Below are 53,139 nucleotides of genomic sequence, written 5' to 3'. Positions count from 1 at the left end.
CAGGTCTACGTTTTGCGATCCGTGAAGGTGGTCGTACTGTAGGTGCTGGTGTTGTTGCGAAAGTAACTGCATAATCAAATAAAGTTGCATTTCACAAGCCGGGGGTCTAGACTCTCGGCTTGTGTGTCATAGGTCAGTAGTTCAATTGGTAGAGCGTCGGTCTCCAAAACCGAATGTTGGGGGTTCGAGTCCCTCCTGGCCTGCCATTTTTTTTCTAAATAAAAGCTTGATGCTGGCTTAATTGTCATATAATAAGTCGCGAATTCTACGACGAGTACAAAAATGTCGAACGATAAATCGCGTGACGCATTAAGCGACGCGCCAATTCCTCAACGAAACAATTCTGCTGAAGTTGTCACTTCTGCATCTGCATTAGACGTAGTGTTATGGGTTATTGCACTGGCGTTATTGATTGGTGCAGCCATGGTAAATCAATATTTGCCTGCATATTGGCCGCCTGCAACCAGTGTTTGGGTGCGTGTCGCTGTAATTTTGACTTGTATCGTCGTCGCTTTAGGTTTATTATACGCCACCCATCAAGGTAAAGGCTTTGTTCGTTTACTTAAAGATGCGCGAATTGAGTTGCGTCGAGTAACTTGGCCGACCAAGCAAGAAACAGTGACTACATCTTGGCAGGTGCTGTTGGTCGTAGTGATTACATCCATTGTGTTGTGGTGTTTTGACTATGGTTTAGGTTGGTTAATTAAGTTGATTATCGGGTAAAAGAGCTATGAAACGTTGGTATATTATTCATGCCTACTCTGGTTATGAAAAGCAGGTGATGCGTTCGCTTAATGAGCGAATCCAGCGTAGCGCTGTTGCCGATAGCTTTGGTGAAGTCCTTGTTCCAACCGAAGAAGTGGTTGAGATGAAGGATGGCAAGAAACGCAAATCTGAGCGTAAATTCTTTCCGGGCTATGTGTTAGTCGAAATGGAAATGAATGATGAAACTTGGCACATTGTAAAAGAATGTCCAAAAGTGCTTGGATTTATTGGTGGTACTGCTGAAAAGCCTGCCCCAATTACGCAAAAAGAAGCGGATGCTATTCTTGCACGTGTACGCAATACTGGTGAAGCACCACGTCCGAAGACGATGTTTGAACCAGGCGAAGAATTGTTGGTGATCGACGGTCCGTTCACAGACTTTAAAGGAGTCGTGGAAGAGGTACTGTACGAAAAGTCACGTCTCACGTTGACGATTAATGTATTTAACCGTCCAACTCAGGTTGAACTTGAATTTCGCCAAGTCGAAAAAACGGTTTAATTTGAATTGGTTGGAAAGCGCCCGATTTAATCGGGCATTGTTATTACAGTGCTTTGGTGCTGTGAAATGAAAATTGGGGAGCCTTACGGCGTTTGTACCCAGAGGTAATAGATAATGGCTAAGAAGATTGACGGCTATATCAAGCTGCAAGTTCCAGCTGGTAAAGCGAATCCATCTCCACCAATTGGTCCTGCTTTGGGTCAACGTGGTGTAAACATCATGGCATTCTGTAAAGAATTCAATGCTGCTACACAAAAACTTGAAGTTGGTTTGCCAATTCCAGTCGTGATCACTGTGTACAACGACAAGTCGTTCACATTCATCATGAAAACTCCTCCTGCTTCTATTCTTCTTAAGAAAGCTGCGGGTATCCAAAAGGGTTCATCTGTACCGAACAAAACTAAAGTTGGTAAGTTGACTCGTGCTCAATTGGAAGAAATCGCGACTACTAAAGAACCAGATCTTACTGGTGCTGATTTAGACGCACGTGTTCGTACCATCGCTGGTTCTGCACGTTCTATGGGCTTGGAAGTGGAGCTATAAGACATGGCAAAGTTAACTAAACGTCAAAAAGCCATTGCTGCTGCTCTTGAAGCAAACAAAGTTTACACTTTGGAAGAAGCGGTACAAGTTCTTAACAGCCTACCAGCTGCTAAGTTCAAAGAGTCAATGGATGTTGCGGTAAACCTTGGTGTTGACCCACGTAAATCTGACCAAGTTGTTCGTGGTGCTACGACACTTCCAGCCGGTACTGGTAAAACTGTACGTGTTGCTGTATTTGCTCAAGGTGCTGCTGCTGAAGCTGCTAAAGCTGAAGGTGCTGACATCGTTGGTTTTGATGACCTTGCTGAAAGCATTCAACAAGGTAACCTTGACTTTGACGTTGTGATTGCAGCTCCAGATGCAATGCGCGTTGTAGGTAAGTTGGGTACGATTCTTGGTCCACGTGGCTTAATGCCAAACCCGAAAGTGGGTACGGTTACTCCAGACGTAGCTTCTGCAGTTAAAAATGCGAAGTCAGGTCAGGCGCGTTACCGCGTAGACAAAGCGGGTATTATCCACGCTGCGATTGGTCAGGTTGGTTTTACTGCTGAAGCAATCCGTCAAAACGTTGAAACTTTAGTTGCAGACTTGAAAAAGTTAAAGCCTGCTACCTCTAAAGGTGTTTACATCAAAAAGATCACTTTAAGCTCAACTATGGGCCCAGGTCTTGTTGTTGACGTAAACAACGTTTCAAACTAAGTCTTAACTTAGTCAAGAATTTTAAAGTCCTGATTTTGGATATGGCCTTTGGTCATATCCAGCCGATCAGGCGGACTTTGAATTGATAAATGTAAATTTATCAGCGTCAAAGACCTCAGGCGAAGTGAGCTTGTTTGCAAGCGATCTTCTTAATAGACCAGTCTGAGTAGACGCGGTGGTGTGATTTATTCCTCCTCCGCGTGTAAATCGAAAGATTTACGAATTGGGAGTGCACCTGTTTGGGTGCATAAATCACCGTTAGGAGGTTTTACAATGGCTCTTCTTATCGAAGACAAAAAACAGATCGTTGCAGAAGTAAGCGAAGTTGCTTCTAAAGCGTTTTCTGTTGTTGTGGCTAACTATCAAGGTTCTAGCGTAGAGAAATTAACTCAACTTCGTGTTGAGGCTCGTAAGCTTGGTGTAACGACACGTATCGTACGTAACACTTTGGCAAAACGCTCACTCGAAGGTACTCAGTTTGATATCTTGAGTGAAGAACTTGTTGGCCCAACCATTCTCGGTTTCTCAACTTCTGAAGACGACATGGGTGCAGCTGCACGCTTGTTCGAAGAATTTGCAAAAACGAACAAAACATTTGAACTTAAAGCTGCTGCATTTGACGGCAAACTTTATCAAGGTGCAGATGTTAGCGTGATCGCAAACCTTCCGAACCAAGAGAAAGCGCTTACTATGCTTGCCTCTGTTCTTCAAGCTCCTATTTCGAAATTGGGTCGCCTTATTACAGCGCTCAAAGAGAAAAACGAGTCAGAAGCGGCTTAATCCTACTCTCACACCATTCAATATCCATTTGGAGTTTATCTCATGGCTTTAACTAACGAAGAAATCTTAAACGCAGTTGCTGAAAAAACAGTTCTTGAACTTGTTGAATTAATCTCTGCTTTCGAAGAAAAATTTAACGTATCTGCTGCTGCTGTAGCTGTAGCTGCTGCTCCTGGCGCTGCTGCTGCTGCTGAAGAGCAAACTGAATTCAACGTTGAATTGACTTCTTTCGGCGCGAACAAAGTAGCTGTTATTAAAGCAGTTCGTGAAGCAACTGGCCTTGGTCTTAAAGAAGCTAAAGATCTTGTTGAAGGTGCTCCACAAGTTCTTAAAGAAGGCGTTTCTAAAGAAGAAGGCGAAGAGCTTAAGAAGAAACTTGAAGAAGCTGGTGCTACAGTTACTCTTAAGTAATTTCTTAAGGAGTCGATTATTTGATAATCGGCTCCATAAAATGGCTGATGGCTCTTGGGTCATCAGCCTTTTTGCGTTACAATAATCGGCTCGATTTTTGTTTGTTCGAATGTACAAATTCTAATTTTAAGAATAAACAAAAGAATTTCAAACGCTTACCAATATTTTTCGATCTTAAAAATATTGTTAAGCGTTTTGATACCACTTAAAAATTGCAGCATTTGTAAAAGTGGTGGCCATATCGGCCTGCGTAATTCCATCCAAGCTCGTTCTGCAGGCGAGCCTGGTTTACTTTCCGAGGACTCCAGATGGCATACTCATATACCGAAAAGAAACGGATCCGTAAGAATTTTGGTAAATTGCCTAGCGTCATGGACGCTCCATACTTGCTTTCGATTCAAGTCGACTCGTATAGAACGTTCTTGCAAGATGGCAAAACACCAAAAAGTCGCGAAGATATCGGTCTCCAAGCGGCATTTCGTTCAGTTTTCCCAATTGAAAGTTATTCTGGCAATGCTGCTTTAGAATTTGTTGAGTATAGTCTTGGTAAACCAGAGTTTGACGTGCGTGAATGTATTCTTCGCGGGTCAACTTATGCGGCACCAATGCGCGTTAAAATTCGTTTGATCATTAAAGATCGTGAAACGAAATCAATTAAAGATGTACGTGAACAAGAAGTGTACATGGGTGAAATTCCACTCATGACCGAAAACGGTACGTTTGTGATCAACGGTACCGAGCGTGTCATCGTATCTCAGTTACACCGTTCACCAGGCGTGTTCTTCGATCACGACAAAGGCAAGACCCACTCAAGTGGTAAAGTCTTGTACTCTGCACGTATCATTCCTTACCGTGGTTCATGGTTAGACTTCGAGTTTGATGCAAAAGATTTAGTATACGTACGTATTGACCGTCGTCGTAAGCTATTGGCATCTGTGATCTTGCGTGCTCTAGGGTATAACAACGCTCAAATCCTTGAATTATTCTACGAAAAAGTACCGGTATATCTAGACTTCGGTAGTTACCAGATTGATTTGGTGCCTGAGCGTTTACGTGGCGAAATGGCGCAGTTTGACATTGCAGACAATGACGGCAAAATCATTGTAGAGCAAGGTAAACGTATCAACGCACGTCACGTTCGTCAAATGGAAGCTTCTGGTCTGACTAAACTGTCTGTTCCAGATGAGTACTTGTATGAGCGTATCACTGCTGAAGACATCACGTTACGTGATGGCGAAGTGATTGCAGCCAATACTTTGCTTAGCCATGAAGTGATGGTGAAACTGGCAGAAGGTGGCGTTAAACAGTTTAATATTCTGTTTACCAACGACATCGATCGCGGTTCATTTGTTGCCGATACATTACGTGCCGACACCACTGTAGGCCGTGAAGATGCCTTGGTTGAAATCTATAAAGTGATGCGTCCGGGCGAGCCACCAACCAAAGAAGCTGCAGAGAACCTATTTAATAACTTGTTCTTCTCTTCTGAGCGTTATGACTTGTCTCCAGTGGGACGTATGAAGTTCAACCGTCGTTTGGGTCGTCCATACGAAGTCGGCACAGATCAGAAATCACGTGAAGTCGAGGGAATCCTCTCGAATGACGATATCATTGATGTACTTCGTACATTAGTTGAAATTCGTAACGGTAAAGGTGAAGTCGACGATATCGACCACTTGGGTAACCGTCGCGTACGTTCGGTTGGTGAAATGACCGAAAACCAGTTCCGTGTAGGTCTGGTACGTGTTGAACGTGCAGTAAAAGAACGTTTGTCACAAGCAGAAACAGATAACTTGTCGCCACAAGACTTGATCAATGCCAAACCTGTTGCAGCGGCGATCAAAGAATTCTTTGGTTCAAGCCAGTTGTCACAGTTTATGGATCAAAACAACCCACTGTCAGAGATTACGCATAAGCGTCGTGTTTCTGCACTTGGTCCGGGTGGTTTGACTCGTGAGCGTGCAGGCTTTGAAGTGCGTGACGTACATCAAACCCACTATGGTCGTGTATGTCCGATTGAGACGCCGGAAGGTCCAAACATTGGTTTGATCAACTCGCTTTCTGTGTATGCAAAAGCCAACGATTTTGGTTTCTTGGAAACACCGTACCGTCGCGTTGTAGAAGGTCGTGTTACAGACGATGTGGAATACTTGTCTGCAATCGAAGAAGTAGGCACCGTGATTGCACAGGCCGACTCTGCCGTTGACACTGATGGTAACTTGATGGAAGAGATGGTTTCTGTTCGTCATCAAGGTGAATTCGTTCGCATGCCACCAGAAAAAGTAACGCATATGGACGTTTCTGCCCAACAGGTTGTTTCTGTTGCAGCATCGTTGATTCCGTTCCTTGAACACGATGACGCCAACCGTGCATTGATGGGTTCCAACATGCAACGTCAGGCGGTTCCAACTTTGCTTGCCGATAAACCACTTGTGGGTACCGGTATGGAAGCAAACGTTGCGCGTGATTCGGGCGTATGTGTGATCGCAAAACGTGGCGGGATGATCGAGTTTGTTGATGCTTCACGTGTCGTGATTCGTGTCAATGAAGACGAAATGATCGCAGGCGAGGCAGGTGTAGATATCTACAACCTGATCAAGTACACCCGTTCAAACCAGAACACCTGTATCAACCAGAAAGTACTGGTGAATTTGGGTGATAAAGTTGGTCGTGGTGATGTCTTGGCCGATGGTCCATCAACGGATGGCGGTGAGTTGGCGCTGGGTCAAAACATGCGCGTTGCGTTCATGACCTGGAACGGCTACAACTACGAAGACTCGATCTTGCTTTCTGAACGTGTGCTTCAAGAAGACCGTTTGACTTCGATTCACATTCAAGAATTGTCATGTGTTGCACGTGATACCAAGTTAGGCGCAGAAGAAATTACTGCCGATATTCCTAACGTGGGTGAAGCAGCACTGTCTAAGCTTGACGAATCAGGTATCGTGTACATCGGTGCTGAAGTGACTGCGGGCGACATCTTGGTTGGTAAAGTGACACCAAAAGGTGAAACACAATTAACCCCTGAAGAAAAACTGCTTCGTGCCATCTTCGGTGAAAAAGCCGCAGACGTGAAAGATTCATCTTTACGCGTTCCATCGGGCACCAAAGGTACCGTAATTGACGTTCAAGTCTTTACCCGTGATGGTTTAGAAAAAGATGAACGTGCACTTGCGATTGAAAAAGCACAGCTTGATGCTTACCGCAAAGACTTGAAAGAAGAATATAAAATCTTTGAAGAAGCGGCGCGTGAGCGTGTTGTACGCTTGTTGACCAATCAAGAATCGAATGGCGGTGGCACCACCAAACGTGGTGACAAACTGTCTGAAGATATGTTGTCAGGTTTAGAGTTGGTTGATCTATTAGACATCCAACCAACTGATGAAGGTATCGCAGAGCGTCTGAGCCAGATTCAAGTGTTCTTGAAAGAGAAGAGCGCAGAGATCGACGAGAAATTTGCAGAGAAAAAACGCAAACTTGCAACCGGTGACGAACTCACAACGGGTGTATTGAAAGTTGTGAAAGTGTATCTTGCAGTTAAACGTCGTATCCAGCCTGGTGATAAGATGGCGGGTCGTCACGGGAACAAGGGTGTTGTTTCTAACATTCTGCCTGTAGAAGACATGCCACACGATGCCAACGGTGTACCTGTTGACGTGGTATTGAACCCGCTGGGTGTACCATCACGTATGAACGTGGGTCAGATTCTTGAGACACACTTGGGCCTTGCAGCAAAAGGCTTGGGTGAGCAAATCGATAAGATGTTGCAACAGCAGCGTACGATTGCCGAGCTACGTATTTTCTTAGACAAAATCTACAACAAGGTAGGTGGCGAGCAAGAAGATCTTGATAGCTTGACTGACGAAGAAATCTTGGTGCTTGCAGGTAACTTGCGTAAGGGTGTTCCTTTAGCCACGCCAGTGTTTGACGGTGCTGAAGAAAACCAAATCAAAGAGTTGCTTGAGCTGGCTGAGTTGCCACGTACGGGCCAACAGATTTTGTTTGACGGACGTACAGGTGAACAGTTTGATCGTCCTGTTACTGTAGGTTACATGTACATGCTCAAGTTGAACCACTTGGTTGACGACAAGATGCATGCGCGTTCAACTGGTTCTTACTCGCTTGTCACTCAGCAGCCGCTTGGTGGTAAAGCACAATTCGGTGGTCAGCGTTTCGGTGAGATGGAAGTCTGGGCACTAGAAGCATACGGCGCAGCTTATACGCTTCAAGAGATGCTTACAGTGAAGTCGGATGATGTAGAAGGTCGTACCCGTATCTATAAGAACATTGTAGATGGTAACCACTACATGGATCCGGGTATGCCTGAATCCTTCAACGTATTGACCAAAGAGATCCGTTCTTTAGGTATCAACATTGAACTGAAAAATGGTGACTAAGCGTTAAGCTCGCTCAGATTTTTCAGGAAAAACAGTATTTGTGACCCAGCCGAGTGAGTGAAAACTCCTCGGCATACGGAGAAATAAATTGAAAGACTTGCTCGATATCATGCGTAAGAAAACGGACTCAGACGGTCATACACCGATTGAGTTTGACCGTATTCGTATTGGTCTTGCGTCACCAGAAATGATTAAGTCATGGTCTCACGGCGAAGTAAAAAAGCCTGAAACCATTAACTACCGTACTTTTAAACCAGAACGCGATGGTTTGTTCTGTGCCAAAATCTTTGGTCCAGTAAAAGATTACGAATGCTTGTGTGGCAAATACAAGCGTATGAAATACAAAGGCGTCATTTGTGAAAAATGTGGCGTCGAAGTCACGACTGCAAAAGTTCGTCGTGAACGTATGGGTCACATCGAACTGGCGTCTCCAGTTGCACACATCTGGTTCTTAAAGTCGTTGCCAAGCCGTATCGGTTTGCTACTCGACATGACACTTCGTGATATCGAACGCGTTTTGTATTTCGAATCTTACGTAGTGACTGACCCAGGCATGACACCGCTTGAAAAGTATCAACTTCTCACTGATGAAGAATACTTCAATGCACTTGAAGAACACGGAGATGAATTCTCTGCGAAAATGGGTGCTGAAGCGGTTCAAGACTTGTTAAAAGACATCGATCTTGATGCTGAAATTTCACGTCTTCGTGAAGAGATTCCACAAACAACTTCTGAAACGAAGTTGAAAAAAGCGTCAAAACGCTTGAAATTGATGGAAGCTTTCAAAGAGTCGAACAACAAGCCAGAATGGATGGTGATGAATGTACTGCCAGTACTTCCACCAGACCTACGTCCGCTTGTACCACTTGAAGGTGGTCGTTTTGCGACATCTGACTTGAACGATTTGTATCGTCGTGTCATTAACCGTAACAACCGTTTGAAGCGTCTTCTTGACCTTGCAGCGCCAGATATCATCGTACGTAACGAAAAACGTATGTTGCAAGAATCTGTCGATGCATTGCTTGATAACGGCCGTCGCGGTCGTGCAATTACTGGTTCGAACAAACGTCCATTGAAATCTTTGGCAGATATGATCAAAGGTAAACAAGGTCGTTTCCGTCAGAACTTGTTGGGTAAACGTGTTGACTATTCTGGTCGTTCGGTAATTACCGTAGGTCCTACTTTACGTCTACATCAATGTGGTCTTCCAAAGAAAATGGCACTTGAGCTATTCAAGCCGTTTATTTTTGCAAAACTACAAGCGTCTGGTCAGGCCACAACCATTAAAGCTGCGAAGAAAATGGTTGAGCGCGAAACTCCAGAAGTATGGGACGTTCTTGCCAACGTGATTCGTCAGCATCCAGTGATGTTGAACCGTGCGCCAACGCTTCACCGTTTGGGTCTTCAAGCATTTGAACCGATCCTGATCGAAGGTAAAGCGATCCGTTTACACCCGCTCGTCTGTGCTGCGTTTAACGCCGACTTCGACGGTGACCAAATGGCGGTACACGTTCCATTGACACTTGAAGCACAGCTTGAAGCACGTGCCTTGATGATGTCGACCAACAACATCTTGTCACCAGCCAACGGTGAGCCGATTATCGTTCCATCTCAGGACGTGGTCTTGGGTCTTTACTACATCACGCGTGATGCGGTAAATGCCAAAGGTGAAGGCATGATGTTTGCCGACACACACGAAGTGAACCGTGCGCTTGCAACCGGTCAGGTCGCTATTCACGCACGCGTAAAAGTTCGTGTTCACCAAACCGTGATCAATGAAGACGGTCAACGTGAAAAGCAAACCATTGTTGTGGATACCACACCTGGTCGCTGCTTGCTTTGGGAAGTTGTTCCTGAAGGTTTAAGCTTTGAAATGATTAACCTTGAGATGACCAAAAAGAACATCTCGAAGCTGATCAACTCGTGCTACCGTAAGCTTGGTCTTAAAGACACTGTTATTTTTGCCGATCAGTTGATGTATCTTGGCTTCCGTCAAGCAACACGTTCGGGCGTTTCTGTCGGTATGGAAGACATGGTCATTCCACCGCAGAAGCAAGCGATTATCGACAAAGCAGAAACTGAAGTTCGTGAAATCGAAGAACAGTTCGAGCAAGGTTTCGTAACCGCAGGTGAGCGTTACAACAAAGTGGTCGATATCTGGGCACGTACCAACGACCAAGTTGCAAAAGCGATGATGGACAACTTGTCTTTCACCAACGTGAAAAACAAGCAAGGTCAAGACGAGAAACAAAAATCGTTTAACAGCATTTACATGATGTCTGACTCGGGTGCCCGTGGTAGTGCGGCGCAGATTCGTCAGTTGGCGGGTATGCGTGGTTTGATGGCGAAGCCAGATGGCTCGATCATTGAAACCCCGATTAAAGCAAACTTCCGTGAAGGTTTGACGGTACTTCAGTACTTTATTTCAACGCACGGTGCGCGTAAAGGTTTGGCCGATACTGCATTGAAAACTGCAAACTCGGGTTACTTGACACGTCGTTTGGTTGACGTTGCGCAGGACTTGGTAATTACCGAGCCGGATTGTGGCACCATGGGTGGTTTGGTGATGACACCATTCATTCAAGGTGGTGACGTGATCGAGCCATTACGTGACCGCGTATTGGGTCGTGTAACGGCGGAAGACGTACGTCGTGCATCTGATGACGAAGTGGTGTTGCCACGCGGTACATTGATCGACGAGAAAATCGCAGCTCAGCTTGAAGAAGCGGGTGTCGATGAAGTGAAAGTGCGTTCAGTGATTGCATGTGAATCATCATTTGGTGTGTGTGCAAAATGTTATGGTCGTGACCTTGCACGTGGTCATCAGGTTAATCCTGGTGAGTCTGTGGGTGTTATGGCAGCGCAATCGATTGGTGAGCCGGGTACACAGTTAACCATGCGTACGTTCCACGTAGGTGGTGCGGCAAGCCGAACTTCTGCAGCAAACAGTGTTCAGGTACGTAACAAAGGTACAGTTCGTTTCCACAATGTGAAAACGGTACAGCACGCGAAAGGTCACTTGGTGTCTGTTTCACGTTCAGGTGAAATCGGTATTGCCGATGAGCTAGGTCGTGAGCGCGAGCGCTATAAACTGCCATACGGTGCAAGCATCTTGCTTAAAGATGGTGAAGCGGTAGAAGCAGGCGGTATTGTGGCGACTTGGGATCCGCATACGCATCCACTTGTGACTGAAGTTGCGGGTAAAGCACGTTTCAGCCAAATTGCGGATGGTGTGACTGCAACATCGAAAACTGATGATGCAACCGGTATGACAACAGTTGAAATCTTGCCAGTGACTGCACGTCCTGCGTCAGGTAAAGACTTGCGTCCTGCGATTGTACTCGACACAACCGATGGTGGCGAACAGTTCTACTTCTTGCCACAAAATACCATTGTGACCGTTCGTGACGGTGAAACAATTGGTGTAGGTGACGTTATTGGTCGTGTACCACAAGAATCTTCACGTACACGTGATATTACCGGTGGTCTTCCACGCGTTGCGGACTTGTTCGAAGCACGTAAGCCGAAAGAGCACGCAATCTTGGCCGAAGTGTCTGGTATCGTGAGCTTTGGTAAAGAAACCAAAGGTAAGAACCGTTTGGTGATTACACCTGATGATGGTTCTGAGATCTACGAAGAATTGATTCCAAAATGGCGTCAAATCAACGTGTTCGAAGGTGAGCATGTCAACCGTGGTGAAACCATTTCTGATGGTCCACAAAACCCGCATGACATCTTACGTTTGAAAGGCGAAGTGGCGTTGACCAACTACATCGTGAACGAAGTTCAAGACGTTTACCGTCTCCAAGGTGTAAAAATCAACGATAAGCACATTGAAGTCATCGTACGTCAAATGTTGCGTAAAGTAGACATCACCGATGGTGGCGATACCAGCTTCATCAAAGGCGAACAAGTGGATTATATCCGTGTTGTTCAAGAGAACCAAGCTGTCTTGGCGCAAAACAAATTCCCTGCGAAATTTGAGCGTCAATTAATGGGTATTACCAAAGCATCGCTTTCGACTGACTCATTTATCTCGGCAGCATCGTTCCAAGAAACGACGCGCGTGTTAACCGAAGCAGCTGTAACAGGTAAAGAAGATGATCTACGCGGTCTCAAAGAGAACGTTGTGGTGGGTCGTTTGATTCCAGCCGGTACAGGTTTGGCGTATCACCTTGAACGTCGTCGTCAGGAAGCGGAAGCGGCAGAATTTGAACTGCACAACGACTTTAGTGACGTTGACCAAGCGTTCAGTCAAGCATTGAACCAAGAACAGTTCTAATCTAAGTAGATTGCAAAAAAGGCACCTTCGGGTGCCTTTTTTTATATCGATGAATTGAATGTGTAAGCAGTTACAAAACTCCTGCATTTTTTTGTAGGAATTAACATTTTGACAAGTATCAATTCACAAAAAATGCTTATGCTGAGTGAAAAGAAAGGAGGATCTTTTCATGAAAAAGACAATAAGTTTAATGGCTACAGCAATCGTTTCAACCGTACTTCTTGCAGGCTGCCAAAATATGAGCCCATCTGATCAACGTATTGGTGCAGCCGCACTGGGCGGTGCCGTTGGTGGTGGTGTGGGTAACCATGTTGGCGGTGGTTTAGGTGCAGGTGTCGGTGCAGCTGCTGGTGCCGGTGTAGGATCAAATGCCAAAGGTGGTAGCCGAAATACCACCACCAGCAGTGCAGTCGGTGCCGGTATTGGTTCGGTGGTCGGTAAAGCTATTTTTGGTGGTGACGGTGGTGCTGCTATTGGTGGCGCAATCGGTGGTGGTGCTGGCGCTGCGATTCAAGAGCGACGCTAAATCTGCCTTATCAAAAGAGACGACTCGGGTCGTCTTTTTTATTGCCGTGATGATTTAGGCTTTTTGCGGCGGATGTATAGCGTTTTATGTACTTCTGCAATACGAATACCAGACTCATCAAATATATTCACCACATAATTACGAATGACGGGCGCATAATTCTCGGCCAATGCTTTAACATGATCAATTTCGTTGGCATCCAGCCGGATATCAGCATACACCGTACTGCGGCCCGGGGCCAGAAAGTGAATCGTGGCAGATTTATCCCAGACAATATATTTAGACCCCAGATGATGCATCAGAATCAGCATGTAAAAAGGGTCAACCATTGAATATAAACTTCCTCCAAAATGTGTACCGACAATATTTTGGTTTTTACGCGTCAGGGGCATTTTGACGCGAATAAAGTAGTTATTCAGGTCGATTTGATCAATCTCAATGCCGGCACCCCGGTAGGGAGAGTAGCGATTGATCATAAACTTGGACACCATGGGTATGGTCTGAAGATGTCTTAAAATATTCATAAGGGTCAATTGTTTTTATATGATGATTATTCATACTAAATAACTATCACTAATCTGGCATTGATGGCAATGCCCAATCCGACTAAAAACATGGTCAATTAAAACAACAAGGACATCGCAATGCATCCTCAGATTTCGACTGTACGCACCACGGATCAACAGACCTTATGCTGTAAAGCATGGGGGCATCCACAATTACCAGCGTTGGTACTGGTACACGGCTATCCTGATAATCAAGAAGTGTGGGAGCCGATTATACAAGAACTGATTCAGCACTTTTATATTGTGACCTATGACGTGCGAGGCGCCGGACAGTCGAGTGTTCCCAAAAAAATCCGGGATTATCGAATGGCGCAATTGTCTCTGGATCTGGAGGCGGTAGTAGATCAGGTTTTAGAAGGGCGACCTTTTCATTTGGCTGCCCATGATTGGGGGTCATTGCAATCGTGGGAATCGGTGACAGATCCAAAATTTAAAGATCGGATTTTATCGTACACCACCATTTCGGGGCCGTGTCTGGATCATGCAGCACACTTGCTGGCCAGTGAACTGAAAAGCCAGCCGTTAAGTGTATTAAAAAAGCTATCAAAATCATGGTATATCGCGGCGTTTCATCTGCCATTTCTGGCACCGTCGGTGTGGCATTTCTTTACCCCACAGAAATGGGGAAAAGTGCTGAGTAGGTTAGAACGCAAGCAAGATTTACCACTCAATCCGAATATTGCACGTGATGGCAAATATGGCATTAATTTATACCGTGCCAATTTTATTCCTGCAATGCGTCATCCGCGCAAGCGTTTTGCGCAGTGTCCAGTACAGGCCTTGGTACTTAAGCATGATGCATTTGTCAGCCCTGAATATATTTTAAACGAAATGCCAAATTGGGTTGATCAGTTTGAATATCAGGAAATTAACGGCAATCATTGGGCCGTGTTGAGCCAGCCGAAATTAGTCGCCGGCCATATTGCACGCTTTGCCCAGCAGCATCATGATGAAAACACCCTGTAAAAGCCCATGAGTATTCCGACAAGATAAACGACAGTCACAGCCCATGCATGGCATGAATCTGCTAAAATATCGCCTTTTATTTTACCTGACCTTGATTCATGAATGCTGTTGTTATTGCGATTGCCGTGATGTTTATCTTGTCACTGGCACGAGTCTCTGTTGTTTTAACGTTGGTGATTTCTGCTGTTGTGGGGGGATTGGTCGCAGGCTTAAGCTTATCCGATACTGTTCAGGCTTTTAATGCTGGACTAGGCGATGGTGCCGAAGTGGCGCTTGCCTATGCGGTTTTGGGTGCATTTGCCTTGGCATTGTCCAAATCTGGATTACCAGATTTGCTGGCGCATAAACTGATCGGTTTACTGGGGATGGAAGCCAGCAAAAAGCGCGAGAAAAAAGTGAAGTATTTATTGCTGAGTATTTTACTGATTGCCGCGATTTTTTCACAAAACCTGATTCCGGTCCATATTGCCTTTATTCCGGTGCTGGTGCCGCCTTTATTGCAGGTCATGAACCATCTGAAGCTGGATCGTCGTGCTGCGGCATGCGTACTCACACTGGGCTTGGTCGGAACCTATATTTTCTTGCCTGTGGGTTTTGGTGCCATCTTTCTTGAACAGATCCTGATGGGGAACATTAATAAAATTGGCGCACAGTACGGCTTGCATGTCGAACGCTGGATGATGCCGATGGGAATGGCCATTCCGGTTATGGGCATGGTTCTGGGAACACTGGTGGCAGTATTTATCAGCTACCGTAAGCCACGCCATTATCAAGATCGTGCCGTCGCCCGCGTGACCACAATTGACCTAGATAAACCGCTTCGTGCCGAAGCGCATGTCACGCATTCTCTTGCCGAAGATGCAGAAGAACTCAAGCAAGAAGCACAGCACGTGCCGTATATTTCCAAGAAAACCCTATTCATGGCGATTTTAGCCATCGCGCTGACCTTGGTTGCGCAGCTGTATTCGGGATCGATGATTTTAGGCGGATTGGTCGGTTTTGCCGTGTTGTCTACCGCGGGCATATTCAAATGGCAAGATGCCGATGATGTGTTTGTACAAGGGATGCGGATGATGGCATTGGTTGGCTTTATCATGATCTCGGCTGCCGGCTTTGCTTCGGTGATGACCCATACCGGTGATATCAACCAGTTGGTCAATGGCGTAGTGCATCTGATTGGTGATAATCATGCTTTGGCTGCATTTCTCATGCTGTTTATCGGTCTGTTTGTCACGATTGGGATTGGTTCATCGTTCTCAAGTGTACCTGTACTGGCTGTGATTTATGTACCCCTCTGTGTACAGTTTGGTTTTTCACCACTTGCGACCATTGCACTGATTGGAACTGCTGCGGCATTGGGTGATGCGGGATCACCTGCATCTGACTCAACCTTGGGCCCAACGGCAGGACTGGGGGTCGACGGTCAGCATGACCATATTTGGGACACTGTGATTCCAACATTTATTCACTTTAATATTCCTTTACTGATCTTTGGCTGGATTGCAGCCATGGTACTTTAATTTATTTATTAACGCGTGAATATAAATCAGTATCTCCTGATTTATGTTCATGCGAAGTTTAATTTAACAACAAATAAAACCTGATTGAAAAGGTTGGGATAAATAAAAAATCAGATTAAATTAATCGGAATTAAATCCTGATAAAAATAATAATAATTAAAAATAAAACCAAGTAATTTTGTATGAATTAAAATAATTTTATTATTAATCATTGGTTTAAAAATAATATTAAAATATATTAATTCTCTATATTGCATTTAAATAAAATCAATGTTTATTATTATAAAAGAGATAGGGGATAATCATGTTTCTTAGAGTTTTTGTTTTATCTTTGCTAGGTGTTTCAGCGCCAGTATTTGCTGGCGAATGGCAAGTTAAAGTGGGTGCAAGTGTTTTGGCACCTTCAAGTGATCATAATACGATGGCCGATGGTGCTGTCACTGAAGCGAAAGCCGATCATGCATTCAGTTTTACACCATCAATCGAATATTTTTTTGCCAATCGCAATATTTCATCTGAGCTTTTATTGGCGACGCCCTTTAAACATAATGTATTGGCACGTGTCGCGGGTGGAGCGCCTGAAACGATTGCGAGCTTTAAACAGTTGCCACCTACACTCACGGTGAAATATCACTTTAAAAATTCTACTGGATTTACGCCATATGTCGGCGTAGGTGCAACCGCACTATTGGCATGGGATGAACAGACCAAAGGTTCACTGGCAGGAACTTCATTAAAGGCAGAACACGCCTATGGGTTTACTGGTCAAGTCGGGTTTAATTTCCAGCCGGCCGATGCAAAACATTGGGGTGTTTTTGCCGATGTGCGTTACGCTGATATTGGTTCTGATTTGAAATGGAATGGTGAAAAAATTGGAACACTTGAAGTTAATCCGTGGGTATATAGCATAGGTTACAGCTATAAGTTTTAATTTAAGTATCAACCATAGCGCAAAATAATAAAAACCATCATAAAAATAACAAGAGAGATAACGGCAATTAAAGGTCTTATTGGAGAGCATAAGACCTTTTTATTTTTTTATAGTGAGATACACAGTGTCACATTTTGTGTTGAAACTTTACCCAATACCACATTTGAATTTTTTAAGCTAAGTATATAAAGCCTTAAAATGAGAATTAAAATATGCGTCGTTCAGCTTTTATCATGTTCACGTGGTGTGGTTTGATGTTTGCGGGTGCGGCTTCTGCTGCAAGTTTTCCCTGTGAAAAAGCCCAGCTTCGCTCGGAGAAAACCATTTGCCAGACTCGCTCACTCAATGATGCCGATGTAAAAATGGCCACCACCTACGCAATTGTATTGCATGCATTGCCTATGGGAGGGCGTGATGCCGAAAAAGGCATGCAGTATCAATGGCTCAAACAGCGCAATACTTGCGGTTCAAACACGGGCTGTTTAAGTCGAAGCTATGCATCGCGTCAGCAACACCTCGATGACATCATTCAAAATCGTGTTTTGAGTCATGGGCCATTCTAATTGATCAAAAAATCTTTAGGACTACCATTGAAAATTAATCTAGGCACTCCAATACATAGCACATTACATAACAACATGTTGTGATCTATTAAGGAGTGTCCTATGAGTGAGCAAACGAGCACATCACAAAATTATAGCTTTCAAGCCGAAGTTGCACAGTTACTGCATCTGGTGACCCACTCACTGTATTCGAATCCTGAAATTTTCTTACGTGAGTTGATTTCCAATGCGTCCGATGCTTGCGACAAACTGCGTTTTGAAGGCATCAATCATCCGGAATATTATGAAAACGATTCGGCACTGCGTGTGCGCGTGCGTCTGGACAAAGACAACCGCACCTTAACTATCAGTGACAACGGCATTGGCTTGAGCCAGCAAGAAGCGATTGACAACTTGGGTACGATTGCTAAATCGGGAACCAAAGACTTTATGTCTAAGCTAACCGGCGATCAAAAATCTGATGCACAATTGATTGGTCAGTTTGGTGTTGGCTTTTACTCAGGCTTTATTGTGGCCGACAAAATTACGGTAGAGTCGCGTCGTGCCGGGTCTGATGCACAAGACGGTGTTCGCTGGATTAGCGGCGGAACGGGTGAATTTGAAGTACAGCAAATCACCAAGGATTCACGTGGAACCGACATCATTTTGCATTTGCGTGACGATGCACTGGACTATTTAGAATCTTGGAAAGTTAAGCAGATTATTAATAAATACTCTGACCACATCAGCTTGCCAATCGAGATGCAAAAAGAAGTATGGCAACAAGAAGAAGCTGCTGAGGGAGAGGAAGCGAAACCGGGTCAGTATGTGAAGACTGACGAATGGGAAGCCATTAACTCGGCGAGCGCATTATGGACCCGCAGTAAAAGCGAGATCACTGACGAGCAGTACATCGAGTTTTATAAAAATGCAACGCATGATTTTGAAGCACCGCTTGCATGGACACATAACCGCGTAGAAGGCAATACCGAGTACACTCAGTTGCTGTATATTCCGGCCAAAGCCTCACAAGATATTTTTACCCGTGAAGCCAAAGCAGGCATTAAGCTGTATGTGAAGCGCGTCTTTATTATGGACGATGCGGATAACCTAATTCCAAACTACTTACGTTTCGTTAAAGGTGTGATCGACAGTGCCGATTTACCACTGAACGTGAGCCGTGAGCTGTTACAAGAAAGCCGTGATGTCAAAACCATCCGTGAAGGCAACACGCGCCGTATTTTGAATGTATTGGATGGTTTGGCAAAGTCTGAAGATGAAAAAGATCAGGAAAAATTCAAGACCTTTTATGCCGAATTCGGTTCTGTACTCAAAGAAGGCTTGGGTGAAGACTTTAGTAACCGTGAACGTATTTTAAAGCTTTTACGTTATGCAACTTCGACTAACGATGAGATCAGCACCTCGTTTGCCGACTATAAAGCGCGTATGAAAGAGGGCCAAAAAGCCATCTACTATGTTACGGCAGAGAGTTTAAATGCAGCCAAACATTCTCCACAGCTTGAGTTGTTTAAGAAAAAAGGCATTGAAGTCTTGTTGATGTCGGAGCGTGTGGATGAATGGGCAATGAACTTTGTGCATGAGTTTGACGGTGTGGCACTGCAAAACGTGTCGAAAGGTGCGGTTGATCTGGGCGATCTGCAAGATGCCGAAGAGAAAAAAGCACTTGAAGAAGCTGCCGAACAATTCAAGCCAGTGGTCGATAAATTATCGGATTCACTCAAGGCAAAAACCAAAGAAGTGCGCGTGACTACACGTCTGGTGGATTCGCCTGCTTGCTTGGTGACCAGTGACGGTGAACTTTCACCTCAGTTGGTTCGTATGCTGAAACAAGCAGGGCAGCCTGTACCTGAAAGCAAGCCAATTTTAGAAATCAATCCAGCGCATCCATTGGTACAAAAGCTCGAACATGCAGCGCAGTTCGATGATCTGGCCAATGTCATCTTTGATCAAGCCGTGATTGCTGAAGGTGGTTTACCGGAAGATCCAGCCGCTTATGTAAAACGTATCAACAGTTTGCTGCTAAGCTAACAGTAAAGCCCCGATTTCGTATCGGGGCTTTTTTTAATTGTGGATAACGTCAAACTTATCCACAATTCTCATCTATACTAAAAATTGGCCTCAAAACTCATTTGATAACTAAAGTGATAGCCATTTTGATCGGTCAGATCATCGGTATAATTCAGATCATTTTGCATAAATAACCAGTTACGCCATAACGGGCGTCGCCAAGACAAATAAGGGCCCCATTGGCTCAGAAGTACATCTTTCTTCTGTTTTTCATAAATTCCTGAGGTTAATACACCATAGGTCACTTTATCTTTACCGCTTAAACTGAGCTGATGAAAGGTGGTATTACGCCATGTAAAATCTTCATCCTGTGTTTTGGTCACATTAAACTGGCTGGCAAATAGCGTGCTGTCGCTTAATTTTTGTTTGAGATTCAGATTGGTTTCACTGTAATTTTTACTGCTCGAACCGTAGCGGAATACTTGCTCGGTATCTAAATCTAAATGATGCATCAATATCCATTTCTTTTTAGCCAGAAACTGGACATAGACATCTGAACTTGAATTTGCACCCAAATCGAGATCATTGGAAAAAGGCAATAAGCTTGAAAGTGTCGACCAACTGGCTGAAAAAGGGTTGGGTGCGGTCGACTCGGCCCGATGTGTTTTTGAGTTCTTTTTGGTTTTGCCAAAGCGTTTGACGGGCTGCGCATAATGCTGCTGCGTGCGTTGCCACAATGAATCTTGTCCAAAGACTTCAAGTAAACGTTGATTTAAAACTTGAGGATCTTCAAAAGACGATGCAACCTCAGACACTGATGCGTTGCTTTCGGTTTCGCAGTGCTGATCAGAAGACCTGACCAAAAGATACTTTAAAGACGAACCATTACTCAGCAATTGCATGCCGTAGTAAATGCTGAGCATGCCCATTGTGATAAAACTTAAAGAGATCACATGCCGTTGAGTCATCGTTTAAAAAAACATAAATCATGAACGGCACACTATAGGCAATCAAGCTTAATAAATGCTTTAAGCTCAGACCATTACTCAGCTATATCACTGCCAAATTAAACTGTATTTGGCAGCCAGTACATCGACTTAAAAAATAGCTTCCAATCGTACAAAGGTACTCAGATAATGACTACGATCTTCACGATGATCATTGAGGTAATTGAGATCACCTTGCACATAAAACCACTCCCGCCATACCGGTTGACGCCATGACATAAACGGTCCCCAGCTATTGAGGCGTAAATCGTTGTCGTTGTAATAGCCGCCCATATAAATGCCATAGTTAAATCGCTGATTGGCAAAAAACTGATGCTGACGAAACAGGCGGTTGTCCCACCACCAGTCATCTTCTTGTTCATCGGCATGTGTTAGGCTAAATTGATTCGACAAAAAAGCTTCGTTTGGGCGAGCATGGGTGAGTTCTAAGTTGGTTCGGAAATAGTTTTTGCTGTCGATACCGTAGCGATAGATTTGTTCGGCATAAAATGAAAAATCATTACGTAATACCCACGCGCGTTTGGCTTTAAGTCTGACATAAATGTCATCGCCTGAGCGAATCCCTAAATCGGCATCGGTTTCAAAGGGAAGCTTTTTCGCAAAATCTGACCAGCGCAGAGCAATGGAACTGTTGTTGTCTCTGGTCTGGCGGGTATCGAGGCGCTTGTTATCGGCATTGGGTTCGATGTTAGTATTGGCAATGTTATTTTCAAACTCGTTATCGAGCGACTCATCCCCAAACACCACACTAAAGCGACGTTCTAAAGTGGGAAGCTTAATTTTACCTCGAATACGTGGTTTGACTTCGAAGCCGTTATATTTATCCCAGTAATTATCCAGCATCACACGTAGCGTGGCATTGGCGGGTTTATTGGGGTCGATATCACCAAACCAGTCATCAATTTTAACTGAAGTATGATCAGCCCAATCGCGAATTTGTTTTTGCTTACGATCCACCCAGGTTTTGTTTTCGGTTTCGTTCACTGACGGCACCATGACCTGATCGGATTCCTTCGGCAACATGGTCGGCATGGCATCTACCCATGCCGGAATATAATCCAGAAGATTCTTTTCATTACTTTGATTTAATTGCCGAAGTTCGACTGGATAGGCCACTGAGGTGGGAGGAATGTCTGGATTACTCGGTAAAACCAAGTCAGCGCTGGCTGTGCTGGTTACGGTACTTTCGGCCCAAGCAGATGGAAGGCCGGCACCAATCAAACACGTTGAAACCGCCCCGAAAATCCATGCTTTTTGTTGTGTTTTCATCATGTATCAAATCGTTATTATCAAACTTATACTGGTCACTGTTGTTGATTTGGCATGTAAAATCAAGACAATCAACAAAATAAAATAAATTTAATAACATAAGCCTCTTTAACTCAAGCATGATTCAGGCTTTAATCAAAAGGTTGCTTGATACGCATAGAAAAATGCCCCTCATTTGAAGGGCATATTGATCATGAAATAAATATGATGATTAAACACAATCATTGATTATGATTAAGCTGTTTTAGCACAGCGTCGAGAATAGAGTTTACCTGCAACTCCCCCAATCAGGGCACCGCTAAATGTACCAAATACTGGCAGGACACTGCCTGCAACAGCACCAATCACAGCACCTTTAACCGTTGGAGAAAAGCGAGATGTTTTCTTCGCTACAGGTTGCTCCGGTTGATCAGATGGTTCAACAGAATTAAGTGGGCGTGCTGTGTCTTGATTCTCTAATGTCGTCATTGTTTATCCCTCTTGTTTAAAATACAGATTTGATTCGATATCGCGCCAAAGCGAACGAATCATATTGCTTAAACATTCATCTAAACACAAAAGCAGGGTGTGCGTGTGGTGAACATGTTAAGTTCGCAAGGGCTTCAGTTAAAAATGACAATGTTTGATTACAACAGCAGATCTCTTGGTAATTCACGTTAAGCTATGTAATAAAAATGCAATAAAAAAGCCTTCTAATCCCTAGAAGGCTTTTTTAAGAAAAAGTTCTCAATGATCGAGAGCAAAATAAGAAACTACAGCGCATGAATACAATAAATTCAAGAGTTGTATCTTAAAAAGAAAGTTCTGCCATGTATAGTCATATTTTTGCAACGCTGCATTGCAGTTTTGCTTAATAATTGTTCAATAATCGTGAAATGTGCTACACCACAAATTTGATTAGTGATTTGTATCACATTTTTCATCTGAGCAGGTATTGGCATCTGTTGGCGATTGCTGTTCAGTTTGTGCCAAGCTCTGATTGAGAACTTGCAGAAAAACTTCACGCGGCTGTGCACCTGAAAGTGCAAATTTTTGATCGAACACAAAAAAAGGAACACCTGAAATATTCAGTTGCTCATGCGCGATTTTCTCATCGTGACGAACAAAGTCAGCCAACTCGTCACTTTGCAGTACGTATTCGACCTCGGCATGATCTAAGCCGATCCGTGATGCAATCTCTTCAACCACTTCGCGTTCGCCAATCGATAAACCTTCGGTCATGTAAGCGTGAAAAAAGGCTTCCTTGGCCTGATTGCCCAAGCCTTTGCTTTGCGCCAGGTGAATGATGCGATGCGCATCGAAGCTATTGCCAGAGTTGGCTTTTTGCCATTGAAAATCAATCCCTTCCTCGGCTGCCATTTGCGCAATGTTTTGCTGCATCTGTTGCATCTCCTCGACACTTCGACCGTATTTTTTGGCCAAGCGTTCGGTATTTGAGGTGTCGTGATGTGCGGGTGCATCTGGATCAAGCTCAAAACTATGCCAGTGAATGTCCAGTTCCACTCCAGCTTCGGCAGCCACATGCTCAAGGCGTTTTTTACCAATATAACAAAATGGGCAGACCACATCGGACCAAATATCTACGCGCATAGTAACATCTCAAAAAATCACAGATTCTCCATCATAAGCATGAAATAATCAGAGATAAAGGCATAAAGATGTAATTGCCTGTTGCGTCGTATGCAATACACCCATTTTATGAAATGATCACGTATCAATAACAACAGCGAGCAATCAACAACAACAAGATGAAGGAGTGGAGTATGCGCCGTTTTCAGATCATCATCGCAATCCTGATTGTGATCCTGTCCCTTGGTTTTTTTTCTTATCACTATATTCAACAGCAACAGCTCAAAGACACCAGTCAGATGTTTGATCAGGTCATGTCTGAAAAAATGGCGCTGCTTTATGATCAGGCACAAGACTGGTCTAAGCCTGTACAACTAGATATTCATGATCGCCGATTGGCGGGAAATTATAAAAAGATTTCCGAGTTTTTACTGAATTACTGGGTACAAAACATCAATGCACGTAATGCTTATTTACGTGCCCTCAAGGCAGCCCAGTGGGATACCTTTTTAGATGTGACACGGCTTGAGCAAGATCAGAAACAGCAGTATGCGCAAACACAAAAGATGCTCAATGATGTTCGGCAGGCATCCGTGCTGTATCAAAATCAATATGAACAGATTCATCAAGCTTTTCTGGCCGAGGCCAAAACCTTGTCGGTAGAACCAGATATGCGGATTTTGCTAGAAAAGAAACTTGGCAGTAACCAGAAAGTCGATCAGGATCATGCCATTTTCTTGCTGGAAATGCAGATTCTAGATAAAGCCGATGCCATGTTTGCCATTTTAAAAACCCATGCATGGGAACGAAACGGCAAAAAAATTCTGTTTCGAGACACCGCGCAGGTGAAGGCGTTTAATCAGTTATATCAGGATGTATTACGCCTCAATGCCAAAATTGAGAGTATTAGAAAGCGCAATATGGCTGCGCTTGATCAGCAGTTAAAAGATGCAAATTGATTGAGTTAAGGAGCAGCTCATGCAACATGTATATGTACTTCATGGTTACTCTGCCTCACCAGAGGATCATTGGTTTCAAGATATTAAAAATCAGTTAAATGGTGATCACACACAAGTTACCTTAATTCACTTTCCAGATTCAGCTTATCCAGATGTAAAGGCATGGCAAGGCACGCTTGACCATCACATCCCTAAAATTGATGACACTACATTCTTTGTCGCGCATAGTTTGGGAGTTATCAGTCTGTTGCATTTTTTTCATCGGCACCAAATACAGTATTTGGGAGGAATGTTGCTGGTTTCTGGCTTTCGAGAAGCTTTACCCGCATTACCAGAACTAGATGATTATGTTGCGCAGAGTCAACAGATTCCGCAAACTCTTCAACTCAGGGCTGGCGCCTATATGTATTTGTCGGATCATGATGCTTATGTCCCTCCAGAGTGGAGTATTCGCTTGGCGCTGGAGCTGAATATACCATATGAACAAATTGCACACGCGGGACATTTTCTGGCAGAAGATGGTTACACTACGTTTCCAGCATTGGTCAAACGCTTACATCATATGCTACGGGCATAAAAAACCCCGCAATTTGCGGGGTTTTTCTTTTATTTGAAAGTCATATTAAACACGTTCGATAATGGTCGCGATGCCTTGGCCCAAACCGATACACATGGTGGCAAGACCAATTTGCGTGTCTTGTTGTTCCATCACATTCAGTAGGGTAGTGGTAATACGCGCACCCGAGCAGCCTAAAGGATGGCCCAGTGCAATCGCACCACCGTTTAAGTTGATGATGTCTTGCTTTTCATACACACCCAAACCTTTCATGACCGAAAGACCCTGAGCAGCAAAAGCTTCATTCAATTCGATGGTCTGAATATCTGCCATGCTCAAGCCCGCACGTTTGAGTGCTTTTTGAGTGGCTGGCACAGGGCCATAACCCATGATTGCTGCGTCACAGCCAGCAACCGCCATTGAGCGAATCACGGCACGCGGTTTTAAGCCGAGGGCTTGCGCACGTTCTGCCGACATCAAGAGCATCGCAGAGGCACCATCAGACAATGCAGATGATGTGGCTGCTGTTACGGTGCCGCCTTTCGGATCGAATACAGGACGCAACGCCTTAAATGCTTCTAAGTTGGCATCTGGACGAATCACTTCATCGATGTCGCAAAGGATTTTAAAGCCATTGGCATCGTGGCCTTCAACACCCACAATTTCATGTTTAAAACGACCTTCTTGCGTCGCAGCCCAAGCACGGCGGTGTGACTCTACACCAAACGCATCTTGCTCTTCACGGGTAATACCGTTCATGCGTCCGAGCATTTCTGCAGTTAAGCCCATCATGTTGGATGCTTTGGCATAGTGCTTCGAGGCTTCTGGGTTAAGATCGATACCATGCATCATACCGACGTGGCCCATATGCTCGACACCCCCAATGATAAAGATATCACCTTGGTTGGTGGCAATTTGCGCCGCCGCAGTATGAATTGCCTGCATCGATGAACCGCACAAACGGTTGACGGTTTGCCCTGCAACCGTTTTAGGCAAATCGGCCAATAGACCAATATTACGGGCAATGTTCATCCCTTGTTCGAGTGTCTGATTCACACAGCCCCAGATCAAGTCTTCTACTTCATTGACATCAAATTGGTTACGTGCAACCAGCGCACGTACCAATTCTGCAGATAGGCTGTCGGCACGTACATTTCGGAACATCCCGTTTTTAGATTTGCCCATGGCAGAACGAACACCATCAACAATCACAACGTCACGTGGATTTAAAGTAGTCATTCACGTTGCTCCCTTAACCGTAAAATTTCTTGTTGTTTTCAGCCATATCGCGCAGCATTTGCGGTGCTTCGTACGCTTTGCCGAGATGTGCATATTTGTTGCAAAGCGCAACGTATTCTGGCACGCCAGTCTGATCGATATAGCGGCATGGGCCACCACGGAACGGCGGGAAGCCAATGCCCATAATCATGGCCATATCCGCTTCAGCAGGAGTGGCGACGATGTTGTCTTCGAGGCAACGAACCGTTTCGTTACACAGTGCCAGCATCATGCGGTCAATGATTTCTTGCGGATCAAACTCGTGTTTTTCACTTGTCACAACCGATGCAATCACTTCATAGGCGCTTGGGTCAACCGTTTTGGCTTTCTTGCCTTTTTTGTCGAGTTCATACTTATAAAAGCCGACATCATTTTTCTGGCCCAGACGTTTGGCTTCGTACATGGTCTGGATTGAACCTTTAAAGTCTGGTTTCATACGGTCAGGGAAGCCTTCTGCCATTACTTCGGCGCCGTGCACACCCGTATCGATCCCCACCACATCCATCAGGTAAGCAGGGCCCATTGGCCAGCCAAATTTTTCCATAACTTTGTCGATTTGCTGGAAATCTGCACCGTCTTTAAGTAACAAATCAAATGCACCAAAGTACGGGAACAACACACGGTTGACCAAGAAACCCGGACAGTCATTCACCACAATTGGGGTTTTGCCCATTTTTTGTGCCAGAACAACGGTCGTTGCAACCGCTTCATCGGAGGTTTGTTCACCCCGGATGACTTCGACCAGTGGCATCATGTGCACCGGATTGAAAAAGTGCATACCGACAAAATTTTCCGGACGCTTTAACGCTTTGGCCAAACGTGTAATCGAAATGGTCGAGGTATTTGAGGCAAGAATGGTGTTATCACGGACTTTGGCTTCGGTGTCGGCCAGTACCGCTTCCTTGATTTTTGGATTTTCGGTCACCGCTTCAATCACGATATCGACGTCTTTAAACTCGTCGTAGCTCAAGCTTGGACGAATTCGCGCCAGTGTTTCACCCATTTGAGCCGGCTTCATTTTTTTGCGTTCAACTTGTTTGGTTAACAGGTTGTTGGCTTCTGACATTCCAAGCGCGAGCTGAGGGTTCCCAATATCTTTCATGATAATTGGCGTGCCTTTGCTGGCAGCTTGATAGGCAATCCCGCCGCCCATAATCCCGGCGCCCAATACAGCAGCTTGATTAACAGGGTGCGCGCCTTTTTCGTGTTTTTTCGATACTTTCTTGATGATTTGGTCGTTGAGGAACAAACCAATCAGTGCTTCAGCTTGCGCAGTGACCGCAGCTTTGGCAAAGCCTTCTGCTTCAACCTTCAGCGCATCATCACGGCTGAGGCTTGCACCGGCCTGCAATGAATCAATCATGAGTTTAGGTGCAGGGTATTGCGCTGGATTGGCTTTGGCCAAAACGGCACCTTTCGCAGTATTAAACGCCATCATTTGTTCAAGCGGTGCCAGTTTAACTGGATCGATTTTTTCCTGACGCTTGGCTTTCCAGTTCAGACGTCCAGCGAGAGCTTGTTTCACCAGATCAATTGCAGCATCTTGTAATTTGTCGGCAGCGACCACGGCATCGACAGCACCATCTTTTAAAGCAGCGGCCGGTTTTTTCGGTGCGGCCATTGCAATCCATTCGACTGCATTGTCAATCCCGATCAAACGGCTCAAACGCACGGTACCACCAAAGCCCGGGAAAATTCCCAGTTTGATTTCTGGTAAACCAACCTGTGCGCTTTCAGACATCACACGGTAATCGCACACCAAGCACATTTCAAAGCCACCACCTAATGCCATGCCATTAATGGCAGCGACTTTAGGGATGTCTAGATCTTCAAAGCTGTTAAAAATCTCATGAACAGGTAAAGCCCACTCCACAATCGCGCTTTCGCCCTGTGCAAAGTTATCGCCAAATTCGGTAATGTCGGCACCTACAATAAAGGTCGATTTGCCGCTGGTGACGATCAAACCTTTTACTTCAGAATGGTTTTTAACTGCTTCGATGGCAGCTTTAAAATCGTCTAGGGTTGCACGGTTAAACTTGTTGACTGACTCACCTTGTAAGTCAAAGCGGAATTCTGCAATTCCGTCCTGAAGCATTTGGACGGTAATGGCATTGCCAGCGTGGATCATGCCTGATCTCCTTTATTCTGGAGGATTTATACGTTGATGTTGTGACGTGTATATTGCGTTATACAGTGAAAATACCTCGTCAATCTTACGATAACTATATCGAAAAAGAATCTAACAAGTTGTATCTAGTCGTGACGCAAGGGTCACCTATTTTTCACGGGTCATTTGGGTGAATATACTTAAAAACCCATACATATTCGTGTTGAGTAATTTTATCACTATGATTTATCTATTTTTTTATAAGTGATTTTGTACATTAAACCTAGTCTTCACTCAAATTTAAAAGTTGTGTTTTTGTAATAAGACTGTCAATAAAGTCAATTCGCCATTTTGAATGGATTTTTTTATGCTGGATTTTACCTTTATAAAGTCATTCATTCAGAGCAGGATACATTGGGTAGATGATCAAAACATAAGTTGTTAAAATACGCGCAATCTTTTTTGAGTGGGTCTTCATGATTAAGTGGATCATATTGGCGATTTTTGTGATATCAGCGTTGTATATCCAGCATCGCGGTAAAGTACGACATTCGTTTTATCGTCAGTTTTTCGACCATTCGACTTTGCTTGCCCCGATTAATTTCTTGATGTACTTATTTTCAAAAGTGCCCAACCAGCCGTATATCGATACCCAACATTTTAAAGATTTAAAAGTGCTGGATGAAAACTGGGAAATGATTCGCGATGAAGCACAGGCCTTATATCAGCAAGGTGGCATCAAAGCATCGAGTACCTACAATGATTTAGGCTTTAATTCATTTTTTAAAACAGGCTGGAAGCGTTTTTATTTAAAATGGTACGACTCTGCGCATCCATCGGCGGCAGAACTGTGCCCAAAAACCACGGCGCTACTCAAAACCTTACCGACGATTAAAGCGGCCATGTTTACTGAACTGGCGCCAAACAGCCGTCTGGTACGCCATCGTGATCCCTATGCTGGCTCATTACGCTACCATTTAGGTTTGATCACTCCCAATGATGATCGTTGCTTTATCGATGTCGATGGACAGCGTTATTCATGGCGTGATGGTGAAAGCGTGGTGTTTGATGAAACCTATATTCATTATGCTGAAAATACCACAGACCAAAACCGGATTATTTTCTTTGCCGATGTAGAGCGCCCACTCAAAACCCGTCTCATGGAAAAATTTAACCACTGGTTTGGTAAAAACGTGATGACCGCAGCCAGCTCACCGAACGAAACGGGTGATAAAACGGGTGGCCTCAATAAAGCCTTTGGTTATGTTTATCAGATCCGAATCAAGGCCAAGGCACTCAAAGCCAAAAACCGCAAATTGTACTATGTGCTGAAATGGGCGCTGATGCTGGGTATTTTCTTCCTGATTTTCGTACGCCCTTATGTGTTTTAAGGGATAAAATCAAACGTCCTGCGGGGCGTTTTTTTATTGAAGTACACACTTCAAGGCTGTTGTGTGAACCGCGTCGCGGGCTCAAGAAATTGTTACAACTATTAAAGTTCAATTCATAAAGTTTGGTTCTACAATGGCACCGTTTTGAAAAAGTGGTTCTTCGAAGTAGGTTTTTACAATGGCTCATGTTCATCACGCAGTCCATGTTCACCATGTGCAGGTGGCTGAAAAAAAAAGTGCGAATGTACATCATCACGCTCGCCCGCAGACGACGCATAAAAAATCTGCGTCGCATCATGCAGCACATAAAACGCAAAGTAGCCATTCAAGTACCACACATCGTAAAAGCCATAGTACGCATAGCGCAGGGCATCATAAAAAGCATGTCAGCCGCGATATCGATTTACATAAATTTTCCCATAAGCTTGAAAGTATTTCCGCGCGCCATAGCAAGAAAAAATGTGCACGCAATATCCGCATTGCCTTGCAAACGGCAGGTGCCGATGTATCCAAACATCCTGTCGCTGCATCGGACTGGGGACATACTTTAGAAAAAAACGGCTATAAAAAGATTAAACCGGCTTTTGGTCATCCGCAACCGGGCGATATTTATATCATTCAGCGTACAGGCGATCATGTTTATGGTCACATTGCCGGTTATACGGGCAATGGCTGGATTTCAGATTTCCGTCAAAAAAACTATGCGGTATATAAAGAAAAAGATTTGAAATACACATATTACCGTCTTGAGTCTTAGATCAGTTTAAGCACGCGTTATGATCTGATTTACAGTGATGGCTTGAAAACAACGTATGGAACCGTCACATTAACAGTCTGACCTTTAGCTAAGACCATGATTGTGAATTCAAACGCGCGTCCACATATTGAAAAACTGCTCGCCAACATGACCCAATTGCCTGGGGTGTATCGCATGTTGGGTAAAGACGGCGAACTGCTTTACGTGGGTAAAGCTAAAAATCTGAAAAACCGTGTCTCCAGCTATTTTGTCAAAACCATTGAGCACCCCAAAACGCAGGCATTGGTGGCGCGTATCTATGATATCGAGACTTTGGTCACGCGTTCGGAAACCGAAGCGCTTCTGCTTGAACAAAACCTGATTAAACAGCATCGTCCGCCTTACAATATCATGCTGCGCGACGATAAATCCTATGTGTACATTTTTGTTTCGAGCGACAAACCGTATCCGCGGATTGCCAGTGGTCGTGGCAAAGGCAAACATCAAATCGGCAAGTTTTTTGGGCCTTACCCGAGTGCCTATAGTGCCCGCGATACATTACTGGTGTTACAAAAACTATTTAATGTACGCCAGTGCGAAAATAGCTATTTTGCACAGCGTAAACGGCCGTGTTTGCAGTATCAGATCAAGCGATGTTCGGCACCGTGTGTGGGGCTGATTTCACCTGAAGACTATAAACAAGATGTCGAAAACTCGATTCGGTTTTTACAAGGCGATACCAAAGAGCTGAATCAAGAGCTGATTGCCAAAATGGAAGAGGCAGCCGAGCAACTGGCATTTGAAAAGGCAGTATTTTATCGCGATCGACTGGGGTTGCTGCGTGAAGTGCAGGCACAGCAGGCGGTGTTTAAAATTAAAGGTGAGGCCGATATTTTGGCGATTGCCTTTCAGGCTGGCGTGACCTGTGTGCAAATCATGCACGTCCGCAATGGACGCATGCTTGGTGGAAAAAGTTATTTTCCGGATATGCTCAGTGATGATCTGGGACAAATGCTCAGTGATTTTATGGCCAACTTTTACTTTCAGGTGGCCGATGAAATTCCGGTAGAATTAATTGTGAATATGGAGTTGCCGGATAAAAAAGAGCTGGAGCAGGCATTTCAGACCGAATTTGGTAAGAAAATCCAGATCAAGCACAAGGTGCGTGAAACCCGAGCTGAATGGCAAGAACTGGCTGTGATGAATGTGCAGCATGCCATTAAAGGCCAGCTCAGTAATCATCTAGAGCTGAATGAGCGCTTTTATCAGCTTGAACAGGTGGTTGGGCGTCCGATCGATCGAATTGAATGTTTTGATATTAGCCATACCATGGGCGAAGCGACGATTGCCTCATGTGTGGTCTTCGATCAAGGCGGTGCACGTAAACGCGATTATCGTCAGTTTTCCATTGAAGATATTACCGCTGGTGATGACTATGCGGCCATGCGTCAGGCGCTCACGCGGCGCTATAAAAAGAATTTGTTGCCCGATTTATTGCTGATTGATGGGGGGAAGGGACAGTTACATATGGCCATGGAAGTGATGCAGCAGTTGGGGCTAGATGCTTTTATGATTGGCGTTTCAAAAGGCGAGGGGCGTAAACCTGGTCTGGAAACCCTGCATTTTACCGATGGCAGCAAAATTCAACTTCCAGAAGACCATAAAGCACTGCATTTGATTCAGCAGGTGCGTGATGAAGCGCACCGCTTTGCGATTACGCGCCATCGCGCCAAACGTGATAAGCGACGCGCATCGTCGGTACTTGAAGCTATTCCGGGCTTAGGGCCGAAGCGCCGTCGTGATTTGCTCACGCATTTTGGCGGCATTCAGGGTGTACTCAAGGCCTCTGAAAAAGAACTCACCTTGGTTCCGGGGCTGGGTCCATCTATGGCCCGTACCATTTATAAGATTTTGCACGAGTAAATTGACCAAAAGCATCAGTGACTCTTGGGTCATCTCCCATTTTAGTTTGTTTAAAATCGGTCACAATAGCAGCGAAGAAAAAACAAGAGTGAACTTATGTTGCTAAACGATGCATCACCACAAGTGAATCACCGCAAGGATATTCAGATTTCATCGGGCTGGTCGCAGGGACGTACCGTCTACGGTGGACTGGTTGCCGGTCTATTAATGCAAAATGCACTGGATGTGGTTGCCAATCCACATCAACAAGTTTTAAGTTGCAGTGTAACCTTCGTCGGGCCAGTGAAGGAGGGTGCGGCACAGTTAACTGCCGAGATCTTGCGTAAGGGAAAGTCGGTCACGACCATTGAAGTACGACTGTGGCAGGCAGGTGCGGTTCAAAGTATTTTGCTGGCAAGTTTTGGCGAGCCGCGTTCGTCTGAAATTGTGGTGCATCAGTTACCAGAAGCTCCCGATTATTTGTTGCCAGCGCAACTCTCACGAATGCCTTACGTGCCCTTAATGCCCGAATGCTATCAGCAGTTTGATTTACGCTGGGCCGAAGGGCATTATCCGATTAGCAATAAACTGCCCGATTTTGGTGGATGGTGCCGATTTGACCCTGAGCTACATGCTGAACGTGCATTTAATGTGGCCGACCTATTGATTTTAATGGATATCTGGCCACCAGGGGTATTGCCGATGTTTCAGCAAATTGCACCGGCCAGCTCGCTGACTTGGCACTTAAGTTTTGTTCGCCCGATTGAATATGCTTTACATGACTGGTTTAAATATAAAGTGGTGACGCAGCACGCCGCGTTTGGTTATGCCACCGAATATGCGCACTTGTGGGATGCACAAAACCGGTTAATTGCGATATCTAGACAGACCGTTACTGTCTTTGCGTAGTCGACACTGTGACACATTTCGTATAAAGTTGGCGGTAGTTAAACATGCATGAAACCTTAATTTGCCATATTGGCATGATCTAATGAGGGGCCTCACAGGCGGTGTCTATGACAACAGGTCGAATCCTGAATATCCCAAATATTTTAACACTTGCTCGAATCGCCCTAATCCCGGTATTTTTGATGTTGGCCTATTGGCCACCAGCCATTGGGGTGAATTTTCATGAGGGGAGTTTTTTACGGCATATCGTGCTGACCGCGATTTTTATTTTGGCGGCAGTGACCGACTGGTTCGACGGCTATTTGGCGCGCGCGCTGAATCAGACTTCGGCGTTTGGTCGTTTTCTGGATCCGGTGGCAGACAAGCTCATGGTGGCATCGGCGCTGATTGTTCTGGTGCAATGGCAACCTACCATTTCTATGGCCTTTGCAGCAATTGTCATCATTTCCAGAGAGATTACCGTATCGGCGCTACGTGAATGGATGGCCGAGCTAGGCGCCAGAACCAATGTTGCAGTGTCGACGGTAGGGAAATATAAAACAGCGTTTCAAATGATTGCGATCAGTGTATTTCTGCTCAACTGGAAGCCACTAGATTTACTGGCGTATGCCTTGCTTTATACCGCGGTTATCCTGACTTTATGGTCGATGTTTATTTATCTGCGTGCCGCATGGCCGTATCTGAAACAGCCTTAAATTAAAGACCTTTCTTCGTGAAAGGTTTTTTTATGGCCAAGTGCAAGAATCGGGTCGATTGCTTGCACCAAGCTGAGATAAAGTACTTCAAGAGCAGGAGAAGAGTGCGATGAAAACTTTATCGACAGCGCAGTTTACGGTGATTGCCGAGGTGATTGCGTATTTATATAGCCATGCATCACAACAGCCCAGCCTTGAAGAAGCTGCCGCTCAGGTTGGCTGGAGTAGCAGTTATTTGCAGCGCCAGTTTCAGGCATGGGTTGGCATTAGCCCCAAAAAATTTATTCAGTACATCAGTGTACAACATGCCAAAGCCTTGCTCTTGCAACAGCATTCGGTGCTCGAAACTGCCCTAGAGACTGGATTATCCGGTACTGGTCGCCTGCATGATTTATTTGTGCATCTTGAAGGTGTATCTCCAGGAGAGTTTAAGCAACTAGGTCATAACATCGAGATTGATTACTCTTATGAGGCGACGCCCTTTGGCGATATTTTTATTGCCAGTAGTGCGCGTGGTGTTTGTTCTGTCCAGTTTGTACTTAATGAACAATCAGCGTGTCCACTCACAACGTTGGCACAGCAATATCCATACGCGCGTTTTCAAGCCCATTCGCGCCACTGGCACACACAAATCGCACAGTGGATTTGTGGTGATTTAAGCGTCAGCCTGTCTCAGAAAATTCCGCTGCGTTTACGTGGTACGCCTTTTCAGCTGAAAGTATGGGAAGCGCTCCTGAAGATTCCAGCAGGGCAACTTTACAGCTATCAGCAAGTGGCTGAACATATGGGACAACCTTCGGCCGTTCGGGCCGTGGCCAGTGCAATTGCTAAAAATCCAATTGCTTATCTGATTCCCTGCCATCGGGTGATTCGCGCGTCGGGCGTTGTCGGGGAGTACCACTGGCACACATCACGTAAATTAGCATTGCTATCTACAGAGCTTGCAATGGTGAGATGACACATGACCTTGGATTTATTCGCTCCTGAGCCGCGGCAGAATATATTGCCTTACGATGGTGATGTACAAGACTACGGGTGTATTTTTAGCCCTGATGAAGCCGACGCTTATTTTCAGTATTTGTTACAGCACTTACACTGGCGTCATGATGAAGCCAAGCTGTATGGTAAGCACTTTGTGACCGCAAGACAGGTGGCGTGGTATGGCGATCGACACTATCGCTACAGCTACTCGGGCGTGATTCGAGATGCATTGACTTGGGACCCTGAACTCCTAAAACTCAAGCATCGCCTTGAGCAGTTGCTGTCAGAGTGCTTTAATTCGTGCTTGGCCAATCGTTATGAAGAAGGCACACAGGGAATGGCATGGCACAGTGATGGCGATATGTCGCTGGCCAAAGAAACCACCATTGCATCACTGAGTTTTGGTGCAACACGGAAATTTTGTTTCCGGCATATGCAGAGCAAGGAAAAAGTCGAGTTGCATTTGCAATCGGGGCAATTGATCGTGATGCGGGGGCAAACCCAGCAGCACTGGCAACATGCGCTCATGAAATCACAAAAAGTTATACAGCCACGAATCAACCTGACCTTTCGCCAATTTCTGCTTTAAAGGATTAGATCACTGTAGATGATGACAGTCGCTTAGGGGTGTTCAATTTGAGACAAAGCCAAAAATTTCTGCTCAATTTGAACGGCGTTGGTTTGCAAAATCTCAATCAGTTTTTCGATATTGATAAATTCAAAGCGATTTTTGGAGGCCACCAAGGTCAGTGCCATGGGCGATTCTTTGCTGTTGGCAAATTTGATCGGAACTGAAAGCCCGGTTACCAACGGATTGAGCTCGCCGTGAGAAATATAATAGCCATCTTTTTTGATTTTTTTCATGCGCTGTAAGAAGCCTTCTTCGTCATGGGCAAAATCGACATCGGCCAACTGGCCAGAAAAGCGCTGATAGTAATCTTGAATCTGGCGTTTGCTGAGCTGCGCCATAATGACTTTAGGTGAAGACCCCATATAGACCGGGCGTGGACAGCCACGACCATAAGACAGTAAGTCGGCGTTTCGAAACACTTCGTGATGGACATCGATACAATAATCACGGTTCAAGTGGGTCAGTAAGCAGCACAGTTCGGTTCGTTCGGCAATTTCGCGCATAAATGGGCTGCTGATTTGTACAATTGGGTCGGTGGTACGAGAAATGTAATCCATGACCGCAATTTTAGGGCCCAGCGTATAGTCACCTGAAGTGCCACTGATGCGCTGTAAAATTTCGCTCGACACCAACTCCTTTAAATAGCGATAACCCGTCGGTTTTGACAAGCCCAGCTCATCACAAATCGTATCGACATTAATGACGGGACGATGAACCGAAAATAAGTCGAGAACTGTCAATATCTTACCAAAACTTGAAAGCGCCATGATGAACTACTTCACTAAATCATACTGAGGAAACGAACCGAAGATTCTTTATAACAAATTGCCTATCATCTTGCAGCGATATTTCACTGAGAGGATTAAATTATCCAAAATTGAACTAAAAAAGTGCAATAAAAATATATTAATTATCATAATAAGATATTTTGTTGACGTATTATGTTTTTTTTGAAACAATATTTGAACCAAAATATCGAATCAAGAAATTTCTGATTGTCGGTTTTTGCGTTTTTCTTCTCTTTCTTCTTCCCTGAAAGAATCTAAAGGTCTGGATCTTCCTGCTCCAGATTAGGCGGTCAACCGCCTTTAAAAAATGTTGAATATTATTTTGATTCGTCAGAACAATAGTAAAACATTTGTAGTCATCGTTATCGTTTTCGATCTAGGCCATGTGGTGGGGTTGTTGAGCACCGCTGTGTCTGATGTAGAGATATATTCATGCTTTGGAAACAGATCTTGGCGTTTCGGCCCAGTCGAATGGATTTGATTTTTGCCGTCAAAACCTTTATCGCCATGATGCTCGCGCTCTATATTGCCTTTTCACTGGATTTGACTTATCCGATGTGGGCCGCGGGCACCGTCATTATCATTGCACAGCCTTATGCGGGTATGGTGTCGTCTAAAGCACTGTATCGTTTATTGGGTACGGTCGCTGGTGGTGCGGTCGCGATCTTTCTCACACCGCACATGATCGATATGCCGATTCTGTTTACCTTCGTGTTGTCGCTCTGGATTGCACTGTGTTTGTATATTTCCCTGCTCGATCGTACACCGCGAAGCTACGTATTTATGCTGGCCGGATACACCACCGCCATGGTGGCCTGTAGCTCGATCAACAGTATTGATACTTATAGCGTTTTTGATATGGCTTTAAGCCGTGTTCTGGAAATTTCGGTGGCGGTGATTTGTAGTGCTGTCGTTTCTGCCACAATTTTTCCAGCGCATCTGGGCACACAACTGCAACGCCGAGTACAAAAAACTTTAGACGATACCCGCGAAGCATTCGAACGTATTTTGACAGATGAACAGCATAGTAGTCAGTACACGCAATTGCTTGCAGGTGTAGCACGTGATACCTCCGATATTCATGGCTTGGCTGTACATTTGGCCTATGAACGAGGCGAATTGCGAGGCATGACCAAACCGTTGCAAGAGCTGTTACACCAGATCACCATGATTGTGGCCAATCTGGTCTCGATGTCTGAGCGTATCGCACAAATGGATGAGCTGGATCTACGTTATCGTCAGGTTTTGCCGCAGCTGCATACGCATGTGGTTCGCTTTTTGCGTGAGCAGCAGGATATCCAAGACGATCAGCTAGATCATTTACCTGCCGAATTTACAACGGATTTTCAGCACTTATTCGAGCTGATTCATCCTTCGCAACGGGTGATGTTGCAGGCTTTTCAAATGGATGTGCGTCATTTTATTCAAAATGTCATGACCATCAAACTCCTCTGGACGCGTATGCAGCGGGGCGATAAACGCATTCCGGATCGGATTGCAGCACTCACGACACAGTATCCAAGTTTACATCGTGATCACGGGATTGCTGTGCGCAGCTCGATTGCAGCAGGTATTGCAACGGCAGCCTCGTTTTTGCTGTGGATTTATAGCGGCTGGCATGCCGGTTATATGATGGCGCAGCTCACAGCGGTGAGTGCCTGTATTTTATCGACGCTCGATAATCCTGTGCCTGCGCTTAAGCTATTTATTAAAGGATCGATCTTATCGGCTGTGTTAACGGTGTTTTATGCCTTTATCATCATGCCGGAAGTGAAAGAATTTTGGCAACTGGCCTTTGTACTGGCACCAATGGCCATTTATTTGCTGTCGATGTTTCCGCAGCCTGCATTGATGGGATTGGCACTGCCGATGCTGATTAACTTTGTGATGAGCTTGAATTTGCAAAACCATTATGCAACCAATGCGGTAGTGCTCATGGACACGGCCATGGCAGGCGTGATGGGGCCGATTATTTCCATTTTAGCGATCCAGTTTATTCGTGCGATGTCTCCCGAGACCAGTGCCACACGCATTTTGGCGTTACATTATAAAGCAATGCGCGAAGCTTTATATTTGCCTTATGGGGTTCGCTTTCGGGTTCATTTACGCAGCATGCTTGATCGCATCGGTATTTTAAATACCAAAATGGTGCAGTCTGATGAGCTGAAGCAGGCGATGAATCGTGCGCTGATTGAAGCCAGTGCTGTGGTGAATTTGAGCCGTATTGCTGAAGTACTGCACGGTGATACAGGCTCTACCGAGTTAAAACGGGCGTTATTTCGTTTTCAACAGTTACTCGATCGGGGCTTTAAAGATCAGGAAAAACGATTAGAAACACCACAGGCTTTGCAAGAGAAATTACTGGCACAAATACAACAGATTGAAACGGTATTGGCAAATGAGCCGAACCTCAGCTTAAAACAGCGTATTGAAGTGAGTATGAACAACATCCGCAGCAGTATTTTTCATGTGCAGCAGAATAAACCAGCCGCGCTGATGTCTAAAGGGGAATGCAATGGGTGAGTTTAATGCATACGGGGTGTACTTTCCGAGCTTTCTGATTCAGGCCATTTGTGCCTTTATCGTCTTTAAAATCGTAACGCGTGGAACCGACCGCCTCATTGCAGCAGGCTGGATTGGATTTCCCGGTGTGTTTAACCTGTGTTTATACATCATCCTGTTGATGGGCATGCACTGGATTTTTCTTTGGCAGTTTGGTCGATGACAGCATCGTTACTAAGTGAAATTGGAACAACGCAATGAGTAAGGTAGATTTACGCAAATTCGTTCGACCCGTGGTCACACTGATCATGGTGATTGTCGCGGTTTTTGTGATTGTGCATTTGTGGAATTACTACAATGCCTCGCCATGGACACGTGACGGGCGAGTGCGTGGCGATGTGGTTCAGGTGTCTTCAGATGTATCAGGACTGGTCACTGAAGTCTTGGTGCACGATAACCAGAGCGTCAAGAAAGGGCAGGTGCTATTTAAAATCGATGTGGCGCGTCAGCAACTCGATGTTGAACAGGCACGATCAGATTTGGCCAAGGCCAAAGCCGGGCTGGCACAGTCACAAGCCAACCTGATTGCGGCAAAGGCCAATTTAGCCAAGACTCAAGCCAATATGGCTTTAGCCGAAAAAAATGCAGCGCGTTATTCAAGTTTGCTCGATGGTGCAATTTCCAAGCAGGAACAAGATCAGGTCTATGCCACACGTGATCAGTCACGTGCCGAGATTGCGCAGATGAAAGCATCTATTGAACAGGCCGAAGCTACCATTACGGAACAAAAATCGTTGATTGATGTGGCCCAAAGTAATTTAAATCTGGCGCAGCTCAATCTGAATCGCTCACAGGTGGTGGCACCAGCAGATGGCACCTTGTCTAACTTCGATTTACAGGTGGGAAATTACGTTAAGACGGGGGACGCAGTAGCCGCCTTGGTCGACCGTAAGCAGCTCTATGTGGTGGGATATTTCGAAGAAACCAAACTCAATCACATTCATGTAGGCGACAAAGCCGTGATCCAGTTGATGGGAGATGATCAAAAAATCAAAGGTCATGTTCAGGGGGTTGCATCGGGCATTGAAGATCGCGAGCGTTCGACCAGTTCAACCTTGCTGGCCAATGTCAATCCGACTTTTACTTGGGTCCGTCTGGCACAGCGTGTACCGGTCAAAATCGTACTTGATGAAGCGCCTCACAATCCACTGGCGTTTGTGGCTGGGCGCACTGCGACAGTCAGTATTGTCGAGTCTGAACAGCAAAAGTAAGTCTTAAAAAAAGGCTCCTCAAAATGTGGAGCCTCATTATTAAGGCGTGATACCTGTCGGGTTGCGATACCAGCTTTGAATCAGTAGTCCCGCAGCCAGACTATCGGCCGCCACCCCTTTGGCGCGCCCCTGACTGTGGTAATGATCGAGTTCATCGCGTGCTTCACGCGTGGTTAAACGTTCATCGACCATCCATGTGATGATATTGGTTTGATGGCGTAAGCGTCTGGCAAACTTACGTGCGCGTGCTGAAAGCTCCGACTCACTATCATCCATATTCAGTGGCAAGCCCACCAAAAATAATGTGGGTTTCCACTCCTGAACGATTTTAAGCAGTTGCTCCCAGTTGGGAATGCCGTCTTTCATGGGAAAGAGGGCCAAAGGCGTGCTGCTTTCGATGGCCGCCTGGCCAATGGCAATTCCCATTTTTTGAGTGCCAAAATCGAATGCCATAATCATGCTGTGTGTAGAAATATCAGGCATGACCAATCTCGGATGATAACCAGTTCCGGTCGACGCCGAGTTTTTTATACGCAGCGTCCCAACGTTCGTCATAAGGTAAGTTAAAAATCAGATCCATATCGGCGTCGCAGACCAGCCAGTCGCCACGAGAGATCTCGTCTTCAAGCTGGTTTTTTGTCCAGCTGGCATAACCCAGCGCAATTTGATAGCGGCCAACCCCTTCGTTATGCGCAATCGCGTCCAAAATATCTTTACTGGTGGTAATGCATAGGTTTTCGCCTACTGCAATCGAGGAGTGCCATACGGGTTGACCGGTATGTAACACGAAACCAGCCTCCGGGCGCAATGGCCCACCTTGCAAAACTTCATGCGGCTGTACGTGATCGGCATCGATGTCCAGATCATTGAGTAACTCACGAACCTGAATGCCCGACGGCCGGTTGATGATCAGGCCCTGAGCACCATCACCATCATGACGTGCCAGATAAATCACGGTATTTGCGAAAAAATCATCGGCCATTTCTGGAGGGGCAATCAGACAACGGTGTGTCAAATATTGTTTGGTCACCTAGACGCTTCTCCTTTAAATCGGTCGCTTTGAAAGATAGATTCTTCTTATCAACATACAAGAGTAAATGGATTTCGCCAATCATTTTCCATGATTTATTTCTATGACCAAATCTCTAGGCATGCTGGAATTTAAGCTGTCTTAACTGTCTGGCGTGCTGTAACGTGGTTTCATTAATTTCCACACCGCCAGACATTCGGGCCAGTTCAAGAACGCGTTGTTGTTCATCGAGTTCGATGATGGTGCTGCTGGCGGGATCGGTTTGTTGTTTCTTGACCAGCAGATGTTGATCGGATTGAGCCGCCACTTGGGCCTGATGGGTGATACACAGTAACTGCACATGCTGCGCCAGATCGGCCAGTAGTCGTCCGACCACTTCGGCTGTGCCACCGCTAATACCCACGTCAATCTCATCGAAGACCAAGACTTCGGCTTCGGTTTTCTCCGCATTCATCACTTGCATCACCAATGCGATGCGCGACAACTCGCCGCCTGATGCCACACGCGCAAGCGGTTGGGGTGGAATCCCTTTATTTGCTGTAAAGAGTAGTTGAATGAAGCTTAAGCCCTCGGCAGACGGTTGCTCCAGCGGTTCAAACTTAAATTCGAAATGTGCCTCCGGCAAGGCTAAAGGTTTCACTTGCTCGGTCAGCTGTTTGGCCAGCGGTTGCGCGGCTTCACGACGAATCTGATCCAGATATTCAGCTTTTTCCAAGAATTCCTGATGGGCAATGTCGACTTGCTCGGCCAGTGTTTCAGGGTCTTCAAGTTGATGTAATTGATCTAGCTCAAGTTGCCACTGTGCATAATCCTGTTTGAGCTGTTCAGGCTGTGTGCGATATTTACGGGCCAGACGATGAAAGACTTCCAAGGTACTGTTGAGTTCTTCCATACGTTCTGGATCGAAGCTTTGGCGGTCGATAAACTGGCGTAAATTGGCCGTGGCATCGTCGATTTCACTTTGTGCATTGAGCAATGAATTATAAATTTCAGACAACTGCTCACTACGACCAGCATGTGACTCAAGCCGACGCAGTAACGAAGCCAATTCTTGGGTAATATTCGGCTCAGCCTCATCGAGTAAATTTAGACCATAGCCACAATCTTGCATGATATGTTCATGATGACTCAGTCGATCAAATTCTTGTTCAAGCTCTTTGTAGTCGATTGCGACTATGTCTTCAAGTTCTTCAATTTGTAATTCCAGTGTGGCGATGCGCTGCTGGCGGGTGGCCTGTGCATCTAGTGCCGCCTGATGCTGACGAATAGTATTTTGCCAGTCATTGTAGGCCTGCTTTACTGCATGTGCGGGCGTGTAAAAGTTGTAGTAACGATCGAGCCAGTGTTTGGGATAGGGCGGTTCAAGTAATTGTTGCTGACTATGCTGACTATACAGTTGTACCAGCAAGCGCCCCAACTCACGTAGTTCAGACAAGCTGCTCGGGCGGCCGTTAATCCAAGCTTTACTCCGGCCAGTGGCGAAAATGACGCGACGCAAATGAATTTCACCGGAGTCATCATCGAGTTCATGCTCTTTGAGCCATTCGGCCTCTGCGCTGTGTTCGCGATAACTGAAAGTTGCGGTGATATCGGCTTTTTCTGCCCCATAGCGCACGTAATTGGTGTCGGTACGCTCGCCCAAACTTGCTGATAAGGCATCTAAAAGCAATGATTTTCCAGCCCCTGTTTCCCCGGTCAGAACGTTAAATCCGTGTTCAATATCCAAGGCAAGGTGATCGGCCAAAGCAAAATTGATAAGAGTTAAATGTGTCAGCATAAACGCATCCAAGGCGCCAAGAGTTTTTTGTTTAAGATGTTTAAGATAGTGAACTTTTGGACTTGTCACAAGAGATTCGTTATTCTAAGTCCATTATAAGAATAGCAAGATTTGTCAGTCAGAAAATGAAAATACGTCTTCCCATACCTAAACCTGTACAAAAAAGTGCGCAATCGCCAAAAAAAGTAGCGCAGCTCAATCAACAGCTTGCAGCACTATCGACACAATTTCGTCGTGCAAGTGCGGCAGCAGATTATCAGCGGGCCTATGAGCTGGTACGGCAGGTGATTGATCTTGTGCCTCAGCATCCGGTGGCCTACATGGATTTGGCCTACACAGAACTTCAGTTAAAGCGTTATTTAGATGCTTATGCGCATTATCAGCACGCCATTACGTTAAGCAACGGATCTGTCGATCCCAATATTTATGACGGACTCTGTGAAGTCTGTTTTGCGCTTAACCGCGCGCAAGACATGCAGCACTTTGGCCGTCTTGCTATTGAGCGTAAACAGCAACAGGCAAGCCAAGAACCAAAATTGACACTGCCACAAGCAGCACCCGAACGCTTTCTGGTAGAAAATCCTAACCAGAATATTATTTCATTTTCATTATTTGGAGATCATCCGCGTTATTGTGAAACCGCAGTATTAAATGTTATTCGAGCCAAAGAACTCTATCCAAATTGGCGCTGCCGCTTTTATGTCGATGATTCAGTGCCGACACCCATTTTGCAGCGATTAAGCCAGCATGGTGCACAGCTCATTAAAGTGACCGAGACTCAGGCTCAGATTTCAGGGTTGTTCTGGCGCTTTTTGGTGATGGATGATCCGCAAGTTAAACGCTTTTTAATCCGCGATGCCGATTCACTGATTTCACCACGAGAGGTTGCAGCCGTTCAGCAATGGCTGGACAGTGACCGCTGGTTTCATGTTATGCGAGATTACTATTCGCACACCGAATTAATCTTGGCGGGGATGTGGGGTGGATGTACAGGCGTTTTTCATCAGGTTGAAGCTTTGATTAGTGATTATATTCATTCCGGACGTTATCTGAATACGCGGGTCATGGATCAGCATTTTTTACGTTATTGTATCTGGCCAACCTTATGTCAGAGTGTTATGACTCATGATCGATATGGATTTGACCCTTCTGCCGAAGCATTTCCAGGCGATCAAAAGCAAGATACGCCAGTAACACTGACCCGACACGCGCATGTGGGAATGAATGAATCGAGTGCAGTGGTCAACGTAACTGTGCCTGATTCAATGGCCCGCCAAATTCAATGGATTTTATACAACAATAAAAAGCAAATTGTGTGTCAGTACCGCGCCACGGTGGATGAATCTGGATCAATCGATCTACATTTGCCAGAATTATATGCGGCGCAGATCCGTGTAAAGGCATGGAATTTGCAGATTTATCCTGTTTAAAACTGATTGATTAGTTATTTCGCCACAATTAAACTACATCTGTCATTACCTCATATAAATGCGACATTTTTTGGAGACGTACGCATGAGTTCTACTCAATTTGATCACGTGAGTGTGATTAAAAAATCAAATGTATATTTTGGTGGTTTATGCATCAGTCACACCGTTCAGTTTGAAGACGGTACAAAAAAAACATTAGGTGTGATTTTACCGACTGAACAGCCACTGACATTTGAAACCCATGTTCCTGAGCGTATGGAAATTATCTCTGGCGAATGTCGCGTGAAAATTGCCGATAATACTGAAAGTGAATTGTTCCGTGCCGGACAATCGTTTTATGTGCCTGGAAATAGCCTATTTAAAATCGAAACTGACGACGTATTAGATTACGTTTGTCATTTAGAAGGCTAACTCATCGGCTGTTAAATCAGTTAAAATGGTCGCGTTAAAAAATCCTGTGAAGCTGGCTTTACAGGATTTTATTTTTTTATCTGTGCTTTTAGAGGGTCACCATGGCTAAACCAGAATATTATTATGGCGTTCATTCGGTGGAGTCATTGTTGGAGTTGGAGCCTGAGCGGGTTTTGACCCTGTTTACACTCAAAGGCCGAGATGATCAGCGCTTGCAAAAAATTTTAGAGCTGGCCGAACCATTTGGGATTAGTGTACAAAAAGCCAGCCGTGATAGCTTGGAAAAACTGGCTGGTTTGCCGTTTCATCAAGGCGTGGTGGCTGCGGTACGCCCACATCCGGTGTTAAATGAAAAAGACTTAGATCAACTGCTCGATCAGCAAGACAATGCCTTGCTTTTGGCTCTCGATCAGGTCACCGATCCGCATAACCTTGGTGCATGTATCCGTACGGCGGCGGCGATGGGCGTGGTGGCGGTGATTGTTCCGCGTGACCGTTCTGCCGGACTCACACCCACTGCACGTAAAGTCGCTGCTGGTGGCGCAGAAAAAGTGAAGTTTATTCAGGTTACCAATTTGGCACGTACATTGGCGCACATTAAAGCGCAGTTCTTTGTCAAAGTTGTGGGCACTATGCTGGATGAAAAAGCATTACCTTTACAAGAGTATGATTTTTCTGGAAACGTTGCCATTGTGATGGGGGCTGAAGATACCGGTTTACGTCCGATCACGCAGTCGCAATGTGACCAAACCGTGTATATCCCAATGTCGGGAAATCTTCAAAGTTTAAACGTGAGTGTAGCCACAGGAATGGCGCTCTATGAGGCCTGCCGTCAACGTTTGGTTTAAGCGTTAAATTCGGCATTGTCAAAGGTTAAAGATTGCCATGTCACCCAGATTACAAGGGTACGGTTATGTGGCCATTACCATGTGTATTTGGGGTGGCTTCACGATTTTTTCTCGACTCAATGCCCAGTGGCATATCAGTGCCTGGGACATTGTGGCAATGCGTTTTGCAATCGCCTTTTGTCTGTTGGTGCCTATACTGATCTACAAAAAAGACTGGGCCTTTTTATGGCAGCCCAAAGCCATGATTTTGGCACTGATTGGCGGTGTGGGCTATTGCCTGACGGTTTATAGTGCGTTTTTGTATGCACCCGCCGCACATGCCGCGATTTTTTTAAATGGCACCATGCCGTTATGGACAGCCATTGCAGCCTTTGTGCTGTTTGGGCAGCCCTTTGACCGCCATACATGGCTGAGCTTTTGCATTATTCTGGCTTCAATTGGCCTGATGAGCGTATTGATGCTTCGCCAAAATCATAGTGGTTTTGGCGTTGGTGATATGCTTTTTGTATGTAGCGCAATGTGGTGGGGAGTTTTTACCATCTTGCTCAAGCAATGGAAGCTGAGCGCATGGCATGCCATGACCAGCGTAGCCATCTGGTCGACATTATTTTATTTACCCGTTTATGCGTTGTTTCTGCCCAAACATTTTGATCAGGTTGAGCCGCTTCACTTAGTGGTGCAGGGGCTGTTCCATGGTGTATTTGTGGTGATTTTGGCCACACTGACCTATATTGCCGCGATTGAACGTTTAGGTGCGTTTAAAGCGGGCAGTATCGTCAACTTGGCACCATTTTTGGCGGCATTGATTGCTGTTCCCTTACTTCATGAGCCGCTGAGTCTATCGCTTTTGTTTGGTCTAATTGGAATGGGAATAGGCGCGTTGCAGCCGTGGCGCTGGCGCTTGAAAGACACGCTCACCCGAGAGCTTGAAAAGCAGAAAAATCAATCAGGCGAGCGTGTTAAATAATCGGTGTGTAAACGCATCAATTGCTGATACAGCTCATCGAGCGTGCCTTCATTGTGTACCACATCATCTGCGCGTTTTAATTTTTCAGAACGCGGCATTTGTGTGGCTATAATTTTCTGGATCTGTTCGGTCGATTGCGCATCGCGTTGGCTGGCTCTTTTCAGTTGGGTGGCTTCGCTCACATCGACCAGCAGATTGCGATGGGTCATTCGATCTTGACCGGTTTCAAACAATAACGGCGAAACCAGAATCACATACGCACTCTGTGCCTGTTGCAATTGCGACAAAATCGATTGTCGGATGATAGGGTGGGTAATGGCTTCGAGCTGTTGGCGTGCCTCCGGATGCTGAAAAATATAGTCACGTAAGGCGCGGCGATCCAGTTGACCGTCTGCCTGCAAAACCCAGTCACCAAAGTGCTGTGCAATTTTTTCCAGTGCGGGTTGTCCCGGTTGAACAACTTCACGTGCGACCACATCGGCATCGACCACATCAATGTCTTGATGTTCAAACCATTGGCTGGCAGCCGATTTACCACTTCCGATTCCACCTGTAAGCCCCACGATGTACGGCATGCTCATCCTCCTAAATATACCCGCATAATTGCATCTCCCCATAAAAAGGCAATCCAGCCCGCAATGGCAATAAAGGGACCAAATGCAAAAGGCTGATTTTGCTTGCGAATACGCAAAAGTACAACACCAATAATCGCCCCCACAAACGACGACAACAGCACAATCAGCGGCAGCATTAGCGGCCCCATCCAAGCCCCCAGCGCTGCCAGTAGTTTGAAATCGCCGTATCCCATGCCTTCTTTTTTGGTGAGCAGTTTAAACAGGTAATACACCACCCATAAACACAAAAAGCCGATGACATAGCCCCAGATGGCCTCATTGGGAGAAACATACACATGCGCGCTATTGATGGCCAAGCCTAATCCTGCAAGGGTGAGGGTATAGCGATCTGGTAAAAGCTGAGTATCAAAGTCGATAAAGGTCAGCGCAATTAACATCCAAGTGAGCACTAGCCCAAACAACATTTTAAGCGTTGGCCCCAAAACCATCAGCACAGTCAGTGAGGTCAGCAGCGTAAGCACTTCAATGGCGGGGTAGCGGATTGTAATCGGGTGGTCACACGCATGACATTTCCCGCGTAAAGCCAGCCAGCTTAGCACTGGAATATTGTGATACCAGCGAATTGGCGCATGACAATGCGGACATGAAGATGCAGGTGAACTTAGACTGAGCTTTTCGGTTTCAATTACGACCTGTTCTGGATGCAGCAACAACTGACACTCTTGTGTCCATTCCTGCTCCATCATTTTGGGTGTGCGGTAGATCACCACATTTAAAAAGCTGCCAATACACAGACTTAAGATGCCAATCGCGAGATAAAGCGCAGCCGAATTGGCAATAAAATACGAGAAGATATCAGACATTACACCACTGAACCCATTTGGAAAATCGGAAGATACATTGCAATCACCAGACCACCCACTAAAATGCCCAGAATCGCCATAATCAAGGGTTCCATCATCGATGTAAGTCCGTCTACCGCGTGATCCACTTCACTTTCATAATAATTGGCAACTTTGTCCAGCATTTCATCTAGTGCCCCGGATTCTTCACCAATGGCCACCATTTGAATGGCCATGGTGGGAAAACGATTCGACACGCGCATAGCAAAATGAAGCTGCTGGCCTGTAGACACATCGTCACGAATTTTAAGCACAGCACGTTCATAAATACTGTTATTGGTTGCACCTGCGGTAGATGCCAACGCATCAATCAGTGGGACACCCGCTGCGAAAGTGGTGGCAAGGGTACGACTATAACGGGCAATAATGGCTTTATAGACCAGATCACCTACAATCGGCAGACGAAGCACAAGTTGATCTAGACGATCACGAAAAGTTTTGCTGCGTTTACGTGCCTCTAAAAAGCCAGCAATCACCGCACCGATAATGAAAATGAGCAATATCCAGTAAGACTGCATCCAGTTGGACATGTTCACCACCATCTGGGTAAAAGCTGGCAAGTCTGCGCCAAATGAGGTAAATAAATCTTTAAATACCGGAACCACTTTCACCATCAAAATAATGGTCACCACGATCGCGACCACAATTACCATAGCCGGATACTTCATGGCTTTTTTGATTTTTTGCTTTAATACTTCACTTTTTTCTTTATATACCGCAACTCGCTCTAGCATGGTTTCAAGCGAACCCGATTGTTCACCCGACTCAATTAGAGAGCAAAACAGATTATCGAAGTGCTGCGGATATTTGCGCAGCGCACCAGCAAAAGTATTGCCTCCTTCGACATCTGTTTTGAGTCCGAGTACCACCTCGCGCATGGCAGGATTATCCAAGCCCTCAGCGACAATTTCAAAGGCCTGAACCAGCGGTACACCTGCTTTCATCATGGTTGCCAACTGGCGAGTAAAAATCGTGATATCGAGCGGTTTAACTTTTTTCTTAAATAGTCCTTCAAGCAGGTTGCGGCGCTTTTCACGAATGGTTCGAATGGTAATGCCTTGTTTACGCAAGGTGACTTTGGCCAATGCCATATTACGGGCAGAAAGCTCCCCTTTAAGTTTGATCCCCTTGCGATCAACACCTTCATACGCGAAAGTGGGCACTGTTTGTACTTTTTTTGCTGCCATCAGATGATCCTTGCTTTGCCCCGTTATTCTTCATTCGTCACACGATTGACTTCCTGTAACGATGTGACCCCCTGCATCACTTTTTTTAAGCCAGAACGGCGTAAGTTGCTAAATCCAAGCTGTTCAGCGGCTGCTGCAATTTCAAGTGCATTGCCGTCTTGCATAATAATTCTTGAGATTTCTGGTGTAATTTTCATGACTTCATAAATGCCCACACGTCCTTTGTAGCCCTCCCGACATTCTTTACACCCCACCGGTTCATAGATCTGAAAGTCTGGAGCATCTAAATCGGTTTCGGTAAATCCCATTTCGAGTAAACTGGCACGTGGCACGTCGATACGCCGTTTACACTGATTACACAGGCGTCTGGCAAGGCGCTGCGCAATCACCAGATTGACCGAGGTGGCGATATTAAAGGTCGCCACCCCCATGCTTCTCAGGCGTGTAAGTGTTTCGGCAGCGTTATTGGTATGCAGTGTCGACATCACCAAGTGACCGGTTTGAGCCGCTTTAATGGCAATCTCTGCGGTTTCTAAATCACGAATTTCCCCCACCATAATGATATCAGGGTCTTGACGTAAAAAAGAGCGTAATGCCGCAGCAAAGGTCAGGCCGACTTTGGGATTTACATTGACCTGATTAATACCTTCAAGATTAATCTCGACTGGGTCTTCGGCGGTAGAAATATTGGCATGTTCGGTATTGAGAATATTTAAGCCGGTATACATCGATACGGTTTTCCCCGAGCCCGTAGGGCCGGTAATCAGCAGCATGCCTTGTGGTCGATTCAGCGCTTCGGTAAACAATGCTTTTTGCTCAGGCTCGTAGCCCAGTGCATCGATACCCAGCATCGCGCTCGCAGGATCCAGAATCCGCAGTACAATCTTTTCACCAAATAGGGTCGGTAGGGAGTTGACCCGAAAATCGATGGTTTTGGTTTTCGACAGTTTCAGTTTAATACGACCATCTTGCGGAACACGCTTTTCCGAAATATCCATTTGAGACATCACTTTCAAACGCGAGGCCAGTCGGGTAGCCAGTTGTAAGGGTGGTGTTGCAATTAAACGAAGTACACCATCGACCCGATAACGGACCCGATACATTTTTTCATAAGGTTCAAAATGTAAGTCTGATGCATTCATACGAATGGCATCAATCAGTAATTTATTGATGTATTTGACCACCGGGGCTTCATCTTTACTGATTTCTTCATCGTCGTCGTCATCTGAAGTGGGGGAATTCACCTCCAGATCCAGATCAAAATCTTCGGTGTCAAAGTTAAAACGGCTATCTTCGGGGAAATATTCGTTTAACAGTCGCTCAAGCTTATCGTGTTCTACAATAATCGGTTCGACTTTGAGTTTGCTGTTAAAACGGATGGCATCCATCGCTTCAAGATTGGTCGGATTGCAGGTTGCGACATAGAGCACATGCCCACGATGAACCAACGGCATTACACGATACTTGCGAATCAGCTTTTCATCGATACGATCTTTGAGAATCAGCGCAGGATCAAAAACATCCAGATCAAATAGCGGTTCGCCAAACTCGACCGAGATGGTTTCAGCAATGGTGATCGGGGTAATGGCATAATGGTCGATCAAATAAGGAACAATATCTTGCTTGTTTTTTTTGGCGCTCTCTTGAGCCATTTGCATGTCGTGTGCATCAATATGACCTTCTTCGACAAGGCGCCGAATGAATCCTGAAAATTTAGGTGATGCGGTAACTAATGACATGGGACTGCCTTGTAACATTGATATCATTATAATTTGTATATAGAAAATTATACGGCGCCACAGAAAAAATACCACCCTGTACAGTCAGCTTTCCATACATCAACGCGTCTATTTTGTTACTGGGAATTGTTGAATTGTCTTGTATCTAACAATTATGGTGCAAAAAGGTCGATCGCTTTACACATGCGATGTAAAAGAAATCGTTCTAATTTCGCTTAAAATCCGTGTAGAATGAGCTGCATTTTTGAAGAAAGGTTAGCAATATGTCGGGCTCGACTATTATTCCTTGGGTTGTCGGCAATTGGAAAATGAATCCTCAACAATCTACTGCCATTCAACTTGTACAACAATTTAAAGATTTATTAAAGCAACAGCCAATTTCTGAGCAGCACTGTCATATTGGTGTGGCGCCAATCTCAATCGCCTTGACGCGTATTCAAAGCGAGCTGGCCAGTGCGAACCGTGCAGTGGCAACCGTTGCCCAAGACGTCTCACGATTTGCAGGCACAGGCGCCTATACTGGCGAGGTCAGTGCAGATTTACTTACCGACAGTCAGATTCAGTATGTTTTGATCGGGCATTCTGAGCGTCGCGAACTGCTCGGTGACCAGGTTGAAATTTTAAAACAAAAAATGACGCATGCTTTACAAGCAGGTATGACGGTGATTTATTGCGTCGGTGAAAGCCTTGAACAGCGTGAGCAAGGGCAGGCTGAGCAAGTGGTGTTGCAGCAAATCTGTGATATCGCCTCTGTGGTTAGTGCCGAGCAATGGCAGTCGCAAATCGTGATTGCATACGAGCCAATTTGGGCAATTGGAACAGGGCGGACGGCATCACCAGAAGATGCGCAAGCCATTCATGCCAAAATTCGTGAAGGTTTATGTCAGATTACCCCAGCAGGCGCACAAATTGCGTTACTTTATGGTGGTAGTGTTAAACCTGAGAATGCAGTAGAGTTGGCGGCCTGCGCTGATATCAATGGCGCTTTGGTTGGCGGGGCTTCCCTCAATGCCGAATCATTTTATCAAATCGCTCAGGCATTTGCCCAAACACAACAATAGGAGGTCAGCATGCATACATTTGTGTTGGTTGTACATATCATCTTGGCCGTTATGATTATTGGTCTCGTATTGATTCAACACGGTAAAGGCGCTGATGCCGGTGCATCTTTTGGTGGCGGCGGTGCTGCAACCGTATTTGGTGCTTCAGGTTCAGGTAACTTCCTGACCCGCGTGACGGCAATCTTAACGGCATTGTTTTTTGTGACCAGTTTAAGCTTGGCCGTCTTTGCGAAAAAACAAACTACAGATGCTTATAGCTTAAAATCTGTACAAACAACAAACTCAGCTCCTGCAACAACGCCTGAAACTTCGCCAAATGCACCTAAGTCGAGTCAATAATTGAAAATTGCTCTTTATTTTTGTGTAAGAAGCGACTAGAATTCCTGCCACAAGCTGCGGTGGTGGTGGAATTGGTAGACACGCTACCTTGAGGTGGTAGTGCTTTCGGGCGTGGGGGTTCAAGTCCCCCCTTCCGCACCAATCTTCAAGTCATTTGATGATTGGTGTATGCAGCAGTTGAAGGAGTCGCATTGAATGCGAACATCCTGAGATTAAAAAAAGGTATCTTTTATAAGATACCTTTTTTTGTTTGTGTAAATTAAAAATATAATCCTAATTTCTTGTTAGGTGCTGATCAGAAGATGATGCGCCGTGTAACGGGATCTGATCTTAAGAATTACACATCAAAATAAATCAAAACCCGAAATAGGCCACAACATCCTTAACACCAAGAAAATGTGCGCTTACCAGATAAAAAATCGCGATTTTGAGTGTAAATTATACGGTGTTGTTCGATAATTGGGCGTTTGGTGAGTGTAAAGCTGAATAATCGGAATCATTGGTTGACAGGGTGGGTTTAACTCTCTATAGTTCGCTTCACCAGAAAAGTTGCACTGTTTGTGAGACACACAACAGGCTAAGATATTAAAAATCTTGGTGCAAACTTTTTGCCACACAAAGTGTGTGTTGATGCGGGATGGAGCAGTCTGGTAGCTCGTCGGGCTCATAACCCGAAGGTCGTTGGTTCAAATCCAGCTCCCGCTACCATTTTCAATTTGAGTTGCAAAGTCAAATTGGAGCATTGGTTGAAAGATTGACTTTTTTCAATGAATGTATATAATATTTGCACGTTGATGCGGGATGGAGCAGTCTGGTAGCTCGTCGGGCTCATAACCCGAAGGTCGTTGGTTCAAATCCAGCTCCCGC

At 45.3% G+C, this 53,139-nt stretch carries 47 protein-coding genes, 3 tRNA genes and 1 pseudogene; 36 read left to right on the top strand and 15 right to left on the bottom strand.

Annotated features, from left to right (window positions below; all coding sequences use genetic code 11):
* The 11 genes and pseudogenes from QLG00_RS05735 to QLG00_RS05685 all read left to right on the top strand — a co-directional run.
* Nucleotides 1-74 (top strand): annotated as a pseudogene (locus tag QLG00_RS05735) (elongation factor Tu); the annotation flags it as partial.
* A 56-nt stretch (nt 75-130) separates the two neighbouring features.
* Nucleotides 131-206 (top strand) — tRNA-Trp (locus QLG00_RS05730).
* 76 nt (nt 207-282) lie between these two features.
* Nucleotides 283-723 (top strand): preprotein translocase subunit SecE, encoded by a 441-nt coding sequence (gene secE, locus QLG00_RS05725; RefSeq protein WP_004932360.1) that lies wholly within the window; start codon nt 283-285, stop codon nt 721-723.
* 7 nt (nt 724-730) lie between these two features.
* Nucleotides 731-1,264: a transcription termination/antitermination protein NusG gene (gene nusG, locus QLG00_RS05720; RefSeq protein ID WP_004932362.1), complete on the top strand. Its 534-nt coding sequence runs from the start codon at nt 731-733 to the stop codon at nt 1,262-1,264.
* Between the two features lie 114 nt (nt 1,265-1,378).
* Entirely contained in the window at nt 1,379-1,807 is a 429-nt protein-coding gene (gene rplK, locus QLG00_RS05715) for a 50S ribosomal protein L11 (RefSeq protein ID WP_004637639.1), read from the top strand.
* Between the two features lie 3 nt (nt 1,808-1,810).
* Nucleotides 1,811-2,506, top strand: a complete 696-nt coding sequence (gene rplA / locus QLG00_RS05710; protein WP_004932366.1) for a 50S ribosomal protein L1 — start codon at nt 1,811-1,813, stop codon at nt 2,504-2,506.
* Nucleotides 2,507-2,779: 273 nt separating this feature from the next.
* The gene (rplJ, locus tag QLG00_RS05705) at nt 2,780-3,286 is read left to right on the top strand and encodes a 50S ribosomal protein L10 (protein ID WP_004932368.1); all 507 of its coding nucleotides are present in this window, start codon (nt 2,780-2,782) and stop codon (nt 3,284-3,286) included.
* 42 nt (nt 3,287-3,328) lie between these two features.
* Entirely contained in the window at nt 3,329-3,697 is a 369-nt protein-coding gene (gene rplL / locus QLG00_RS05700; RefSeq protein WP_004932371.1) for a 50S ribosomal protein L7/L12, read from the top strand.
* Between the two features lie 308 nt (nt 3,698-4,005).
* A complete protein-coding gene (gene rpoB / locus QLG00_RS05695) occupies nt 4,006-8,094 on the top strand; it encodes a DNA-directed RNA polymerase subunit beta (protein WP_004932374.1) in 4,089 nt (1,362 codons plus the stop codon).
* A gap of 88 nt (nt 8,095-8,182) precedes the next feature.
* A complete protein-coding gene (gene rpoC / locus QLG00_RS05690) occupies nt 8,183-12,376 on the top strand; it encodes a DNA-directed RNA polymerase subunit beta' (RefSeq protein ID WP_004932377.1) in 4,194 nt (1,397 codons plus the stop codon).
* Between the two features lie 169 nt (nt 12,377-12,545).
* Nucleotides 12,546-12,902 (top strand): hypothetical protein, encoded by a 357-nt coding sequence (locus QLG00_RS05685; protein WP_004932380.1) that lies wholly within the window; start codon nt 12,546-12,548, stop codon nt 12,900-12,902.
* Nucleotides 12,903-12,940: 38 nt separating this feature from the next.
* Here the strand turns inward: QLG00_RS05685 and QLG00_RS05680 are convergent, their stop codons facing one another.
* The gene (locus QLG00_RS05680; RefSeq protein ID WP_004944054.1) at nt 12,941-13,426 is read right to left on the bottom strand and encodes a DUF4442 domain-containing protein; all 486 of its coding nucleotides are present in this window, start codon (nt 13,424-13,426) and stop codon (nt 12,941-12,943) included.
* 120 nt (nt 13,427-13,546) lie between these two features.
* Here QLG00_RS05680 and QLG00_RS05675 point away from each other — a divergent pair, with 120 nt between their 5' ends.
* From QLG00_RS05675 to htpG, 5 genes are all read left to right on the top strand, one after another.
* On the top strand, nt 13,547-14,434 hold the full coding sequence (locus QLG00_RS05675; protein WP_282470641.1) for an alpha/beta fold hydrolase: 888 nt from the start codon (nt 13,547-13,549) through the stop codon (nt 14,432-14,434).
* A 98-nt stretch (nt 14,435-14,532) separates the two neighbouring features.
* Complete coding sequence (locus QLG00_RS05670; protein ID WP_004932388.1) at nt 14,533-15,954, top strand: Na+/H+ antiporter family protein; 1,422 nt, start codon at nt 14,533-14,535, stop codon at nt 15,952-15,954.
* A gap of 304 nt (nt 15,955-16,258) precedes the next feature.
* Complete coding sequence (locus QLG00_RS05665) at nt 16,259-16,885, top strand: OmpW family outer membrane protein (protein ID WP_119025691.1); 627 nt, start codon at nt 16,259-16,261, stop codon at nt 16,883-16,885.
* Nucleotides 16,886-17,097: 212 nt separating this feature from the next.
* Nucleotides 17,098-17,448 (top strand): hypothetical protein, encoded by a 351-nt coding sequence (locus tag QLG00_RS05660; protein WP_004932393.1) that lies wholly within the window; start codon nt 17,098-17,100, stop codon nt 17,446-17,448.
* Between the two features lie 102 nt (nt 17,449-17,550).
* Entirely contained in the window at nt 17,551-19,476 is a 1,926-nt protein-coding gene (gene htpG / locus QLG00_RS05655) for a molecular chaperone HtpG (RefSeq protein WP_004932396.1), read from the top strand.
* A 77-nt stretch (nt 19,477-19,553) separates the two neighbouring features.
* On the opposite strand, the gene QLG00_RS05650 is transcribed toward htpG, so the two are convergent.
* The 4 genes from QLG00_RS05650 to QLG00_RS05635 all read right to left on the bottom strand — a co-directional run bounded on the left by QLG00_RS05650 (nt 19,554) and on the right by QLG00_RS05635 (nt 23,321).
* A complete protein-coding gene (locus QLG00_RS05650) occupies nt 19,554-20,423 on the bottom strand; it encodes a selenocysteine synthase (RefSeq protein ID WP_282470640.1) in 870 nt (289 codons plus the stop codon).
* Nucleotides 20,424-20,552: 129 nt separating this feature from the next.
* Nucleotides 20,553-21,578, bottom strand: a complete 1,026-nt coding sequence (locus QLG00_RS05645; protein ID WP_306307980.1) for a hypothetical protein — start codon at nt 21,576-21,578, stop codon at nt 20,553-20,555.
* Between the two features lie 387 nt (nt 21,579-21,965).
* Nucleotides 21,966-22,199, bottom strand: a complete 234-nt coding sequence (locus QLG00_RS05640) for a DUF456 domain-containing protein (RefSeq protein WP_282470639.1) — start codon at nt 22,197-22,199, stop codon at nt 21,966-21,968.
* A gap of 429 nt (nt 22,200-22,628) precedes the next feature.
* Nucleotides 22,629-23,321 carry a DsbA family oxidoreductase gene (locus tag QLG00_RS05635; protein WP_212515105.1) on the bottom strand — a complete coding sequence of 231 codons (693 nt, stop codon included), beginning with the start codon at nt 23,319-23,321 and terminating at the stop codon, nt 22,629-22,631.
* Nucleotides 23,322-23,494: 173 nt separating this feature from the next.
* Between QLG00_RS05635 and QLG00_RS05630 the strand changes: the two genes are divergently transcribed.
* Nucleotides 23,495-24,259, top strand: coding sequence for a hypothetical protein (locus tag QLG00_RS05630; protein WP_151868771.1), 765 nt, complete (start codon nt 23,495-23,497; stop codon nt 24,257-24,259).
* A gap of 19 nt (nt 24,260-24,278) precedes the next feature.
* The gene (locus QLG00_RS05625; RefSeq protein ID WP_119025688.1) at nt 24,279-24,836 is read left to right on the top strand and encodes an alpha/beta hydrolase; all 558 of its coding nucleotides are present in this window, start codon (nt 24,279-24,281) and stop codon (nt 24,834-24,836) included.
* A 45-nt stretch (nt 24,837-24,881) separates the two neighbouring features.
* Here the strand turns inward: QLG00_RS05625 and fadA are convergent, their stop codons facing one another.
* On the bottom strand, nt 24,882-26,054 hold the full coding sequence (gene fadA, locus QLG00_RS05620) for an acetyl-CoA C-acyltransferase FadA (protein ID WP_004944028.1): 1,173 nt from the start codon (nt 26,052-26,054) through the stop codon (nt 24,882-24,884).
* 13 nt (nt 26,055-26,067) lie between these two features.
* Nucleotides 26,068-28,221 carry a fatty acid oxidation complex subunit alpha FadB gene (fadB, locus tag QLG00_RS05615; protein WP_282470638.1) on the bottom strand — a complete coding sequence of 718 codons (2,154 nt, stop codon included), beginning with the start codon at nt 28,219-28,221 and terminating at the stop codon, nt 26,068-26,070.
* Nucleotides 28,222-28,676: 455 nt separating this feature from the next.
* Between fadB and lpxO the strand changes: the two genes are divergently transcribed.
* From lpxO to QLG00_RS05580, 7 genes are all read left to right on the top strand, one after another.
* Nucleotides 28,677-29,591, top strand: a complete 915-nt coding sequence (gene lpxO / locus QLG00_RS05610) for a lipid A hydroxylase LpxO (protein ID WP_004932417.1) — start codon at nt 28,677-28,679, stop codon at nt 29,589-29,591.
* Nucleotides 29,592-29,769: 178 nt separating this feature from the next.
* On the top strand, nt 29,770-30,348 hold the full coding sequence (locus QLG00_RS05605) for a CHAP domain-containing protein (protein ID WP_149929803.1): 579 nt from the start codon (nt 29,770-29,772) through the stop codon (nt 30,346-30,348).
* Nucleotides 30,349-30,450: 102 nt separating this feature from the next.
* Entirely contained in the window at nt 30,451-32,250 is a 1,800-nt protein-coding gene (gene uvrC, locus QLG00_RS05600) for an excinuclease ABC subunit UvrC (protein ID WP_034435207.1), read from the top strand.
* Nucleotides 32,251-32,346: 96 nt separating this feature from the next.
* The gene (locus tag QLG00_RS05595) at nt 32,347-33,138 is read left to right on the top strand and encodes a thioesterase family protein (protein ID WP_004932425.1); all 792 of its coding nucleotides are present in this window, start codon (nt 32,347-32,349) and stop codon (nt 33,136-33,138) included.
* A gap of 107 nt (nt 33,139-33,245) precedes the next feature.
* Complete coding sequence (gene pgsA / locus QLG00_RS05590) at nt 33,246-33,833, top strand: CDP-diacylglycerol--glycerol-3-phosphate 3-phosphatidyltransferase (RefSeq protein WP_004932427.1); 588 nt, start codon at nt 33,246-33,248, stop codon at nt 33,831-33,833.
* A gap of 109 nt (nt 33,834-33,942) precedes the next feature.
* Entirely contained in the window at nt 33,943-34,791 is an 849-nt protein-coding gene (locus tag QLG00_RS05585; protein ID WP_119025684.1) for a methylated-DNA--[protein]-cysteine S-methyltransferase, read from the top strand.
* 3 nt (nt 34,792-34,794) lie between these two features.
* On the top strand, nt 34,795-35,403 hold the full coding sequence (locus QLG00_RS05580) for an alpha-ketoglutarate-dependent dioxygenase AlkB (protein ID WP_282470637.1): 609 nt from the start codon (nt 34,795-34,797) through the stop codon (nt 35,401-35,403).
* A 32-nt stretch (nt 35,404-35,435) separates the two neighbouring features.
* Here QLG00_RS05580 and QLG00_RS05575 read toward each other — a convergent pair whose 3' ends face one another.
* Nucleotides 35,436-36,212, bottom strand: a complete 777-nt coding sequence (locus QLG00_RS05575) for an IclR family transcriptional regulator C-terminal domain-containing protein (protein WP_025095291.1) — start codon at nt 36,210-36,212, stop codon at nt 35,436-35,438.
* 453 nt (nt 36,213-36,665) lie between these two features.
* Between QLG00_RS05575 and QLG00_RS05570 the strand changes: the two genes are divergently transcribed.
* Genes QLG00_RS05570 through QLG00_RS05560 form a run of 3 tightly spaced genes read left to right on the top strand, consistent with a single transcriptional unit; the run spans nt 36,666 to nt 40,006 of the window.
* Nucleotides 36,666-38,756, top strand: coding sequence for an FUSC family protein (locus QLG00_RS05570; protein WP_282470636.1), 2,091 nt, complete (start codon nt 36,666-36,668; stop codon nt 38,754-38,756).
* The gene (locus QLG00_RS05565; protein WP_004932438.1) at nt 38,749-38,958 is read left to right on the top strand and encodes a DUF1656 domain-containing protein; all 210 of its coding nucleotides are present in this window, start codon (nt 38,749-38,751) and stop codon (nt 38,956-38,958) included. The genes QLG00_RS05570 and QLG00_RS05565 overlap by 8 nt, the downstream gene beginning before the upstream one ends.
* 34 nt (nt 38,959-38,992) lie before the next feature.
* The gene (locus QLG00_RS05560) at nt 38,993-40,006 is read left to right on the top strand and encodes an HlyD family secretion protein (RefSeq protein WP_151977759.1); all 1,014 of its coding nucleotides are present in this window, start codon (nt 38,993-38,995) and stop codon (nt 40,004-40,006) included.
* A 39-nt stretch (nt 40,007-40,045) separates the two neighbouring features.
* Here QLG00_RS05560 and ruvX read toward each other — a convergent pair whose 3' ends face one another.
* From ruvX to recN, 3 genes are all read right to left on the bottom strand, one after another.
* A complete protein-coding gene (gene ruvX / locus QLG00_RS05555; protein ID WP_048765386.1) occupies nt 40,046-40,489 on the bottom strand; it encodes a Holliday junction resolvase RuvX in 444 nt (147 codons plus the stop codon).
* Nucleotides 40,482-41,036: a YqgE/AlgH family protein gene (locus tag QLG00_RS05550; protein ID WP_004932445.1), complete on the bottom strand. Its 555-nt coding sequence runs from the start codon at nt 41,034-41,036 to the stop codon at nt 40,482-40,484. The genes ruvX and QLG00_RS05550 overlap by 8 nt, the downstream gene beginning before the upstream one ends.
* Nucleotides 41,037-41,151: 115 nt before the next feature.
* A complete protein-coding gene (gene recN, locus QLG00_RS05545) occupies nt 41,152-42,813 on the bottom strand; it encodes a DNA repair protein RecN (RefSeq protein WP_004944003.1) in 1,662 nt (553 codons plus the stop codon).
* A gap of 125 nt (nt 42,814-42,938) precedes the next feature.
* On the opposite strand from recN, the gene QLG00_RS05540 reads away from it, so the two are divergent.
* The 4 genes from QLG00_RS05540 (at nt 42,939) to QLG00_RS05525 (ending at nt 46,469) form a co-directional block, all read left to right on the top strand.
* On the top strand, nt 42,939-44,243 hold the full coding sequence (locus QLG00_RS05540) for a tetratricopeptide repeat protein (RefSeq protein ID WP_208476887.1): 1,305 nt from the start codon (nt 42,939-42,941) through the stop codon (nt 44,241-44,243).
* A gap of 84 nt (nt 44,244-44,327) precedes the next feature.
* Entirely contained in the window at nt 44,328-44,654 is a 327-nt protein-coding gene (locus QLG00_RS05535; RefSeq protein ID WP_004932453.1) for a pyrimidine/purine nucleoside phosphorylase, read from the top strand.
* 101 nt (nt 44,655-44,755) lie between these two features.
* Nucleotides 44,756-45,502, top strand: coding sequence for a 23S rRNA (guanosine(2251)-2'-O)-methyltransferase RlmB (gene rlmB / locus QLG00_RS05530; RefSeq protein ID WP_111812680.1), 747 nt, complete (start codon nt 44,756-44,758; stop codon nt 45,500-45,502).
* Nucleotides 45,503-45,539: 37 nt separating this feature from the next.
* Nucleotides 45,540-46,469, top strand: coding sequence for a DMT family transporter (locus QLG00_RS05525; protein ID WP_282470635.1), 930 nt, complete (start codon nt 45,540-45,542; stop codon nt 46,467-46,469).
* Here the strand turns inward: QLG00_RS05525 and coaE are convergent.
* Genes coaE through pilB form a run of 4 tightly spaced genes read right to left on the bottom strand, consistent with a single transcriptional unit; the run spans nt 46,445 to nt 50,872 of the window.
* Nucleotides 46,445-47,044 carry a dephospho-CoA kinase gene (gene coaE, locus QLG00_RS05520; protein WP_004932462.1) on the bottom strand — a complete coding sequence of 200 codons (600 nt, stop codon included), beginning with the start codon at nt 47,042-47,044 and terminating at the stop codon, nt 46,445-46,447. The two genes, QLG00_RS05525 and coaE, sit on opposite strands and share 25 nt — an antisense overlap.
* A gap of 2 nt (nt 47,045-47,046) precedes the next feature.
* The gene (locus tag QLG00_RS05515; RefSeq protein WP_282470634.1) at nt 47,047-47,907 is read right to left on the bottom strand and encodes an A24 family peptidase; all 861 of its coding nucleotides are present in this window, start codon (nt 47,905-47,907) and stop codon (nt 47,047-47,049) included.
* Nucleotides 47,907-49,133 (bottom strand): type II secretion system F family protein, encoded by a 1,227-nt coding sequence (locus QLG00_RS05510; protein ID WP_004932468.1) that lies wholly within the window; start codon nt 49,131-49,133, stop codon nt 47,907-47,909. Before QLG00_RS05510 ends, QLG00_RS05515 begins: the two co-directional genes overlap by 1 nt.
* 23 nt (nt 49,134-49,156) lie before the next feature.
* Nucleotides 49,157-50,872, bottom strand: a complete 1,716-nt coding sequence (gene pilB, locus QLG00_RS05505) for a type IV-A pilus assembly ATPase PilB (RefSeq protein ID WP_048765414.1) — start codon at nt 50,870-50,872, stop codon at nt 49,157-49,159.
* Nucleotides 50,873-51,135: 263 nt separating this feature from the next.
* Here pilB and tpiA point away from each other — a divergent pair, with 263 nt between their 5' ends.
* The 4 genes from tpiA (at nt 51,136) to QLG00_RS05485 (ending at nt 52,980) form a co-directional block, all read left to right on the top strand.
* Nucleotides 51,136-51,933, top strand: a complete 798-nt coding sequence (gene tpiA / locus QLG00_RS05500) for a triose-phosphate isomerase (protein ID WP_004932474.1) — start codon at nt 51,136-51,138, stop codon at nt 51,931-51,933.
* Between the two features lie 9 nt (nt 51,934-51,942).
* Nucleotides 51,943-52,272, top strand: a complete 330-nt coding sequence (secG, locus tag QLG00_RS05495) for a preprotein translocase subunit SecG (RefSeq protein WP_004932477.1) — start codon at nt 51,943-51,945, stop codon at nt 52,270-52,272.
* A 56-nt stretch (nt 52,273-52,328) separates the two neighbouring features.
* Nucleotides 52,329-52,413: transfer RNA gene (locus tag QLG00_RS05490), tRNA-Leu, on the top strand.
* 490 nt (nt 52,414-52,903) lie between these two features.
* Nucleotides 52,904-52,980, top strand: a tRNA-Met gene (locus tag QLG00_RS05485).
* Nucleotides 52,981-53,139 lie beyond the last annotated feature (159 nt).

It is taken from the genome of Acinetobacter sp. V89_7 (genome assembly GCF_029967895.1).
GTDB lineage: Bacteria > Pseudomonadota > Gammaproteobacteria > Pseudomonadales > Moraxellaceae > Acinetobacter > Acinetobacter soli.
The sequence above is the reverse complement of the archived record's forward strand: the minus strand, read 5'-3'. Positions and strand labels throughout refer to the sequence as shown.

Coding starts and splice junctions, on each gene's coding strand:
- secE (WP_004932360.1), top strand. CDS start 283: ATGTCGAACGATAAATCGCGTGACGCATTAAGCGACGCGCCAATTCCT.
- nusG (WP_004932362.1), top strand. CDS start 731: ATGAAACGTTGGTATATTATTCATGCCTACTCTGGTTATGAAAAGCAG.
- rplK (WP_004637639.1), top strand. CDS start 1,379: ATGGCTAAGAAGATTGACGGCTATATCAAGCTGCAAGTTCCAGCTGGT.
- rplA (WP_004932366.1), top strand. CDS start 1,811: ATGGCAAAGTTAACTAAACGTCAAAAAGCCATTGCTGCTGCTCTTGAA.
- rplJ (WP_004932368.1), top strand. CDS start 2,780: ATGGCTCTTCTTATCGAAGACAAAAAACAGATCGTTGCAGAAGTAAGC.
- rplL (WP_004932371.1), top strand. CDS start 3,329: ATGGCTTTAACTAACGAAGAAATCTTAAACGCAGTTGCTGAAAAAACA.
- rpoB (WP_004932374.1), top strand. CDS start 4,006: ATGGCATACTCATATACCGAAAAGAAACGGATCCGTAAGAATTTTGGT.
- QLG00_RS05685 (WP_004932380.1), top strand. CDS start 12,546: ATGAAAAAGACAATAAGTTTAATGGCTACAGCAATCGTTTCAACCGTA.
- QLG00_RS05680 (WP_004944054.1), bottom strand. CDS start 13,426: ATGAATATTTTAAGACATCTTCAGACCATACCCATGGTGTCCAAGTTT.
- QLG00_RS05675 (WP_282470641.1), top strand. CDS start 13,547: ATGCATCCTCAGATTTCGACTGTACGCACCACGGATCAACAGACCTTA.
- QLG00_RS05670 (WP_004932388.1), top strand. CDS start 14,533: ATGAATGCTGTTGTTATTGCGATTGCCGTGATGTTTATCTTGTCACTG.
- QLG00_RS05665 (WP_119025691.1), top strand. CDS start 16,259: ATGTTTCTTAGAGTTTTTGTTTTATCTTTGCTAGGTGTTTCAGCGCCA.
- QLG00_RS05660 (WP_004932393.1), top strand. CDS start 17,098: ATGCGTCGTTCAGCTTTTATCATGTTCACGTGGTGTGGTTTGATGTTT.
- htpG (WP_004932396.1), top strand. CDS start 17,551: ATGAGTGAGCAAACGAGCACATCACAAAATTATAGCTTTCAAGCCGAA.
- QLG00_RS05650 (WP_282470640.1), bottom strand. CDS start 20,423: ATGACTCAACGGCATGTGATCTCTTTAAGTTTTATCACAATGGGCATG.
- QLG00_RS05640 (WP_282470639.1), bottom strand. CDS start 22,199: ATGACGACATTAGAGAATCAAGACACAGCACGCCCACTTAATTCTGTT.
- QLG00_RS05635 (WP_212515105.1), bottom strand. CDS start 23,321: ATGCGCGTAGATATTTGGTCCGATGTGGTCTGCCCATTTTGTTATATT.
- QLG00_RS05630 (WP_151868771.1), top strand. CDS start 23,495: ATGCGCCGTTTTCAGATCATCATCGCAATCCTGATTGTGATCCTGTCC.
- QLG00_RS05625 (WP_119025688.1), top strand. CDS start 24,279: ATGCAACATGTATATGTACTTCATGGTTACTCTGCCTCACCAGAGGAT.
- fadA (WP_004944028.1), bottom strand. CDS start 26,054: ATGACTACTTTAAATCCACGTGACGTTGTGATTGTTGATGGTGTTCGT.
- fadB (WP_282470638.1), bottom strand. CDS start 28,221: ATGATCCACGCTGGCAATGCCATTACCGTCCAAATGCTTCAGGACGGA.
- lpxO (WP_004932417.1), top strand. CDS start 28,677: ATGATTAAGTGGATCATATTGGCGATTTTTGTGATATCAGCGTTGTAT.
- QLG00_RS05605 (WP_149929803.1), top strand. CDS start 29,770: ATGGCTCATGTTCATCACGCAGTCCATGTTCACCATGTGCAGGTGGCT.
- QLG00_RS05595 (WP_004932425.1), top strand. CDS start 32,347: ATGTTGCTAAACGATGCATCACCACAAGTGAATCACCGCAAGGATATT.
- pgsA (WP_004932427.1), top strand. CDS start 33,246: ATGACAACAGGTCGAATCCTGAATATCCCAAATATTTTAACACTTGCT.
- QLG00_RS05585 (WP_119025684.1), top strand. CDS start 33,943: ATGAAAACTTTATCGACAGCGCAGTTTACGGTGATTGCCGAGGTGATT.
- QLG00_RS05580 (WP_282470637.1), top strand. CDS start 34,795: ATGACCTTGGATTTATTCGCTCCTGAGCCGCGGCAGAATATATTGCCT.
- QLG00_RS05575 (WP_025095291.1), bottom strand. CDS start 36,212: ATGGCGCTTTCAAGTTTTGGTAAGATATTGACAGTTCTCGACTTATTT.
- QLG00_RS05570 (WP_282470636.1), top strand. CDS start 36,666: ATGCTTTGGAAACAGATCTTGGCGTTTCGGCCCAGTCGAATGGATTTG.
- QLG00_RS05565 (WP_004932438.1), top strand. CDS start 38,749: ATGGGTGAGTTTAATGCATACGGGGTGTACTTTCCGAGCTTTCTGATT.
- QLG00_RS05560 (WP_151977759.1), top strand. CDS start 38,993: ATGAGTAAGGTAGATTTACGCAAATTCGTTCGACCCGTGGTCACACTG.
- ruvX (WP_048765386.1), bottom strand. CDS start 40,489: ATGCCTGATATTTCTACACACAGCATGATTATGGCATTCGATTTTGGC.
- recN (WP_004944003.1), bottom strand. CDS start 42,813: ATGCTGACACATTTAACTCTTATCAATTTTGCTTTGGCCGATCACCTT.
- QLG00_RS05540 (WP_208476887.1), top strand. CDS start 42,939: ATGAAAATACGTCTTCCCATACCTAAACCTGTACAAAAAAGTGCGCAA.
- QLG00_RS05535 (WP_004932453.1), top strand. CDS start 44,328: ATGAGTTCTACTCAATTTGATCACGTGAGTGTGATTAAAAAATCAAAT.
- rlmB (WP_111812680.1), top strand. CDS start 44,756: ATGGCTAAACCAGAATATTATTATGGCGTTCATTCGGTGGAGTCATTG.
- QLG00_RS05525 (WP_282470635.1), top strand. CDS start 45,540: ATGTCACCCAGATTACAAGGGTACGGTTATGTGGCCATTACCATGTGT.
- coaE (WP_004932462.1), bottom strand. CDS start 47,044: ATGCCGTACATCGTGGGGCTTACAGGTGGAATCGGAAGTGGTAAATCG.
- QLG00_RS05515 (WP_282470634.1), bottom strand. CDS start 47,907: ATGTCTGATATCTTCTCGTATTTTATTGCCAATTCGGCTGCGCTTTAT.
- QLG00_RS05510 (WP_004932468.1), bottom strand. CDS start 49,133: ATGGCAGCAAAAAAAGTACAAACAGTGCCCACTTTCGCGTATGAAGGT.
- pilB (WP_048765414.1), bottom strand. CDS start 50,872: ATGTCATTAGTTACCGCATCACCTAAATTTTCAGGATTCATTCGGCGC.
- tpiA (WP_004932474.1), top strand. CDS start 51,136: ATGTCGGGCTCGACTATTATTCCTTGGGTTGTCGGCAATTGGAAAATG.
- secG (WP_004932477.1), top strand. CDS start 51,943: ATGCATACATTTGTGTTGGTTGTACATATCATCTTGGCCGTTATGATT.